Origin of the sequence: Acidithiobacillus sp. HP-2, assembly GCF_015100155.1 — a bacterium.
Classification (GTDB): Bacteria; Pseudomonadota; Gammaproteobacteria; order Acidithiobacillales; family Acidithiobacillaceae; genus Acidithiobacillus.
On sequence record NZ_JACKZA010000012.1, the window covers coordinates 1 to 57,671 of the forward strand.

The window sequence follows — 57,671 nt, forward strand, 5'->3', positions numbered from 1 at the left end:
CAGTAATACTGCGCTGGAGTTGTCGGGATTATTTACCCGGATTCACCGTACCCGCATTGGCCCACAAAATGCTGCGCATCATCTACTTCATGCTCTCTCGCGGCACATATTACCGGGACGCCGCCACCGATTATGAAGCCTTGAGCGTACAACGTAATGCCGCACGCTGGATTAAAAAGCTGATCAAGTTCGGATTCCTGCCCGATCCGGCATAACCGCTTTCAGATCCCGTCAAATGGTCCTCACAGGCCAGGGACTTCTGTGCCCGTAATCCCATCTCTTTCACATTAAGGCTCATCCTGCTGTCAGGAGAGAACTCGCCCTGCGGGCTCAAACAGCTCTCCTGACGGGCGCTGGATTTCGCCAAGAACAACAACGGCGCAGGACAAAAGTCGCTGCAAAGCACCTATGGCAACTGCCGTTTTTAGTTTCTGATCTGCTCTTCTACAAAAAAAAACCCGGATAAACCGGGCTTTTTTGACCGGGACGTCCCGGTCACAGACTCGACTCAGAACCGCTTGCGTGTATAAAAATACGCGATAACGGTAATGAAAAAATACACAATGGGTAAAAAGAAAATATAGTCTTCCAGATGCATGGTCTTACTCCTTTAATGTAAGCGTCCGGTTTTGCCCTGACTTTCCGCATCCTGTTTTTCATACATGACCGCACCGGCGACGGCGATCAGCACAATCATGGTCGTACCCACCAACCAGGCGAAATACCAGGGGCCATAGTCACCAGTGATGACTGCCAGAAACAGGGATAACGCCATGATGAGGGCCATCCCGACAAAAGTGAAAAGATTTTTCATGACTGGGTTGCTCCCTTAATAAGCATGGTCATCGGCGGGGTTGGGCGGGTTGACCTTGCCGCGCATGACCCGAAAACACCATGTGGTATAAGCCAAAATTGTGGGCACGAAAATGGCGGTGAAAATGGTCATCCAGATCAGGTTGTAACGACTGCCTGAAGCATTCCAGACAGTCAGACTCTGGTTGAGATTTTCAGACGAAGGCATCAGGAACGGGAACATGGAAGCTGCAACCGTGCCTAAAATGCCAATCCAGGCAATGGCTCCCAGCCACCAGCCGAGGATGGGTTTGTTGGCGCGTAACATCAACGCACCGAACAACATCCCGGCAATGGCCAGCAACGGGACAATCCACAAAATGGGTTGTGCTGCATAATTATCCAGCCAGGCGCCAGAAACCGCATGCACCACCTGACCGCTGACGGCGTTGGCGGGCATTCCCGGATCCCCGCTGATGAGGCTATACCCCGTCATACCGGAAATCATGAAGCCACCAATGATAAACAGCGCAATGGCAATGATCCCTGCGGTGCTGGCGTAATTCCGGGCGCGGGAAGCAACGGGGTCAGTACCGCGCAGCATCAGCATGGCCCCGCCCTGATATACCGACATGCTGACCGCCAATAAGCCGCTCAGAATGGCAAAGGGGTTCAACAGATACCAGATAAAGGACTCCGTCTGGTAATACTGACCATCCCAGCCGAAATGAAAGCCGACGCCTTCGAGAATATTACCAATAGCTGCCCCGTAGACAAACATGGGCAAAAAGCCGGAAATCAGAAAAACCCAGTCCCAGGAATCCCGCCACTTGCTGGCGGCCACTTTTGAGCGATATTCAAAAGCCACCGGACGCAAAATCATGCTGAACAGCAGCAGGATCATGACAATGTAAAAAACCGAGAAAGAAGTGGCGTACAGGGTCGGCCAAGCCGCAAAAATGGCCCCCCCGCCCAGAATAAACCAGACCTGATTACCGTCCCAATGGGGACCCACCACATTCAGGGCCTGGCGGCGTTCGCCATCATTTTTACCGACGAAGCGCAGCAGGGTACCGACACCCATGTCCATGCCCACCATGATGGCAAGGCCCATGAGCAGGACGCCGAGCAGCACCCACCACAACAGTTTAAGTCCAATATAGAGATCCATTGTGTTGACTCCTTATTTCTTGGCGAGGCTGGGCTTGGCAAAAGCGGGCTGACCGGCCATACCACCCCCAGCAGGAGCCTGGTCATGACCATGATGACTGGCTTGCGGGCCAAGACGCGCGTATTTGAACATCAGGTACATTTCTGCAGCGATGAACGAGCTGTAAAGCAGTACAAAACCGATCAGGGAGAAAATCATGTAGCCGACGCTGTGACTGGAAGCTGACACAAAGGTGGGCAACATATTGTAAACCGTCCAGGGTTGCCGACCATTTTCTGCCGTAATCCATCCAAATTCACAGGCAAACCAGGGTAATGGAATACTCCATAAGGCGACTTTCAGGAGCAGGGGATGCTTTTCCACCTCATTTTTGAGGCTGAAATAGGCGGCAAATGCAAAAATGGCGAGCATGATAAAGCCGAAAGCCACCATGATACGGAATGCCCAAAATTCTACCCAGACATTGGGAACCGTTTCGTGAGCCGTTTTGTCCACGACGCTGGCGAGATTGCTGGCATCCACCTTTTTCAGGTCCTGATCAGGGGCGTACTGCATGGCCAGAAAGCCATAGCCCATGTCTGTCTGATACTGTTTGAAGGTCGCCAAAGCCTGCACGTTACTGTGGTCATGATTATATTCTTTCAGGGCAACCATGGCCTTGATGCCATTAACTACTTTGGGCTTGGCTTCATCCACCAATTGATGAATACCGGGGATGACGGTGTCCTCCGAGTGGGTAAGCAGAGGCGTCAGCACATAGGGAACACCAATTTCAAAAAGGTTTTTACCTGCAGCCTTATCCGGGAAAGCAATCAGATTCCAGGGTGCAGATGCCGTGTTGTAGTCTGTATTCCAGATGGCTTCCATGGCCGCCACTTTCATGGGTTGAGCCTTGGCGTCAATGAAGCCCAGTGCATCGCCCAGAGTCACCACACCAATGGTGGAAATCACTCCGAAAACGGCAGCAATACGAAATGAACGCAGGGCAATATCCTTGCGCTTGTTGGTGAGCAGATAGAAGGCACTGATCCCCATGACAAACATGGATCCGGTCACAAAACCGGCGATGGAGGTATGGACAAATTTTGCCTGAGCGTCTTCATTAAAAATCAACTGGACAAAGCTGCTGAATTCCAGGCGCATGGTATTGGGATCAAAGGTTCCGCCTCTGGGGTCCTGCATGAAGCCATTGGCGATCAGAATCCACAATGCGGAAAGGTTGGAGCCCAGCGCTACCAGATAGGTAACGACCAGATGGGCCTTGGCACTGATCCGGTCCCAGCCAAAAAACATGATGCCCACAAAGGTGGATTCCATGAAAAACGCCATCAGGCCTTCAATAGCCAGAGGCGTACCAAAAATATCTCCGACGAAATGGGAGTACATGGACCAGTTGGTACCAAACTCAAATTCCATGGTCAGGCCCGTGGCCACACCCAATGCAAAATTGATGGCAAAAAGCTTGCCCCAGAACTGGGTCATTTCCTTGTAAATGGGTTTCCCCGTGATGACATAAACTGACTCCATGGTGGCCAGCAGAAATGTCAGGCCCAGAGTCAGGGGTACAAACAGAAAGTGATACAGGGCGGTCAGCGCAAACTGCAGACGCGACAGCTCGACCACTGTGGGATTGATTAACATATCCATGAACATCCTCCTACAAAGAAACCGGATTGCTTCGCTCCGGCGTGTAACGGTGCACCTCTTCATCAGGTGATCCGGGTTTTTTTACTGCGTTACTGTTTTTGCTGGTGCTATTGATGAACAGGCGGGAGTACTTTTGAAAAATTTCCCGATGTCCATTCTGGTTATGGAACCAGTTGTCTTTGCGGCGGACTTCTTCGATGCTGGTCAGGCGTCGTCCCTTGGTTTCGAGACCTGGGTAGATCAGGGTTTCCCCTGGAAATGTCATTAACCGTTGGGTAATGCTTTGATATAAAATTCGCGCATCATCGCTGCTGGGGCAAGGCAGGGTGCTGTTGACCAATAAGGTTTTTCCAGTAAACAGGCGATCTCCCCAAAAATAAGTCAGTGCGCAGGGACTTTGTCCGGGAGTATGTAAAACCTGCAGGCTTTCTTCTCCAAAATAAAGGTGATCGCCATGGCGCAAACGCAGATCAATCTGACTGTGGGTATTGCTTTCATGGGCCAGCACCCGCGCTCCGGTAGCCGTTTTCAGGTACTCTGCGATCCGCATCTGTTCGGCATCATGGTGGGTCTGCAATATGTATTTAAGAATTAGCCCACGCTCCTGAACAAAGAGTTCGAGATTTTCCATCAGCGCAGGTACGGGATCGATAATGACGGCTTCTCGGGTAACAGGATCACCCAGTAAATAACTGAGTTCGCCTTTCGGGGAATGACACAATTGTCTGAATATCATCTTCGTCACCGTTGTTTGCTGCCGGACAGCAGAGCATCAGCAAACTCTGTGCCATTTTCAGGATTTTGTATGTTGATATCTTTTTTATAAAAAACATCATCAATTCATTGTGTTATTCATTATTCTGTGATTACAGTTAATTTTATAGATACGTCAGTCCAATAAGCTTGCCCCGGTAAACTGTCAAAAATGGCATGGACGATCTGGCAGAGACTGCTACAATCGTCAGTGCTCAGGTAGCGTAGTGGGGGGATTCGTGACCGATTTACTGAAGCAATTACGACCGGAAATGACTTCACTACTGGACTGCTTTAGTACGCCAGCAGTGCTTTTGTGCGGGGACTACACAGTCTTGGCCGCCAATCAGGCCTACCGGCGAGCTTTCGGAGATGGCAAACCGCTCCAGGGTCGGCGTTGCGCGGAAATCCTCGCTGAAGCCGGTTTTTCCTGCCAGCAAAGTGGCAACCACTGTCCTCTGGATACCTGCCAGCAATCAGGGCTGGATCAACATGTAATTCATACCCATGCCTCGGGAAATACCCAGATTGATTTGTACCCCATTCGTAATGAGCGCGCCGAAGTTGTTTATTTTCTCGAACTGCTGAATGTGACCTCCGCAGACGCAACGCATGCGACACCGGCTATGGTCGGCCAATCGGAGGCCTGGCGAGAGGTGGTGCGCCTGATTCGACGGGTAGCTCCCGGCGATGCGGCAGTCCTCTTGCTGGGCGAATCCGGAACTGGCAAGGAACTGGCTGCAGCGGCGGTACACCAGGCTAGTCATCTCAGTCACGGACCCTTCATCACTGTCGATTGCTCCGGTTTGCCGGAAACGCTTTTTGAAAGTGAATTGTTTGGTCATGAAAAAGGCGCATTTACGGGTGCCTATTCCCGAAAAACCGGTTTGGTGGAAGCGGCCAATGGGGGGACTTTGTTTCTGGATGAAGTGGGCGACATTCCCCTTAACCTGCAGGTGAAATTGTTGCGGCTTCTGGAAACCGGCACGTTTCGCAGGGTAGGGGGGGGTGAACCGATTCGTTCCCGGTTTCGACTGATTTCAGCAACGCACCGTCATCTGGAAAAAATGGTCGCAGAGGAGCGTTTCCGTCAGGATCTTTATTATCGCATCAACACGTTCCCCATTGCTTTACCGGCGTTGCGGGATCGTCTGGATGATATTCCCTTGCTGGCTGCAGCCATTTTGCAGCGCATCCCGGCAGCCAAGGGGCTGCAACTGCACGCTGATACCCTACAGTTGCTGGGTCAATACACTTTTCCGGGCAACATCCGCGAGTTGCGCAACATTCTTGAACGCGCGGCGCTGATGGCCGATGAACATTGGATACTCCCCCAGCATCTGCCCCTGGCCCTGCAAGAGCAAGGCACGCCGCCCAAACAGGATAATCATGCCAAAATTTCCGGCGTGGATGCCATTGTTCCCTTGGCTGATCTGGAGGCCCAGTATTTACGATGGGCGCGGAGTGCTTTTGGCGGGGATCGACGCAGTCTGGCCGCCCGGCTGGGTGTCAGTGAGCGCACCCTTTATCGTAAGCTGGATGCCTTGAAGGAAGCACATGGTCTTGAATGAAAATATCTGGCCCGAAGGCTTGTGGATCCGAGCCGCAGCGCAGCAAGAGGCCCCCTGCATTATGTTGATGCATGGCCTGGGCGCATCCAAAGAAGACCTTGCCCCTCTCGCAGACTTTGTGGATCCGGAAAAACAGTTTCGCTGGGTTCTCCCTGACGCACCAGTACGTCCGGTCACCCTCAATGGCGGGCGGCCAATGCGGGCCTGGTATGATATTTATGGGCTGGGTCGGGATTCTGGCGAAGATGCAGCAGGTATGGAGCAAATGGCGACTCGCCTCACTTCACTGATGGATCATGAGCAGCAGAAAGCGGGTAACCAACCCTTGATACTGGGCGGGTTTTCCCAGGGCGGGGCGATGGCGCTTTATTTGGCGTTTCATTACGCTTGCCAGGCGGCAGCTGTGCTGGCTTTCAGCGCCTATTTACCGCTTCGCCAGACGCTTCCTCAGGCCGCTCAGGCGACTCCGATTTTCTGGGGGCATGGTCGTTCCGATGTCGTTCTGCCTCTGGAATATATGGAAATTGCCCGCGACATAATGGAATCCCTGGGGTACGCTCTCAGTACCCATATATATTCCATGGATCATAGCATTTGTGCGGAAGAGCTCGTGGACGCACGGAAGTTTTTGGACAGCATGGTCATGCAAGGAAATTTGAAAAAATCATGAATACCCTCTGGATTGAGCAGTTTGTACATATACTCGCGGTGATTGTCTGGATTGGCGGCCTGTTTTTTGTGACGATGGTGCTGGCCCCGACCCTGAAAAAAGAAATCACGCAGAACAGTACGCGTATTGCCTTGATGCATGTGTTGCTGCGTCGTTTCTTTTTCTGGATGTTACTCGCGGCTTTCCTGTTATTGCTGACTGGTTACAGCATGGTGTTCGTGTTCTACGGAGGATTTGCCGCTCTTGCCATCCCCGAATGGATCATGGTGGTTTTGGGTACGATCATGGTGATGATTGTTCTGCATACTTATTTTGCGCCACTCAAACGCTTGCGCCGGGCAGTGCGCGATCAGGACTGGCAGGCGGGTTCCAGGGCCTTGGGTCAAGTCCGAATGCTGGCCAGCACCAATCTTGTGCTGTCCTTCATGGTCATTCTGGTGGGTATATGGGGCGTGTTTGGCACGCCCTGATGATAATTGGTGATTTATGAAGCCTAATCAGATGACTCCGCAGATCCAAAAATCTGTTCTTCCAGTCCCCAGCGGGCTGCCAGTGTTTCGGTGGCGTTGACCAGTTCTTCGGCGCGGGATGGATGGTTGACACGTATTTCGGCAATACGGCGCAGCGCTTCTTGGCGATCGCCACTGTTGGCGAGCAGATGAATCAGTTCTCCAGCATCCCGGCCAATAATTTCGCCGCCCAATAACTCACCACTATCCATATCAGCGAGCAGTCGCACGAAACCTGCTGTGTCATCCTGACCCAATGCCCTTGGCGAGGTTTCAAACGCCGCGAAGCCTACGGCTGGTTCATAACCTTGGTCTTCTGCTGTGTCATCATCCAGGCCAATGCGCGCCAGCTCTACCGCTGAATAAACCAGTTCCGGTACCCAGGCTGGATTCCGCTCCAGTTTTTCTTCACTGAGCAGGTTGTGAATGATGATTTGGGCGTCGCTCAGAGCCTGATTGGCATTCATGATCGGGCCCACTACATCCCCAAGGGCAAAAATACCCGGTTCTGCGGTTTCCAGGTGTTCATCTGCTTGTACAAAGCCTTTTTCATCAAGTTCCACAGCCGTATTTTCCAGACCCAGGCCCTGGGTGAAAGCCTTACGCCCGGTTGCCAATAGTACCCAGTCGCCCTGTACGGATTGCCCGTCTTCTGCAAAAACCGTCACGCCCTGATCATCCTCGGCAATGCGTGCTACGCGAAAATGCTCTACGGCCTTAATATCCAAGGCGTTGAGGGCGGCTTTCAGGGTATCCTTGGCTTGTGGTGAAAATTGGGTATGGGCCAGTGAGGCGGAGTTCACCAGCCATTGCACGTCTTTATCCAGCTGATCAAAAATATATGCAAACTCTGTGCCGATTACGCCGCCGCCAATCAGTATAACGCGCTTGCCCGCCGGAGCTCCGTCGTCATAAAGCATGTCGCTGGTGAGCACTTTTCCAGGAATGGTCTGGATGCCCTCGGGAAGGGCAGGGGTGGATCCCGTTGCAATAATTGTGTACCGGGTTTGTATCTGGCTGCTGCCAGTTGGACTATCAACGCTAATATGCCGGGCATCTACAAAGCTGCCGGTTCCTGCCAACAGTTGCACCCCCAGACGTTTGAGGTAATCCACATAACTGTTGCGAACGGACTCGACTACCTGGTGCTGGTGTTCCCAGGCTTGAGCCATGTCTCCTTTCAGGTCAGTGCCGATGACACCGCGTTTGGCAAAATGTCGGCTTTGTTCAATCCATTTGGCGGTTTCGTGCCAATCCTTTTTGGGAACGCAACCACGATTGAGGCAGGTTCCGCCCCAGGTAGCACTTTCAATAATCGCCACTTTTTGGCCACGTAAAGCCGCCAGAACTGCCGCACGATAGCCGCCTGGCCCGCTGCCAATAATGGTGATGTCTACTTGATAATCACTCATAAGTCCATCCTTATCATTCAGTTGAAAAATTTTTTAAAAGTGGTTTATGAAGCATTTAACGGTGATAAAATTTCCTGTTGTTTTTCGGCGACGAGATGATTTTTGTTATGGTTCCGATTTGGCGTCACGCAAAGTTGCATCAGCTTAACAGAAAATTGCGACAAATTAATACTTTCAATAGGTTATGTTTTATCTGCAAAATTATTGATGAACGGCAGTATTTTTCATAGCATTTTTTATGGCTGGCTTCGTCATGTTGCGTCGGGCAGAGGCGACAAAAAGAACATGTTATTCAAAAAAAATAAAATATAAACATATAGTTAATATTTTGGTACGAGAATTGCTTAAGCATCTTCATGAACCATTTATCTCGTAATCATTCCTCCTTGAAGCTTGCTTCTGCCATTCTGCTCAGCCTGACAGGTTGGGCCTTCAGCATTGCGGCATCGGCGGATGATTTTAACATGCAGACCGTAGAGTCCAAGGCCCAGGCACTGGTAAATGCGCATTATAATCCCAAGCCTTTGCCGATTCCTTCCTACCTCAAAAATCTAAGCCCTGAACAGTACAGCCAGATTCAGGACACGAGACCTTTGTGGCAGAACGAGAATACGCCTTTTCAGGCACAATTTTATCTGCCCGGTTCCTGGTTTCATCAGCCGGAAGTCATTCGTGAAGTGATCAATGGCAAGGTGCGTCCCATCCCCTTTAATCTCGGGGACTTCAGTTTTGGTAATTTAAAGGTCCCCGCTGATCTGCCGAGTGACCTGGGTTATGCCGGATTCCGCTTGTTAGCGCCTCTGAACACACCGCCGAACTATAATGAATTTATTTCCTTTCTGGGCGCAACGTACTTTCGTGCGGTGGGTAAACATGCCGTTTATGGTACTTCAGCACGCGGTCTGGGTATTGATACGGCCCAACCGTCTGGAGAAATATTCGCTTATTTCAAAGAGATATGGCTGGAAAAGCCGCAGGCCGGTGCGCAGGATATGGTGGTTTATGCGCTTATGGACAGTCCAGTAGCCACGGGGGCCTATCGCTTCACCATCCAGACCGGTGACAGTACGACGGTACAGGTGCAGGCCACCATCTATTTGCGTAAACCCGTACAGGTGCTTGAACTCGCGCCTTTGACCAGCATGTACTGGCACGGTCATGGTCGTGGGATTACCGCCGGCGACTGGCATCCCGCCCAGCATGATTCCAGTGATCTGGTCATGGCCAATGGTAATGGTGAATGGTTGACCCGCCCCATTGATAATCCCCTGCAGATTCAGACTACGACTTACAGCATGGATCACCCGGTAGGCTTCGGTCTGATTCAGGAAGATCGTGATTTTTCTGCTTATCAGGGTATTGAAACCCAATACCAGCGCCGTCCCAGTGTTTGGGTGCAACCGGTAGGAGACTGGGGGAAGGGTCAGGTGCGCCTCGTTGAGCTGCCCACCAATAACCGGGACATGGACAATATCGATGTTTTCTGGGTTCCGGATCAGGAACCGGCTCCGAAAACGCCCCTGCATTTTGCCTACAACTTGCGTTTCTTTCTGGATAATCATGGCCTGATTCCTTTGGCACATCCCGTCGGAACCTATCTTGGCGATGACCCGAAAACTGCCGGAGCGCGTACTGTCGTTATTGATTTTGGCGGTGGTGCTCTGACGAAATTACCTGGGAATATGCCTGTTAAAGCCCATCTCACGGCTGAAAATGAGGCTCAGATTTTGAGCCAAAAGCTGGAATGGGATGCTAAGGATCATTTTTGGCGGGTGATTGCGGTCATACAGCCGCAAACGGCCTCACCCAGTAATGTGCGTTGTTATTTAACCCTCGATAAGCAGGTTATGACCAATACCTGGACTTATCTTCTTCATGCGGCAAAGGAGTAGGTGTAATGTTTAAAGATGAATCAAGCTACAGCGTCAATCCTGCGGGTGAGTGGCTGGCAGGTTGTACAGCAGAGGCCCTGGTCGTCGCAAATAGCGCACCCGTTCTTGTTCGTATGGAGCGGTATTTGGCGCGCCTGGCGTTAACTGATGCCCAGCGTTTGTGGATACGTGGTCAGGTCATCAGCCAATTGCAGGGCGTGGAAACCCATCAGGATGCGCTTTATGCCCGGGCTTTTGCCAGCCTGCATCAGGCACTGGCAACTTTGGGTAATGGGGATGAACTGGATGCCCGTCTCGATCTTTCCCTGCGCATGACTGCAAATGCGGCCCAGGATGCCCGGTCATGCCGTTGGCTACAGCAGCAGGTAGCGCCTGCCATTCAGCGCAGCAACATGGCCTCTCTTCCCATGAATCGTTCCTGGCTGGCTGCCGCATCGCGCCTGTGGCAGACATTGTTTAGCCGCAGCAAGGTATTGACGAGTCGCCGTATTCTGACCGGAGAAGTCTGAATTGGCACGGGCTATGGCCCGGCAGTGGGAAACCATCAGCCGGTACCGACGTTACTGGTTAAGTGCCTTTATTATTTTGCCGGCCTGTAGTGCGGGCCTGATGTTGGATCAGGTTCTTGCTGATCGCTTATCGCTCTGGCTGGAAATACCTACCCTCATCATATTTTCCATGTTGTTTGCCTGGATTTCTGCAGGCTTCTGGACGGCGCTGGTTGGCTTTATACTGCTGATGAGCGGGCGCACTGATACCTCCCCCGGTAGTCCCGAACTCCGCCTGGCTGAGCCCCTCCCGCAGAATAAAGTGGCGATCCTCATGCCCATTTATAATGAAGAAGTGGAGCGGGTGGCTGCCGGGCTACAGGCCACTTTCAAATCCTTGCAGCGGGCTGGTGCCTTGGGCCATTTTGAATTTTTTCTGCTCAGTGATACCCGCAATCCTGATATTTGGTTACGGGAAGAACTGGTCTGGTCGGCGCTTTGTGAGTCTCTGGATGCTTTTGGCAAAATTCATTATCGACGGCGTCCGGTAAACAATAAGGCCAAAAGTGGCAATGTCGCTGATTTTTGCAGACGCTGGGGTCGTGCTTACGAATATATGGTCGTGCTGGACGCTGATAGCGTCATGAACGGTGAAACCCTCTATCGCATGTTGGAAATGATGGAAGGAAATCCGCAGGTGGGTATCATTCAGACCCAACCTGTGGCCGTCAATCGGGAAACCTTGTATGCCCGTCTGCAACAATTTGCGCAGCATCTGTATGGCCCGATTTTCAGCGCCGGATTGCGTTTCTGGCAGTTGGGTGACGGACATTACATTGGTCATAATGCCATTTTACGAACTGCACCGTTCACCGAATATTGCGCCTTGCCCGTATTACCCGGTCGGCCCCCTCTGGGTGGACCCTTACTCAGTCACGATTTTGTCGAAGCGGCACTGATGGCCAGAAATGGCTGGGAAGTGTGGTTTGTACCCACTCTGACAGGTAGTTATGAAGAAGTTCCCCCCACCCTGATAGATGATTTGAAACGGGATAGGCGCTGGGCGCAGGGCAATCTGCAACATCTGCTTTTATTGGCCGGGGAAGGCTTGCGTTCTGCCCACCGCTTCCTGTTCATCAACGGGGCTATGTCTTTTCTGGCGGCACCGCTCTGGGGACTGTTTTTGATTCTTGGCGCGTTGGGTTCACTGCATTGGGCTGGTGGAGGGAATGATGATACGGTCACCCCTTTTTATTGGGGAAGTAACATTGATCCTTTGCCGTTCTGGTTGTTTGGAGTGACGGCAGTTTTACTGCTTTCGCCCAAGTGGATGGCGGTTCTTTGGGTAGCCCGTCAGCCTGGTCGCCGCCAGCAATTTGGAGGATTATTTCATCTCATTCTGAGCATGCTGGTTGAGAGTTTGTTTTCGGTTTTGATGGCCCCTATCCGGATGGCATTTCATAGTCAGTTTGTCATTCAAACCCTCATGGGGAAGGGCGTACGTTGGGGGGCTCAGGTGCGTGGTGACCAGGAAACCAGATGGTCAGTAGCCCTGCGTTTTTTTGGCTGGTGCTCGGCGCTGGGGTTGGTGCTGGCAGTAGCCCTGTACCCCTTTTTGGGATTCTGGCATTTTGTCTGGTTGGTTCCAATTTTGGGTGGCCTGGTCGCCGCCGTGCCTTTGGGCGCATGGACCAGTCGCCCTGGACTGGGACGCTGGGCACGCCAGCAGCACCTGTTTGTGATTCCCGAGGAGGTCATCGTCCCGGAAGAATTGCAGTCACTGGATAGTGACAGTGTCGCCTATCTCCCACACATTGAGGGTGATGCTTTTGTGCAGGTTGTGGTAGATCCCCGCTTTAATGCCATTCACAGCGCCTTGCAGCGCAATCGCACCGGATTATGGCCTCGTGCCGCCAGTCTTTGCCACAAGGCTCTGGAACAAGGCCCGCAGCAACTCAGCAATCGCGAGCGCAATATTCTCTTGAGTGATCGTAACTCCATGCTGTCTCTACATCGTGCCGTCTGGTCCATGAATGACCGGGAACGCTTGACGGCTTGGGGTGTGGAGAGTGACGATCAGGATCTGATCAATCAGGCAGGACAATAACCCCATGGCAAAAAATGGTGAAACCCTTGATCTCATGGCTCTGGCTGGCATCCGCAATGATCTGGATGATCTCCGCGCCCGTGCCCAGGCCGGAGATCCTGTGGCCCAGTTCAATATGGGCGTGAAATACGCCGAAGGGTCTGAGGTTCCTCAGGATTACCAGGAGGCTGCGCGCTGGTACAGTGCGGCGGCAGACCAGAATGATGCACCGGCGCAATTCAATCTGGGCTTGCTGTTTTATCAAGGCCAGGGGCTGCGCAAGGATTTATCCTGCGCTTACGAGTTGTTCAGTCTCGCCGCAGCGCAGGGAGATACGCGTGCCCAGGCTGGGATGACGGCGATTCTTGGCGAAGTCTCCAGTGAGCTCGCTGAGGAGCTCATTGAAAAATTTGGGCAAGGCGACCAGGGAGCCGCAACCCACTAAGCTGAAAACGGCAAATATACCAGGAGCTTCAGTGGCTTAAGCTGGCAGCCTGATCGCCCCTGACAAAGTCCCTCGCCCGTCAGAAAGCATCCAAGCCCGTCGGGGATGGGTTATTTGCTGCAGTTTTAGCGGCGGTTACGGATTGCTGATAAGCGTTCGGTATGCTGACCTTTGCCGCCCAGATAAGTCGGTACGATACTTTCAATGGCTGTTGGCTGAATATTAAATACTTCCTGCAAATCCTTTTTGCTGGAAATATTATCTATGGACAATGACTTCAAATTATCGCGGGTGAGCACTTTGCCGGGCAGTTTTTCCATGATTCCTGCCTGCAGGTTACCCAACAGGGGACAGAGGGCAATCACCTTGCGATGCGTACCAATCAGACTTTGGGTATAGGCGATCAGCTCGCCCAGGGCATATACCTTGGGGCCGCAAAGATCATAGGCTTTGCCATAGGTTTTTTCATTATCTATAGATTGTACGAAAGCACTGACCACATCTTCAATCCACACGGGCTGCATTTTCGCCTGAGTGCCGGCCATGGGCAAAAAGAAAGGGATTTTGCGCAGCAGTTGGGCAAAGCGATTGAAAAAACTGTCCCCCTCGCCAAATATGATGGAAGGACGAAATGAAGTCACTTTAAGACCGCGCCCCCAGAGTAATTTCGGACCATTCAGATAATTGAAATGGCCGTTTTTGGCGCTGTTTTCTCCAGACTGACGGATAATTTCTTCACCGATGCCTTTGGAACGCAGGTAGGCACTGGGGGCAATGGGGTTGGCACCGAGGGCGCTCATATGCAGGAGTCGTGGAATACCCAGATGTCCACAAAGATTAGCGACCAGGCGGGGGAGCTCAATATGGTTTTTTTCAAAATCACCGTGACGCTCGGGCGGATAGTCGCTGCGACCCGGGCGGTTTTCGTTAAGGATGCCCACCAGGTTGATGACTACATCCCGTCCTTCCAGTTGTTGCTCCAGCGCAATTGGGTCATGCACATTACATTCAACAACCTCTACCTGTGGCAGAACCAGCAGGTTTTCGCGGTTACGCTCCCGATTGCGGGTCAGAATGCGAATCTGGTGCCCATCCTGACTGAGACGCTCCGCCAGATGTCGGCCGACAAAACCCGTGCCACCAAGAATACAGATTTTATGTGTTGCCATGAGCTTATACTCCTCCGCAAATTATCAGCCAGAGCATAGCACAGCTAGCCTGCCCCGATGCTGAAGAAAGTTTGAATCAGGGCATGAAGGTAGGCTATAAGAGAAACATATCTGCCTGAATGTGGCAGTTGGGCAGGACATGCCCGGAAACTGCGACGTACAGAATCGAGGAGAAAGGAATGGCGGAATGCAGTAATCAAAATGGTGCGCGCAGGGGCGGACAAATTTCTGCGTTAGGTGCTTTGCTGGTGGGGCTGGCTATTATTGCCGGTGCGGCTGGTGACCATCTGGTCGCTGGGCAGGTGAGCAGGCAGAGTTTGCATGTTTACGATATTGCCGTGCGTTTTCAGATTTATAATGCGCTAGGCTTGGTTCAGCTGGGTATTTTGATTCGATTATGGGGTAAAAGAAGGCTGCTTTGTGCTTCGGCGCTGTTGATGGCTCTGGGTGTGCTTTTTTTCAGCGGGGGGCTGTATTTGCTGGTCATTACTGGCCAGTCATTCTGGGCAATTTTTGCCCCTTTGGGAGGCACAGCATGGATTGTCGCCTGGTTGCTTCTCGCTGTCGGCCTCTGGCGGGCATCCATGCAAGTGAAGGAGTAATGTATGCTTATTGCCAAAAATGACGCTTATCATAAACAACTGGATTTTGCGGACGCTGAAATCGGTGACGTATTCTGGGTCGTCGAACATGTACCTTATAGTGGCACCATTAAAGGGGTTCAAAAATATACCGTCACTGAAATTCGCTCCAAACTGGTTATTTGTCAATCAGAATTGGCTAAGCCGATGAAAATAAAGCGGAGTACTTTGCAGGAAAACTGTTACCTCGAAAATGATCCGTATTTTGCAGATATACAGAAAACTTTTGAAATCAGTAGCCAGGTAGAATGGGTCCGCAAATTGATCAAGGAGCATGAAAGCCGTGACTTTGATCAGGAAGTGGTTGACGCCGTTCTGGCCTGGCAACGCCGGGTGGAAATGCGACGGGAATAGGAATCAGCAGGGCGCGGGCCAAAGTCGCGACAAAGCTCCCGTACCAACTGCCGTATTCAGGTTTGGGTGCGTGAGGCTATTGTGGTACTTCCGGACCATGATGTTCTTCGAGAGTTTTACCGTGGCCCTGGACCCGAAAGGTCCAGGTCATTCCCAGGCCGAGCAGGCTCACCAGAATCATGAGCAGCAACACGGCTGAAAGTCCCCAGTTTGCCTGAATGAGTGGTAGTAAAAATACGCTGATTGTGGCGCCTATTTTGGCGACTGCAGCGGCAAATCCGGACCCGAATGCGCGTATCTGAGTAGGATACATTTCTGTGGGCAAAATGAAGGTGGTGGCATTAGGACCCATGGTCATGAACAAATTGAAGAGCATGAAGCCAGCGAGGATCAGGTAATATTGGCTGATTTCATTCCCCGTATGCTGCTGCGCAGCACTGAGCAGTAGTCCCATTCCGGTAATCATGCCCACAAAACCGGTAAGTTGCATATGAATGCGCCCCAGTTTTGGAACTGCCCAGAGCGACAGCAGTGAACCCAGCAACAGGAACAGGTCTACCTTGCCACTATCCAGGGCGTTGCTGAGATCCTTCCCTAATGTGGAGCTTAATCCGGGCAGATTTGTACGCAGACTGCCAAGCAGAATGGTGGTGAACAAACCTATTCCATAGGTGGCAACGTCCATAAAAAACCAGGGGAGAGTCACCAGCAGGGTTCGCCGACGATATTCCGGCGCAAATAAGGTGGCGATACCCAAATGATGACCAGGCAGAATTTTGGCAACATGATGATGTTTTCTACCCAGGCGTTGGGCAATCTGCAGTAATTGGCTTTTTTTGTCCGGGGCAAAGCGGGTAAGAATTTTTACAGCCTGAGCATTGCGGCCATGGCCCATGCACCAGCGTACACTTTCCGGCAAACTCAGGCGTCCGATCAGATAGGGAAGCACTACCAGAATTTCTGCGGCCAGTAACCAACGCCAGGTATCATCGCCAGTCCGGGCATTCTGCAGCAGGAGAATGGCCAAGGCGACGCCCGCCAACATGCCGACGGACTGGATAGCGATGGAGGCGGCCATCATTCTGCCCCGGCGTCCCTGGGGCATGAATTCTGCCAGATAGCTGCTGGCAACCGGAAAATCCATGCCGACACCGATGCCGAGCAACAGCTCTGCCTGGGTCAGAATGGTGGCATTGGGCGCAAGTGCCGCTAATGTGGCGGCAATAATCAACAAAATCATATCGCTGATCATGACCGGTTTGCGCCCCCAACGATCGGCAATATGTCCGCCCAACAGGGCACCGATGACGGTTCCCCCCATGAGCATGGCAGCCACCATGCCGACACTACTGGCAGGCATGTGAAAGTGGGGGATTACCAGTGGCAGGGTGACACCCAGCAAAAACATGGAAACCCCACTCAATAAAGTGCCCCCCGTAGACAAGGCCCAAATCCGATAGTGGATGGGTAACATCGGGCTGTTGTCGAGTATGGCGGTCATTGCGGCATGATCAGGATGAATAGTGTGCGCATTTTCCACAAGTGGTGCAGCGGTTTTTTTTAATCTAACAGTATTGGCTGTGCTTGCGTGGATGTCGGCTGTTGGATCTGGATTCAACGCAGCTTGTCCCGGAGAATCAGACTTTTCCCCGTCATTTCAGAGGGCTGGGAAAGTCCCATGAGATCAAGAATGGTTGGCGCAATATCAGCGGTACCCCGGCCAATTCCCAACTTTGCGCCTCCGTGACCCATCAGGAGCATGGGTACGGGATAGACCGTGTGTTGGGTATGGGGTTCACCGCTCACTGGATCCACCATTTCATCGCAATTGCCGTGATCAGCCGTGAGGATGATTTTGAAACCGTGCTGAAGCGCTACCTGAGTAATCCGATGAAATTGGAGATCAAGCGTTTCTACCGCACGGAGAATGGCCGGGATTTTGGCGGTATGACCGACCATGTCACCATTGGCAAAATTGACAATAACAAAGTGATATTGGTCGCTTTCGAGTGCTGCAATGATACGATCTGCGACTTTGGCCGCACTCATTTCCGGCTGGAGATCATAGGTGGCTACCTGTGGAGACGGAATAATTTCTCGATCTTCTCCCGTAAAGGGCTCTTCGCGGCCACCATTGAAAAAATAGGTGACATGCGCATATTTTTCCGTTTCTGCGCAGTGGAATTGTTGCAGACCAGCGTCACTGATGACTTCCGCCAAGACTTTTGCCGGGATTTCCGGCGGGAACAGGACCGGAAAGGGGTAGTCGTCATTGTAAGAAGTCATGCAAAGGGCGGTTCTGGCCTTTTCTGAACTGCGATCAAAATGTTCAAATTCGGGCATGGCCACGGCGGCGCTCAGTTGCCGCATGCGGTCAGAGCGAAAGTTGAAAAAGAATACGGGTTCATCGGCGGCAATCCGGTTTTCCTGGGGCTTGCCGATGACGGTGGGTTGAATAAATTCATCTCCTTCCCCGCGTCGCCAGGCTTCCTGAACAGCCGATAGGGCGTTTGCTGACTGAAGTCCCTCACCTTTCAGCAAGGCGGCCCAGGCTTTTTTGGTGCGATCCCAATGACTGGCACGATCCATGGCGGTATAGCGGCCACAGACGCTGGCAATTTTGCCGCTGCCCAGTTCTTGCAGGCGCTTTTCCAGAATCTGGACGAAAACATCTGCACATTGCGGGGCGGTGTCCCGCCCATCCGTAATCATGTGGATAATCGGTTCTACACCCGCCTGTACCACCAGAGGGAGAATCTCCAGCAAATGGTCAATATGAGAATGCACACCGCCATCGGAGACCATCCCGACCAGATGCAGGCACCGGATATTTTGTAAAATATTTTGCCAATTCTGAATGCTGGAAAAGCTGCCATCAGCCAGACTGGCCGATATGCGCACCATGTCCTGAAGTAGTATGCGCCCAGAGCCCAGTGTCAAATGACCGACTTCCGAGTTCCCAAATTGTCCATCGGGCAGACCCACAGCCCGCCCGGATGCCTGCAGGGCGGTATGGGGATAACTGGCAAAATAATGATCCAGATGTGGCGTATGGGCTTGGGCCCAGCCGTTGTAGGCCCGATTGGGGTTCAGGCCGAAACCATCAAAAATGACTAACAGCACGGGTTGAATGGTCAATGGGTTTCTCGCTTTTCCAGTTCCAGAACATGCAGGGTGGTTTTCAGTACGGAATCGGGGTTGAGGCTCATGGATTCAATGCCAATATCGACCAGAAACTCAGCCATTTCCGGATAGTCTGAAGGCGCCTGACCACAAATTCCAGAGTGGATACCATGCCGTTTACAGCCATCCACGGCGAGGCGGATCATGGTTTTCACGCCTTCGTCGCGCTCGTCGTAGTCAAAGGCGACAATTTCCGAATCCCGATCAACCCCGAGAGTGAGTTGGGTGAGATCATTACTGCCAATGGAGAATCCGTCAAAGCGTTGGGCAAAAGCATCAATTAAAAGCACGTTGTTGGGGACTTCGCACATGGCGTAAATTTTCAGACCATTTTCGCCGCGCTTCAGGCCAAATTCTGCCATTTGCGCAAGAACGTCGTCGGCTTCCTGCACGCGGCGTACAAAAGGCAGCATCAAAATGACATTATCCAGGCCCATGGTTTCGCGCACTCTTTTCATGGCCAGGCATTCCAGATGAAAACCTTCTTTGTACGCTGGATGTGCATAGCGGGAAGCGCCGCGAAAGCCCAGCATGGGGTTGTCTTCCTCGGGTTCGAAGCAGCGACCCCCAAGCAATGAGGCATATTCGTTGCTTTTGAAATCAGACATACGGACCACTACCGGTTTGGGATAAAAAGCAGCAGCCAGGGTGCCGACGCCCTCTGATAGCCGTTCCACAAAAAAATCCTGGGGCTGCGTGTAGCCTTGGGTGAGCTTCGCCAGGGCCAGACGCTCCTGCGGGTCTTTGACCTTTTCCGGGTAGAGCAAAGCCATGGGGTGCGCCTTGATGGTATTGCTGATGATGAATTCCATCCGCGCCAGACCAATACCATCGCTGGGGAGATTGGCCGTCTGGAAAGCAATTTCCGGGTTGCCCAGATTGATCATGATTTTGGTTTTGGGTCGGGGAAGTGCGGCCAGATCGGTATGCTGAACAGTAAACGGCAATTGACCCGCATATATATTGCCCATATCGCCTTGCGCACAGGAAACCGTGACCGGCTCACCGTCGTGCAGTATTTCGGTGGCTGTTGTTTCTGCGCCGACCACCGCCGGTATCCCCAGTTCACGGGCAATGATGGCAGCGTGGCAGGTACGTCCACCGCGATTGGTGATGACCGCCGCTGCATTTTTCATGACCGGCTCCCAATCTGGGGTGGTGGTGTCTGCTACCAGTATTTCACCGGGGCGAAACTCGGCGAGATGTTCAAGAGTACGAATAATCCGGACGGGTCCGGCAGCAATTTTACTGCCCACGGCGCGGCCACTGCCAAGACATTTTCCGCGTTCACCCAGAATATACTCCTCCAGAATTTGTCCCTTCTTTTGCGAGGCAACGGTTTCCGGTCGTGCCTGAACCATGTAAATGGCACCATCGAGACCGTCTTTTGCCCATTCCATATCCATGGGTCGGCTTTCGCCCATTTTCTGGCTGTAGTGATTTTCAATTTTGATGGCGTAATCGGCCAGGATGAATATATCCTCATCATTCAAACAAAAGCGTTCCTGTTCATCGAGATGCGTCGGTACATTGCGGGTCCCGTGGCGGGTATCTCCCTCGGTATAAATCATCTTGATTTTTTTGCTGCCGAGAACCCTGCGCAAAACTGCCTTTTTCCCCTTCTGGAAGGCGGGTTTAAAGACATAATATTCATCGGGATTGACGGTTCCCTGGACGACATTTTCACCCAGACCCCAGGATGCCGTAATAAAGACGGCATCTCTAAATCCGGTTTCAGTGTCCAGCGAAAACATGACGTCACTGGTGGCGAGATCGGAGCGCACCATTTTCATGATGACAATCGATAGGGCCACCTTGAAATGATCAAAGCCCTGATCAACGCGATAATGAATGGCCCGGTCGGTAAACAGGCTGGCAAAGCAACGCCGACAGGCATCCAGCAAAGCGGCCTCTCCGGAAATGTTCAGATAAGTATCCTGCTGACCAGCGAAACTGGCCGTTGGCAGGTCTTCTGCGGTGGCAGAAGAACGCACGGCCAAAGACAGCGTATCTCCGTATTCCTGACGTAATTGGGCGTAAGCGGCCAAAATTTCGGTTTGCAAATCTTCGGGAAGGGGCGCGCTGTAGACGATTTCCCGAGCCTTGGCACCCCGTCTGGCCAGATCGCGAACATTATCGGGGTCGAGGCCGTCCAGTGCCTCATGCAGCTTTGGCCAGGCACCGGCCTGATCCAGCAGATGGTGATAGGCGTCGCCGGTAATGGCAAAGCCGTTGGGTACTTTTACTCCCTGCGGCGTGAGTTGGCGATACATCTCTCCCAGAGAAGCGTTTTTACCACCGACCAAGGGCACATCTTCTATGCGAATTTCATTAAAAAAACGTATGTATTTCGCAGTCATAAGATTTTCTCCAGATAAATCAGAGTAAACACTCTGAATAAAAGATAGTCAAGGAAATGGCTGTGGACAAGCTGTTGCTTTTTATTGGAGGCACTCTGGTATGATTGCCGGCGCAATGGCGAAGGTCCTTAAAATGGATGTGGGTTATGTTTTCATGTCTGACGCATGGCAACTTATGGAATTATATCTTTGAAAAGAAATAGCCCAGACTCTGGCGCTGGTAGGGAAAATCTGTGGCCACCCGAGGCACGCTGGCTTCACGCCGGTATTGCTGTCGGCGTAACCATTCAACTGTTTTCCTCCTTAGGGATGACACCCGATTGGCAACACGCAGATTATGCCAGTTTCACCCAGTTACTGTTCAGCTTTCATGCCTGGGTGGGTTTGACTACTGCACTTTTCCTGCTCTGGCAGTGGCTCTGGATTGCCACTTCAGCACGGGTACGCCAGCAATTTTTTCCATTAATGGGTCCCTGGCAACCGGTTTTTAATGACCTTCGGTTACTTTTGCACGGAAAACTTCAATCTCCCGGCCCGGCTTCTGGACTTGCAGCTCTGATCCATGGGCTCGGTCTGCTTCTGGTCAGTTGGATGGCTCTTACCGGTACGGTAATTTTTTTCTTTCTACCCCAGGGGGGTACACCTCCAGGGGTCTTGCTGCAAAATCTGATCCCTTTGCATAAAGCCCTGTCGAATCTGGTGTGGGCCTATTGGTTAGGGCATGTGGGGATGTTTGCTGTGCATTTACTGCGCCGCGATCGCATTCTCGACATTTTTCGTCTGGGTGGTTAGTTGTTAGGATTGCCAAACGACTGCATGAAGCAGTCACTGAATGGAGCGGGAAGCCGAATGAAAAATTCAATGAAAATTTTGCTCTTGGGTTTATTACCTGTTTCGCTGTTGGCTTCAGCGGGGACGGCTGCCCAGGAAATAAATCTCAGTGTGCAACAAACTTATCATGTGCCCAATACGCTCATGGTTGCGCAGTTGCAGGCCAGTGCCACCGGGGCAAATGCTGCAGAGTTGGCGCAAAAAGTGAACGCAAAAATGCGTTGGGCCTTGCAGCAGGCGGGGAAAGCCGATCATGTCCAGGCGCAGACGATGAATTATCACACGCAACGTGATTATGTGAATGGCAAGCCCGATGGCTGGACCGTACAGCAGACTTTGCAGGTCAGCGCTCCAGAATCCTCCCGGCTGGATCAGCTTCTGGGAGATTTACAATCCCGTCTGGAGCTGGTTTCCATGCAGGCTGCCCCTACTGAAAGTGCCCGTGAAAGCGCTGCAACAGCAGCAGCCCATCAGGCTATTCAGCGCTTTAAGCAGCGTGCGAATAACTTTTGCAAGGATTTTGGTTATTCGCAAAGCGTGCTGAATTCCGTACAGATTAATACGTTACGCAGTTCTCCCGGGCCAGTGCTGATGATGGCGGCGCGTGCTCCCGTGGCCAGTGCGCCCGGTGAATCGGCGATGTCTGTGGAAGTTTCCGGTTCAGTGCGTTGTCTGAATGGACAGTGACGGGCTTTTTAGGCGATGACTATCTTGTAATAACCGGATTGATGGCCGTATCTGCGCAGGAAGGAACAGGTGTTGACCAAATCACCCTGCCTTCCTTCAGGCTGCACCAGCCGCTCAGAACGGCGTTCAATGCCCGGGGATAAATTTCGTGTTCGGCAGCAAGAACTCTTGCCGCCAGCCTGGCTGGGTCGTCATCCGTATGGACAGGTACGGCAGCCTGAATGATGACCGGGCCGGCGTCCAGTTCCGGGATGACAAAATGGACGCTGGCACCGTGCCAGCAGACACCCTGAGCGATGGCGCGGGCATGGGTATGCAGACCGGGAAAGGCGGGCAGCAGGGAAGGATGAATGTTGACCAGCCGTCCCAGATAGTGCTCCACAAAAGTATCTGTCAGTTGCCGCATGAAACCGGCAAGTACTACCAGATCCGGAGCGTAGCGGTCAATCTGCTGCTGCAGCGCAGTATCAAACTCGGCGCGACTGGGAAAGTCACGATGGTCTGTGACTTCGGTGGGGATACCTGCTGCCTGAGCCACCATCAGTCCTGGGGCTTCGGCCCGATTACTGATGACTGCGGCAATTTCTGTATCGGCTATTTGTCCGGTCTGACAGGCCCGCAGGATGCTTTGTAAATTGCTGCCGCGACCGGAAATCAGCAGCACCAGTTTTTTAGTCAAGAAAAACTACCCCGTTATCGGTCTGACGGAGGGCAAGCTGACCAATGACATACGCTTGCTCCCCGCTGGCCTGCAGGGATTCCAGAGCGTTTTGCCGGGATTCCCAGGGGACGATGGCGACCATGCCAATGCCGAGGTTGAATACCCGCCGCATTTCTTCGGTACTGACTTGACCTTGCTCCTGCAACCACTGAAACAGCGTAGGGATTTGCCAACTTTGGGGGTTGATGTGGGCGCTCAGCTGGGCGGGCAGGGAGCGGGGCAGATTTTCGGTGAGTCCTCCGCCAGTAATGTGAGCGAGGGCATGAACGCTGACGACCTTACGCAGATTCTGGATTGCCTGCACGTAAATCCGGGTGGGACGTAGCAGGAGTTCGACCAGGGCTTCGCCATTTAACTGAATATGCGCATGAGCACCACTGCGGACCAGGATTTCACGGATGAGGGAGTAGCCATTACTGTGGGCGCCGGATGAGGCGATGCCGATAAGGGCATCCCCTTCCTGACAGGCATCACTGCTCAATATTTCGTTTTTTTCGACGATGCCGACCGCGAAGCCCGCCAGGTCATAATGACCGCCTGGGTACATACCGGGCATTTCGGCGGTTTCGCCGCCCAGTAGGGCACAGCCCGCCTGACGGCAGCCTTCGGCAATTCCGGTGATGACGGCTTCGGCTATCGCCGTGTCCAGTTGTCCGCAGGCGTAGTAATCCAAAAACCAGAGGGGTTCAGCGCCGGAAACCAGGATGTCGTTGACACACATGGCTACCAGATCAATGCCAATCCCATCATGCTGCTGGGCTTCCAGGGCCAGCAGCAATTTGGTGCCGACGCCATCGGTTCCTGATACCAGTACCGGTTCGCGATAACCGGTGGGCAATTCAAAAAGTCCACCAAAGCCGCCAATACCGCCAAGCACTCCGGGGCGGTGGGTACTGCGGGCGAGGGGCTTGATCCGGTCAACCAGCGCATTTCCTGCGTCAATGTTGACTCCTGCACTGCGATAGCTAAGCGGTTTGGGGCTGTCCACAGCAAGTTCCTCCGTCAATTTCGGGTCATGTTATGAGGGGGGCTGGCTGCTGTCAAAAGAAAAGAGCGGCCGGGCCGCTCTTCACTCAGACGCCACAAGTCATGGGGCGTCAGGGTTACCCCGCTAATCGATCAGAAGCGCTTGAAAATCTGTCCGCTTTTGGCTGCCTGGAAGCGTGCTTCAATGACACTCCAGTTCATGTTTTTGTGGAGTGCTGCCAGGTAATCGCCACGCCCCAGGGCTTTCCAGTCGACCATGTAGGCATGTTCAAACACGTCCACAATGACCAGGGGGACAAAGCCGCCAATGTTGCCATCTTCATGCAGCTGGACGAAATGGTTGTTGATCTGGCCGGTAGTCCCATCGTAATAGGCGATGGCCCAACCAATGCTGCGGCTTTTGGCAGCAGCCATGAGGTCTTCGTGCCAGGCTTCGGCGCTGCCGAACTGTTCGGTGACGGCGGCCTTGAAACCGGGCGCCTGATCCATGCTGATGCCGGGTTTCATCTGGGCAAAGTAGTATTCATGCAAGACCATCCCATTGTATTCAAAACCAAAACGACGGCGACGGTCAGCATAGGTCAGGGAGGCGGTTTTGCCAGCCGCACGCATTTCCTCAAGTTCTTTGTGCAGGGCATTACTCTGGTTGACATAGCCGGTGTACAAGCCCCAGTGATCGTTGATCTGGGCGTCGGAAATGCCGTCAAGACCGCTGGGCTTCAATTCTTCACGTACTTTATATTCAGACATTGCTCTACTCTCCTGCTGGTCGGTTGGGAATGAATCCCTGTGATTGTAGTCAGTGGCAGAGGAGGCTGCAAACGACCTGCTGGTCGTCTGACTGTGCTGAAGCTTATTCGCTCGGTTTCAGAGGGTAGGAAAATGGATAAGAATCTGCTTGACAGCCAAGGGTCTCTTGCCTAGCTTCTGGAGTCATGCCAAGCCATGACAGTTTTTCCTGGGTAAGCTCTGAAGGCTTACGATATTTGTCGTCCAGGCGCTGCTGATGCTCGCCAATGGCCAGATGCGCCTGCCTTTGGGGTTGCGAAGCGGCGCAACGCTCAATGATTTTTGTCCAGAACCCAACACTGCCGCATTGAATGCCGTTCGGAGTCTGCTGGTACGGCCAGCACCTGTGTTTGGACTTTATTTGCATGGCCCGGGAGGGGTGGGTAAAAGCCATTTATTACAGGGTGCTGCCCAAAGCGATGCAGGTTGGATACCTTATATTGAATGCGCCGAAATGATGCAGTCCTTTGTAGACCTGGCGCTGCCGGAAACTTTTTCCAGTCTGGTGGATGCGCCTTTACTCTGTCTGGATAATGTGGACGCCTGGGCCGGTCAGGTGGATCAAGAGAAGTTTTTGTACGATCTGTACAATGAACGTTTTCATCGCGCCCGACCCCTGTTAATGGCGGGTCGGGAAGCACCCCGGCAACTCGTCTGGACCCTGCCGGATTGGGCGAGCCGGTTCAGCGCCTGTGTGCCAATGGCTCTGCAATTACCCGATGATCTGCAGCGGCTGCATATTTTGCAGACCATGGCCCGGCGTCGCGGCTTGCGCATGGACCGGGACGTTGCCCGGTATGTGCTGCGCCATCAATCGCGGGATATGGCCGTGCTGGAGTCCTTGCTGGAGATGCTGGATGCGCGCAGCTGGGAGCAGCAACGCCAACTGACCATTCCATTTATTCGTCATTGTCTGGACAGGGAGGCGTCTTTGTGAGTACTGATCATAAAGAAGGCCAGCAGTGTTTTGGTAAAAAGGAAGATGGTTCGCGCCCACAGCCTCCTGCCCGTAAGGGTTTTGTGCTTGGTTTCGGTTTTCGCTGGTATCGGGCCTGGCATGGCTTCTGGAAAGATGACTGCATTGATCGGGCTGGTCTGCTGTCCTATACGACTTTATTTGGTTTGATTCCGCTGGCAGTGCTGGTATTCAGCATGTGGAATCTGGTGGGATTCAGCGTGATGCATCGTACCCAGGTGGATCACCTGATATTGCGCAGCTTTGTTCCGCAGACGGGTTATACCATTCTTCATGAAGTGAATTTACTGGCCGCCAAGGGTACGCAACTGGGGTTGCTGGGGATAATCGGTTTGTCGTTGACGGCGGTGTTTCTGCTGCACGCGGTAGAGCGGCATCTGAATGCCATCTGGGGGGTTGCACCCCATTGCTGGTGGTGCCGGGTTTTGCGTTATCTGGCCATGCTGGTCGTGGCGCCACTGAGTGTGGCCTTGCTCCTCCCCCTGCTGGGTCCTTTGCAACCCCTGTTAAAATATCTGGGTCATATTCCCGTGCTGCCGCCGTTTTTCAGTCATGTTCTGACTTTTTTGGTGGTGACAGTGATGATGCTTTTGCTCTACAAGATTCTGCCTGCTGCGGCGCCGCGCTGGCGGGATGCTCTGCTGGGGGGGATGACGGTAGCCCTGTTATTTGAACTGGATAAATTCGGCCTCTCCGCCTATCTGCGTTTTTCGACTTTTGAAACGGTTTACGGGGCGCTGGGCGCTTTTCCTGTGTTTCTGCTCTGGTTGTATGTGGCCTGGGCCAGCATTTTATTCGGGGCGGAAATGGCAGAAGCCGGTGTTTATTCTGACCAGAACACGCTCAACCCGGCTCATAAACCAGGCGCACCCGTGAAGACGGATAAATGACCGTTGAGAATTCTATGCCGACGCCACTCGTATCAACGTTGACGTTTTCGCAGACAAAAACGATTTCACCTTTTTCGACTTTCAGCAGATCCCGCTCCTGAGGGCCGGACATGGTGGCCGAAATGGTGGAGCGCATGCGGGTATAATCCTGTATGCCATGCTGGCGCAGGGATTCAGTGATACCGCGTCCGGCGTGCAGATCATCCACCAGGGCCAGCAGGGCTTTCCCGAAAAAAAGATGTCTGGCAATGGAAATGGGCTCTTCACCGACCCGGCCAAGGGTTTTGATCATCGCAACCTGGGGATATTCCGGGAAGACGCCATATTGCTGAATGCGCGCCAACTCGGGAAGATCGGCCAGATTCAGTATGGCCGCCTCGAGAATGTCATTTTTCCCGGGTTTATTGTACTTTTTGACCCATTCCGAAAAGCGCGGCCTTTCGACCAGTTCATAGTCAAACACATGCTTGGCAACAAAACTGCCGCGACCATGCTGTATGCGCACTTTGCCCACGGCCGCGAGTTCCTGCAGGGCGCGGCGCATGGTGTGGCGATTGACTCCGTAAGCCTTGGCCAGATCCGCCTCGCCCGGCAGTTTCTGGTTTTCGACAAGTTCACCGGAATCTATGCGGGCCTGCAGATCATTGACAATTTGTTTCCAGATGGTGATTCCGGGGACGAACTGCACTTTGCTGGTGCTGATCATGGGTGTTCCAGCAGCCTGATGAGGCTGTGTACACATTGTTGGATGGCCTCTTCCAGCAACCCATCATTACGGATGGTGGTCATGGGCAACTGCTCTGGCAGAGGAATGTGACGACGCAGGCGGTCGTTGATGGATGCAGCACTTTCACGATGACGTTTTTCCAGGCGGCGGCGAATTTCGGTTGATGAAGCGGTGATATATAAAACATGTCCACCATATTCCGCAAGCAGGTCATTCACTACGGTGCGCGAAACATTGGCAATGATGATCTGCACGGCGGCGTTTTGAGGCTGCAATTCCGACCGGGGCAGGCCGTAGGATAGCTGGTGCGCGTCCCAGGTTTTGGCAAAATAACCGGATTCAGCGCGTTGTCTGAACGCTTCAGCACTGATGTTGATTTCTCCAGCCTGTGGAGCATTGCGGGTGACCATTCGCCGGGCGAAATAAAAACGTGGGTCATTTTTCAGTGTGGCTTCTGCGCCGCGAATAACTGAATCCTTGCCCGCACCGGAAGGACCCACTACCAGAACCAGCAGGGGCTTCATGATTTATTTTGGCGGGGGGCGGGTATCGCCGGAGCGAGGGGCAGGCGACGCAAAAGGGTGAAGGGTGCGTTCTGGTCTGTTTCACAGGCTAATGCGAGGCCCTGCAAGCGGCGTGGCTGCCTGGGGATGTCACCAAAATATTTGCTGGCGGTAGTCAGCAAACGCGTGTCCGATTGTTGATCGCTGAGGGTCATGTGAAAAACAAACTCCTCAAATACATAGGGATAGCCCCATCGTTCCAGGTATTCCCGGTGCCGGGGAAGCTTTATCTTCTGGCTTCTTGCCGAAATTTCCTCGTCAGTGTAGGGCCGCCGCCAGGGTTCCAGGTTGCGCACGCAGGTATCTGCCAGTGCGTGCAGTTCAGGACAGGGCTGACTGAGCCGCAGGGCAACAAAACCTTCATCCTGAACCAATTGCAGGGGAGGCAGGAAAAAAGCCGGGGTATCTGCCAGCTGTTGTTCCAGTGTTGCAATCAGATCGTCCAGCTTGCCCTGCAAGGGCATGGGGGCTTTGATGGTGGCATGGAAGCCATAACGACTGGCGCGTCGTGAAGCTTCTGCAAGGCCTTGAATCGGGGGCCGCTGTCTGGTCTGCGCAGTTTCGGAATCCCAACCCAACCAATGGCTGCCTGCTATCCACAGGGGATCATCGGCTTCTGGTACGTAATAAATGGCGACACGCATGGATTCAGGCAATTCTTTCACCGGCTTTCCAGACTGCACGCAATAAAGGATGGTTGTCGAAATCGCGCACCCGGAGCAGGTCGCCGCGCATGCCGATTTGCAGCGCGCCACGATCTTCCAGCCCGAGCATGCGCGCCGGGGCGAGGCTGACCATCTGCACCGCTTCAGGGAGCCTGATCAGGCCCATGCGGGTCAGAGCAAAGGCCGCTTCCAGCATGGCGTGGGGGACGTAGTCCGAGGCGAGCACATCCACCAGTCCGGCGGCAACCAGATCGCGCACGGCGACATTGCCGGAATGGGAGCCACCGCGCACCACGTTGGGGGCACCTGCGACGGTGGCCATCCCCAGTTTTCTGGCTTCCTGTGCCGCTTCCAGGGTCACCGGGAATTCGGCAATGCGAATACCCTCTGCGGCGTTTCGGCGAACTTCTTCGGCGGTGCGGTCGTCATGGCTGGCGATTTGCAAACCCATCCCGTGCAATTTTTCGAGAAGATAATGCCGGTTGATCTCACTATGGATTTCCCGACGCTGCTGGGCTTCCACAATCATCTGGTCCAGTTCGGCCTCGCTGTATCCATCACCACGCCGTCCTTCGCGGAATTTGTCGAGATTGGCATGCTGACCGACACCGGGGGTGTGGTCCATGATGCTGATCATGTGAACGGGGGCTTGCGCCATTGCCGTTTCAAACAATTGTTGCATATTGGGTGTGGGGAGTTCACAGCGCAGATGCAGCACGTGGTCGGAACGTAATAACCCTTGTTCATCCAGAAAAGTCAGGTCTACAACCGCATCGCGAAGGGTCTGGATACGCTGGCTTTCAAAGCCGGCATCTCCGACACAAAGGGCATCTGCCACGGTGGTGATGCCTGCGGCCGCACACTGGCTGTCATGGGCCAGAAAAGCGGAACGGGAAGGCCAGCGCACGTTGCTGCGCGGCTGTACCTGGCGTTCGAGATTGTCGGTGTGCACATCCACCAGTCCGGGCAACAACCAGTCGCCCTGTCCGTCTTCACTGCCGGGTCGGGAATGCGGGTCTTCTTCCAGCGCTATGATTTTGCCGTTTTCATCCAGGGTCAGAGCGCCATGAACAATGCGATCTTCCAGAACCATACGGAAATTACTGAAGGCCAGGGTTTTCATGGGGCATGCTCCGAAAGGGATGGGATGGAATATTGGCGATCAGCCACCTGAGCGATAAAGTCGGGGTCGTGAAATGCCGCCAGTACCGCCCGACCGGTTTTTTTGGCTTGTAGAATCTTGTTTTTGACCGCTGTGGCATTGTGCCCATCCAGGGAGGCCGTCGGTTCATCAAGCAGAATCAGGGAATGTTGGCCGACAAAAGCTCTGGCCAGATTTACCCGTTGCTGTTCGCCCCCGGAAAAGGTGGCGGGAGGCAGGGCGTGCAGGTGTTGCGGCAGATTCAATTCCAGCAATATCTCAGTGGCGCGTTCCATGGCCGTTTGCGTATCAATGCCCTGATCGGCCAGCGGTTGCGCGACCAGATCCAGGGTGGAGACTCTGGGAATGACCCGCAGAAACTGACTGGCATAAGCCATGACCTGTCGCCGCAACGCGATGATTTCGCGGGGGCTGCTTTGCAAAATATCCACCATACTCAGCCCGTTGCGCAGGCGGATGGCACCGGATTCTGCCCGATAATTCCCATATATTGTTCTCAGCAGGGATGATTTTCCACTACCTGAGGCGCCGACCAGCGCGACGCATTCACCGGCAGCAACGCTCAATTGTATATGGCGTAAAATAGGCAGATTCAAACCACCACGCAGATGCAACACAAATTTTTTGCTGAGTTTTTCAATTTCCAGAATATTCATGCCGGGAGCACCGAACTGACCAAAAGTTGGGTGTAAGGATGTTGCGGATCATCCAGCACCTGATCGGCCAGCCCTTCTTCGATGATTTCGCCCTGACGCATGACCGCAATGCGCTGGGCGAGGAGGCGGGCTACTGCCAGATCATGGGTAACCAGCACTACCGCCATATTTTCCGCAATAACCAGTTTGCGGAGCAGGTCCAGCAAGGCGGCCTGTACGGAAACATCCAGACCGCTGGTGGGTTCGTCCAGATAGAGCAGGGCGGGCTGGCTGATGAGTGTGCGGGCAATCTGCAGGCGCTGCAACATGCCGCCAGAAAAAGTTTCGGGTAAATCATCCAGGCGGGTCGGATCAATTTCCACTTTTTGCAGCCAGTAAAGGGCTTCCTCGCGCAATTGGCCATAATGGCGCAGGCCCATGATCATGCGTCTTTCAACGATATTGCCGCCGGCGCTGATTTCCATGCGCAGGGCATCGCGGGGATTCTGGCAGACAAAGCCCCAGGCCGTGCGTTGCAGATGCCGGAGTGCCTGTCTGCTGAGTGCAGAGACAGGACGCAAGCCCAGGTCCGGAGTGCTGGCCTGTATTGCGCCCTGAGTGGGCGACAAGCTGCCGTAAAGAAGGTTCAGCAAAGTGGATTTGCCCGAACCGCTTTCGCCAACAATGGCCAGGATTTCGCCGGGATATAACTCCATGGATACATTGCGAACTACCGGCTGTTTGCCGTACTGAAAATGCAGATCGCGGACCATCAGGGCGGGTTGGGTGTTCACTTGCATGACGTTTTCCCGCAATAGTCGGTGTCGGAACAGACAAACTGTCTTTTGCCGCTGTCATCGAGAATGATTTCGTCCTTGTAGGAGCTGGTCGATCCACAGAGCGCACAGGGAGCTTGCGCCTGCAGCGGAGTAAAGGGGTAATCCTCAAAAGCCAGAGGCACGACACGAGTATAAGGAGGAACGGCGTAGAGGCGTTTTTCGCGCCCAGCACCAAAAAGTTGCAGGGCGGGATTCATGTGCATTTTCGGGACATCAAAAGCCGGAATGGGGGAGGGCGACATCAGATAGCGGTCATGCACCATGACGGGGTAATCATAGCCGATCGCCACGCGACCATAGCGGGTAATGTGATCATAAAGCTGCAAGTACATCAGGCTGTAATCGGCCATGGCGTGCAAAATCCGGGTTTCCGTGCGGCGTGGTTCCAGCTTGAAGAGCGGCTCAGGCATGGGGACCTGATAGACGATGATCTGGTCGGCACGCAGTGCTGTTTCCGGGATCCGGTGGCGGGTCTGGATGATGCTGGCCTGTTGGGTGTCGGTCGTCGTGGCGATTCCGCCGGCTACGCTTTGGAAAAAATGCCGGATGGAAACGGCATTGGTGGTGTCATCGGCGCCCTGATCAATGACTTTGAGAATATCATCCTTCCCGATAATGGCGGCAGTTACCTGGATACCTCCGGTTCCCCAACCATAGGGCAGAGGCATTTCCCGGCTGGCAAAGGCAATCTGGTGACCGGGAATGGCAACGGCTTTGAGCAGACTGCGGCGGATGGCCCGTTTACTGTTTTCATCGAGATAGGCAAAGTTATAGGGCATCATCGTGTTTTACCGTTGTGCCGGGCGATTGGGCGCGCAGAGCCCGTAATGTCGAAATTTCACTCTGAAAATCCACATGGTGGGGAAGTTTCAGATGTTCCACAAAACCGGTGGCTTCCACATTATCACAATGACTGAGCACGAATTCTTCATCCTGTGCAGGCGCTTCCACCTTTTCGCCAAGTTCCTGAGCGCGCAAGGCACGATCGAGCAATGCCATGGCGATGGCCTTGCGTTCATTGTGTCCGAAAACCAGTCCGTAGCCTCGGGTAAAGGTGGCCGTGTCCGGAGAGTCTCCCTGAAACTGGTTGATCATCTGGCATTCTGTCATTTCTATGGTGCCGATGCAGAGGCTGAAGCCCAGTTCTGGCGGGCAGATTTCGACATTGACGGAGCCATGGCTTAATTCGGCAATAAAGGGATGGTTTTGCCCATAGCCGCGTTGGGTAGAGTAGGCCATGCCGAGCACAAAACCTTCATCCGCTCGCGCCAATGTCTGCAGGCGCTGGGCACGACTGGCAGGAAAACCGGGCGGAATTTGGGTGATGTCCCGATTTTCTGCATCTGCTGGTTCGGTAGAGCTCTTTTCAATCAGACCTTCTGTTTCGAGAAGATCCATGACGCTGGTTTTGTTCAGTGTGGCTTTTGGAGGGATGCCGGAGGTGGCGCAGGAAGCTTCCGCTTCGTCCCGTGCGGGCAGATTCTGGAAATAACCGAGCAGACGATGGGAGTAATCATAGGTGGCTCCGAGTTGCTGGCCGCCGGGAACGTCCTTGAAGGCAGCAGATATATGTCTTTGCAAATGGGCCTGGCCAAGATTGAGGGGAACTGAATCCAGAAAACGACTTAATGTGGCGCGGTAGGCGCGGACGATAAATACCGCCTCGATACTGTCGCCCTGAGCTTGCAGAAGCGCTTTTGCGGCAATATCCCGGTCGTACAGCGAGGCTTCGGCCATGATGCGATCAATGCCCAGATGCAGGTGCCGGGCGATTTGTGCCTGCAGGTCGTCAGGATCTGGGGCATTTCTTTCGGCAACCAGCTGATGGGCGGCGTGAATGGCCTGGGCACCCCCTTTGGCGGCTACATAGGACATGACTTAATTCTCCCTGTCTGCATGAATGCTGATGGAGCGGGGCAGGCAAAGACATGCATTCCCGCAGCATAAAATCAGATCTATCCCGCGAGGATAAAGGCCCTGCTGCTTATGCCAGAAGTTCACGAATCCGGGTGCGAGCCGGGGTGCGATTATTTGGCTGCTGGCAATGCCGGGACCAGTCAACTGCAGAGGCGCTCCATCGCTCAGGCTGTCCAGCTCCAGAATCAGGGTGGCGCCTTTTTCCGGTTCTTCTTCACTGCCAATATTCAGCAGGTTTCGGTCCCAGTCCCAGTGCTTACCCATGCCAAGCGCAAATGCAGCCTGTTCTGGTGCACTGATGGGGACCCGACAGTGCCTGAGTAGCCAGGGCGCTACAGATTCCGGCATCTGGAAAAGGCTGATCGGACTGGCGCCATCCAGCAAGCTCAGGCAAATAGCCGCACAGGCAGGAGATAAGGGGGCTGAAGACAGTCTGTCAGACCATTCTGCTGTGTCGAACGCAAAAGTTTTACCGGGTGCGGACATGGCATTTAACAGGGTTCTGAAAACCTGCTGATTTTGCCTGCTGTTCATGCGCGCATGTTTTCCATGCTGAAAAACTGAACCTGGGTACTCTGCATTTTATCCGCGACGGCCTGTTCGTTGCGTATGCGTTTTTGTTGCAAGGGTTGGATTGCCTGATTCCAGAGATCTTGAAAATGGGCCGAATCTTGTAATAAGGCATCCCAGCGGGCGGCCCACAATGCTCTTTCAGTTTCCTGCCCCAATATCCAGGAATATCCGGTATGGCCTTGAGCATCCTCCACCATACAGCGGGTGATACTGCATTCTCCCACCGGAAAAGGTGACCCGTTTCCGGCAATGCGTCCGTGAATCATGATGCTGCCAAGTTCCGGGCCTGCCAATATCTGATAATTTGGCCAGCTTTTAACCATGGCTGAAATCATCTGGAAATCCTCCAGACTGGCTACAGCCAGTTCCCGCATCCAGTCTGGGCGTTGTGCTACTGAATGCGTGAGGGGTGTGGGGCTGTTGGGCATATCCATCTTCATCTTGTATAGATGACTGGATCATAACAGGCATAAGCTTGGCCGACAATGACTATGCTGCAGGTTGCAGAGCAGCTTCCCGGTCTGTTTCGCTGATTTCCTCCAGGCTACGATTTCCGGGTTCCAGGTTACGACCCAGGAGCATGGTTACGATCAACCCGATGAGCGCTGTAAAAGCCAGTATCAACATAAGCCAGCCATCACCGACTGCGGCATGTACCGACGGCAGAAGGAAAACAGAAGTAGCTGCAGCAACGCGTGAGCATGCGGTAGCCAGACCATGTGCCGAAGCACGCAAATCGGTGGGAAACAATTCCACCGGTAAAAACCAGGTGGTGGATCCAGGCCCAAAATTATTGAAGAAAGTATAACCAAACAAGGTGATGGCCAGTAACCAGAGAGGTGGTTGTGCGACCAGTGCCACCAGTCCAAGCGTGCCCAAAAACAGCACATCCAGAGCAAAGCCAATATTCTGGGGCAGAAGACGACCAATTTTGCGGGTGGTCAAGGCCAGAAGCGCAATTCCACCCAGCGCAACCAGATCAAAAATGACATTCCACAGGAGGGCTGCGGTATGCGAATGCACGCCAAAACTGCCCAGCAGGGTAGGGAGATAAATAATCAGACCATATCCACTGATATCCATCATCATCCAGGGAATTAATATCAATAAGGTCCGGCGCATCCAGGCGGGTTGAAACAGGGTTGCCCAGGCGCGAATGGGTTGCTCATCCTGTTTCTGGGCAGCAATTGCGGCATGCAGTGCCTGACTGTCGGCTTCCGGAGAAATTTGTCGGAGAACCCGTAAGGCGTCCTCAGGACGGTTGTTAGCAATATACCAGCGCGGGGTTTCCGGGAGATTGCGGCGTAACCAGAGGACAGCAAGGGCAGGTAAGGCACCACTGATAAACATCCAGCGCCAGGCTTCGGGGCCGGTTTGCAAAAGCAGCAGCCCGATAACAGCGGAAACGGCTGCCCCAATCATCCATAAGGTAAAAGCCCAGGAAAGGCCGCTGCCCCGTTGCATTTTGGGCATGAATTCGGCGATGTAGCTGGAGCTCAAAGGGTAATCCATACCGACGCCAATACCCAATATGAAGCGCAATATGATAAGGGAACTGACATCCCAGGCGAAGCCGGAAAGGACGGCGGCAAGAAAAAAAGTGGCAACATCCACCAAATAAAGGATTTTTCGGCCAAAGCGGTCGGCAATACGGCCGCCAATCAGCCCGCCCAGAGCCGCCCCCGCGAGAGTGGCGGCGCCCAACAGACCGGTCTGAACGGCCCCCAGATGCCATTGCGGTTTGAGGAGCAGCAAGGCCACGGCAATGATGGAAAGATCATAACCATCCAGAAAAATTCCGAGCCCCGCCGCCATGACAATACGCCGATGCTGGGAATTGATTTTGAGGTTATCGAAGTGGGTGTGGATGGATTGCATGGAGAAACTCCGTTTTCATAGGATGTGGACAAATCCATCGGCCCTGCTTTGTTAATGCAGGATGCAAGGTCGATGGCATGTCTACAGCAATTATTTAAATGTTTAATCTAAAAAGATGCCGTAATGGAAGCGTAAACTGCGCGTGGGGTTCCCGGGCTGGCAAGAATACTACCCGCGCTGCCTGCACCATAATTACCGCCGGCAGAAACATATCCCTGTACGTTGTATTTGCGATTGAGTAGATTATCCAACATTAACGAAACCCGCATGAGTTTTAGTCCAGGAATGTCATGATCAAACATGGTTGTTCTCGCGGATAAAGATAAATTCACAAGATTGACAGCTGAAAATGGTAACTGCAGTGTGGTTGGAGAGGCAGTAATATCACTGGAGAGATATGTGGCGGACTGATAATTGTCCAACGCTCTGATGCTCCATAAGGTTTGATCAGCATACATGCGATAACCTAGTCCAAAGTTGATGTTATATGTAGGAAGACCCGTTACTCTAGCACCATTTACTGCCTGTCCGGCGGCATCAACTGTATTTTCTGTGCCATGGAGAATGCTTCCCAATAATCGCGCGTTGAAGCCTAGATTATGACCATAAGCTAATAAAAAGTTTAGTCCGTTGATCGTTTCATTCGCAGGTTCAACAATGATATTTTGTGATTCTGCTTGAGTGATTTGAACTGCCAGATTACTGAGTTTCTGGTGAACAAATGAAACTTGACCTTCCAATGGACCTTGCGCATATTTCAATCCTGCCATATAAAAATTAATTTTTGCGGGTTGAGTAGGTGCAATAACTGGATGTGAAGCGCCTTCACCGTAGGCACTATCAATTTGAGTCTGATAGTTTTGTGACCATGTAGCAAAAGCATGTAATGCAGGAGTAATTGTGGCATTAACGGCCACGCTAGGTGCGATTTTAGTGAAATTGGCAGTATCGCCAGCCACAGTGGGAAAGTCCCCAATTGTGTCACCAGGAAATAAATCGGCGGAAGAGACTGATGTGACATTATTAATAGAAATATGATAATTTATAAGATTCAATCCTGGTGTTATGGTCAGAAAAGAAACCGGTGTTATTTTGTCTTGCAAAAATGCGCTTGCCGCACTCCAATGATCGTGATCATCTCGATAATAGACAGGACTATTACTCCCTAGTTCATGTCCGGGAATAAATGAAGCATAGCCTGCAAACGAAGAGTCATAGGTGGTTTGCTGATAATACCCGCCTACATCAATTTTGTTCCATGGAAGATTTATAGTGAAGTCACCCCGATAACCAAAATTTCCAGATGAGGTAGGATAATATTCAGTATCTAGTTTTGGAGCCATCACATAGCTGTCAACACGGACCTTAAGCCTGTTCCCTGCGCGATACCATACTGCGTTATGAAATTTGACATTACTTGACAGGTCGGTAGTCAGTTTCAGATAGCCGAGATAGGTGAGATATTTCTCATGTTTACGCCAGAGATTGCTCGATGGTGTATAGTAAAAACCCGAAGTAACCTGACTTAAGGCCGGACCTTCCACACCATTACCATTCACTGATCCGCCTGCAAATGGATAAACTGGAATCAAATGAGGGCGATTTTCTTCTGTATGATTAAAATAAAAACCCGCTGAAAACTTCCCGCTCTGGTATTTCTTTTGCGTCTTGACAAAGATGGCGGAGCTTTCGGATGGCCCTGTAAGTGAAGGACTGATCCGTGCCTGTCCGGTTCTGGTGTAGCCCCCAGCTATATAAGTTTTCCAGCCATCTATCGCACCAGTAGAAATGCCTGTACTAGCATTATAGGCATTGAAACTTCCAGCACCTATATCAACAAAGGCAGAAGGATTTTCGCCGGAAGATTTGGTGCGAAAGTCAATGGTGCCACCCATGGAGTCAAACCAGTGTTGCTTGGCTGTACCTGGACCGTAGACTACATTAATACCAGAAAACATGGAAGAAATGGGAAGCTCTGCGGTTGAGAATCCGTGGTAGGATGCCAAAGGGTTATTTAACGGTATACCATCCATCAAAATCTGGTTGCCATTCATCTCGGCCTGCCCGGTTTCGTCGAAGCCTATCTGAATGCCATTCAGACGGATTTGGTAGCGATTCGCACCGCTCGCAGTACCTGTACGACGAGCCTGGAATCCAGGAGTAGTCGCCGCAATTGCCTCTACCATGCTACCACCAGAAGGCGTATTGTCTTCAATATCTCTTTGGGTAATATGCACTGTCTGTACAGGGGATTTTAAGTCTACTTTTTTATTGTCTTTTTTATTTTTTTCTGCGGTACTTGATTGGCCATTAACTTCACCAATGTTTATCGCTGGTTTATTCTCCGATTGATCTGCATACGCTATTGATATGTTGTAAGTACAGATCATACCGGTGGCCATTATGGCTATATATAAAGATTTCTTTGATAAAAGCAAATGACTCATAAATTCCTCGTTAGGTGTTGGTTGGATTGCAAAAAAAGTATTATCTGTTTAATGCCTAATCTAGGATATGGCCTTTGTAGCTGATAATCGATCTACACAGATAAGACAGGCTTGGTATTAGCCGGATCGGTTAAAGATGGACGCCCATTTTCGACATGCCCAGCTATTCGCCATTGGTGGGTGTCATCGCTGATCGCGAGGTCATACCAGTGATGACTAGATTGTAGAGCAAAATCAATTTCTTTTGTTTCATTTGCATCAAGGCGTAATTGTTTGTCATGGCTTCCATAGGAAATATCCTTAATTGACAATGATCGTGATTCTGTAGCTAGATTTCTGATTCTCAACCTCAGATCCCCAGAGGGCAAATATATTTCAAAGACTTCTAATAAAGATTTACCCTTCCCATGCAATTTACGAATAAACCCGTTTGGACCATATACGGTCATTATTGCTTCACCCTCTGGATAAGGAATATGATCGTCTAGATGGTGACCTGCGCCAATTGTATAACGTTGTGGCAACTTCGTGCTGCCATCCCAATAGGCATAGCAACAAACCCCAACAGTTGAGGGATTTTTGCAGTGTATATGATATCCACTGTCATCTGCAGTCAGGTTTAACGTTTGCTGGTAAGGAATCGGGAGGCTCGTTCGCTGACCGGATTCTTGCGGAATAATAGTTTGCTGTGAGCCTGGTTCTGGAACTTTAGGCATGGGTAGCCGTTCTACTGCTTGTTTAACTAGAGAGAAATTATTGGCTGTACTGGGTAATAAATATTTGCGCAAATCCTGTCGGCTAAAATCAAAAGCCGAAGTAAGATCACCACAGATGGAGCGCCGCCATGGAGTGATGTTGGGTTCACTAACACCGAATCTTTTTTCCACAAAACGAATAACAGACGTGTGATCGAATACCTGGGAACAGACAGCACCACCCTGAGACCATGGAGAAATCACAATCATCGGCGTTCTTGCGCCTAGACCATAGGGAAGATCATCAGGAACATAAAGCGGGGCTTGTTGTGGATTAATTACGTTATGAATCTCGCCTTCAGTACTCACCGTACTTTTACCTGGACGGACTGGGGTGGGGGGTTGTGGGGGCATAACATGATCAAAAAGTCCATCATTTTCATCGTAATTCAAAAACAGTGCGGTTTTAGACCAAACTTTGGGATTTGACGTCAGTGCTGCCAACACGCGTGCAATATATACAGCTCCATAAGCTGGTGCGTAAGAGGGATGTTCAGTATAACCTGCTGGAGCGACAATCCAGGTAACTTGAGGAAGACGATCACGCACAACATCTTCATGAAACTGTTTCAGAGTCCGTACTGAAATACCGCGTTTCCGTAAAGGAGAATCGTTTGGAGCATCTACATATTGGCGGAACATGGCCAAGGGATTATCCCCATAGTTGCCTTCGAAAGGCTTTTCCAAACTTATTTCGGTGCCTTCCTGATAAACTTGCCAGCTGATACCGGCCTTTTGTAGTCTTTCTGGGTAAGTGGTCCAGAATACTGGGGGGTAAGCTTTAGGCTCAGTAACATAATCGTTGTTATTGATTAAGGGGCCACCACCTTCGCCTGTGGGATCAACCATTCCAGTCCACAAATAACATCGGTTTGGGTGCGTCGGACCAGCCACTGATGAGAAATAGTGATCACATACCGTAAAAGAATCAGCAAGTGCGTAGTGATAGGGTATGTCTTGCCGGAGGTAATAGCCCATAGTTCTATCTGTTTTTGATAGCGGCCAGGCATTATATAGTCCGCCGGAAATAGCAGCGTGGGTGCTGTACCAACTATGGTCCAAATCGCCAATAACCTGGGCTGAAGTGGTAAGGGTATTTAAATGATAAGGTAGGATCGTTTCATTGGCATCAGCAAGACGTGGTTGTTCCCATACTGATTTACTACCAGGTAAAGGCAGAGGAAAGCGATCATTATAGCCTCTCACACCTGATATATGACCAAAGTAATGATCAAATGAGCGATTTTCCTGCATGAAGATCACAATGTGTTCAACATCTTCGATGCTGCCACTGATCGAGTTTGCCGGTGTAGCCAGAGCACGCTGAATAGACCACGGTAAAGTTGCGGTTGCTGCACTGGCGGCAAGCATGGTTTTCATAAATTCTCTGCGACTATAATTATTCATGAGTAATATGCTCCTTTTTGGCACTTAAAATGGCTATTGCAGGTGGATAGCCTTTTGCTGCAGCTTGATTCAACCAATAGCTAGCTTGATGCATATTTTTTTTCATACCCACATCCTGACTATATTTTGTGTAAAACTCAAAGAAAAGCATGTCGGCATAAGGATCACCACCATCTGCTGCTTCCTTGAGAACATGCATAGTTTCAGCATAGAGTTGTTTTGCTTTTTTAAAGTTTTTGGGTACGCCCCAGCCATTTCGATAACTTGCTGCTAAATAAAATGTATTGGGAACAATCTCTTTAACATTTTCAGCATAAAGCGCCCAGTAGGACGCCTTGTGGAGATCTACACCTATACCATATAAACCGTTGAGGTAAATATTAGCCAATTCTCTTGCAGCCCAAGCGTTTCCCTGCAAAGCAGAACGATTCAGATATTTGAGCGCTTCTGTACCATCAATGTGCATTTTTTTTAATGCATAATGAGCCAGCATCTGGCTTGACCATCCGTTTCCCATGTTGCTAGATTTTTTTAACCATGGGATGGCCTTTTCAGGTTGCGTTTTGCAGACCCAATATGCTGCATAAGCTTGGATATCTTCGTAATTCCCTTTGGCTGCGCCTTGGGACAACACCTGGATTGCGTGAGAGTCCTTATCAAAACATCCCCTGGATGCTTGGACGAGTGGGCCATGATAGTATTGGGTTGCCTGGCTAGATGCTGTCAGACTGAAAAATGCTATCAAAGCAATTATTGATTGAGAGACTGAACTCTCAATAAGAAATCTTTTTTTCATTTCGTTAATTCCCAAATGACTAAGAATTAGAATTTAACTGTCAATCCTCCAAAGACCTGTAGAGGTGCTCCCGCATAAGCAAATAACGAGGGTTCTTCCTGTGGATTGTATCCGCCAGTTGCAAGATAGATATCTGATTCATATTTTCTATTTAGTAAATTATATACTCCGAAATTGAAATCTGTTTCTTTAACACCGGGTATAATATGATTCAATGCAAATGTTTTGTAGCTGGCAGAAAGGTTCACTATGTTATATGCATTTATAGTTTGGTTTGTTGGTCCACCAGCGACATTGTTATATAGTGTTTGCCCTCCTGAATACTGATCCGTCAGAACAGGTTCTAGAACTCCGTATGGCATCCTGAATTTATAGGAAACTGAGACATTAAAAGAATAGTGAGGTATCCCTGCTAATCTCATTCCGTTAAATGATGTTCCGGAGTTATTGTAATCTTGAGTATAATAAGAATGTTGAACATTTGCAGACCCATACACATATAGTTGCCAGATTGGACGCCATTTTGCATAAATATTGACACCTTGGTATATGGCATTACCCAAATTGTAGCCTGATGCATTGAATTGTGTTATAGACCCAGAAACACCATTCAAAAGGTTGGTCAAATAATCATGATAATAATTGATTCCTATGTTTGTGCTTTTATCATGAAATCTTATACCAGCTTCGTAATCTACAGCTTTTGTTACAGGTATATCGGCGGGATTAATTTCAATCTTTTGTAAGTAAGCTCCATATGCCAAGTCTGTTTCATTCTGATAAGTTTCGCTGTAATTTGCATATACAGAAAAGTTCTTCAAGAATTTGTAATTAATTCCTAATGATGGTTCTAATCGTGTGAAGTTTGTTTTCGCACCCGGTGTTTCAGTTAGGTATAGTGATTTGCTTTCAGGGTTAATTAAATCACTCATGGATGTATAGAAACCTGCTAGAGCAAGTCCTGGTGTTATACGCAAATGATCATCTAATAACTTGATGGTATCCTGCGCATAAAGATTGCTGAATAATGTATTAAATTCTACGTTATTGTATACATAAGGGTTATCTTGTGATGTGCCCAGTAATGGATTCCAGAGATCTTCATTCGTATTATATTGTTGATATGATAACCAACCACCGAGGTTGATATCATTGTAATGAGAATGAAGGTTAACACCTAATCGATCGCCGAAAGAGTTACTAGTCGGAGCATAGTGTTCTGCTGCTTCTGGATTAAAGGTAGTTGCTCCGTAATTAAAGTAAGCCTGATGCAGTCGATATGCATGACGATACCAAGGTGTATTTTTGAGAGTCCATCCCTCACCCAAATTAAATATCTGCTGTGAATACAATATGTAAGAATCAACTATGTCATCTTTGTACCATAAATCTGATGATGGTACGTAATAGTAACCACTTGTTTGCTGGCTTAATAATTGACCAGGTTTTCCGTATCCATTAACAGTATATCCAGCTATCGGTGTTACTGGTACAGTGAGACTATGTGTTGCATCTGATTTTTCGTAATAAAAGCCAAATGTTAGCATGCCATTTGAAAATGGATGTGCTGTTTTCATATAAACTGACCAAGAGTGCTGTGGCCAATTGCTTGGACCTTGATAAAAAGAATCTGCACTTGTATAGCCACCAGCCAATACTGTTGACCATCCATAAAAATCACCAGTATTCAATGAAAAGCTGGCAGTTTTGCTACCATAGCTGCCAAATGATAAATTTGCTTTGGCATTTGCCTTTGCGGTTGGTTGTAATGGAACAAAGTTAATTGTTCCGCCCAGGCTATCGTACCATCGATCCTTCGGATTTCCAGGTCCGTAAATTACATTGACTCCATGAATCATTGATAAAATTGGAATTTGATTTGAATTCCATTGACCATCATTAGTAATTTGATTATTCATTGGAATTCCATCAAATAAAATGCTTATCTGATTTCTATAGGTATTCCCGCTCCACCATCCAATACCCATTCCATTTATAGTGATGTTATATCGGCCCGAGCCATTTTGTGGATTTTCACTCATAATATGAACGCCTGGTGCAGTTGCTAAAAGTTCTGCTGCGCCTGCATTTGGGCTTATCATTTTTTTATTTTCTGTGCCAAGAACAATGGCTGATTGAGTTTCTTTGAAAATATGTTTGTTGGTATATTTAGTGTCCAATTTTTTAAGATTTTTTTGAGTAGGTGTTTGTTTTACGTTTGCTGACCCACTTACTTCGCCTACATTTATCGGTGTATTTGAATCTGCTATTGCCTGCAAGGGTGTGCTAATAATAAACCCAGCTATTACCATGGCGAAATATAATGGTTTAATTGATTTGTTGAACATTTTGATTTTTCCTTGATAGGATGGATGAGATGTAATGTTTCCGCACTTTATTTACTCTTCGCCGCTATCCCGATATCACTCACCCCCGCCTTCTGGCAGCGGTCCATGACATGAATGAAATCCTGAAAGGGCACGCCCTTGTCAGCGGCGATGGTGATCTGGGTCTTGCCGGGGTCACCGTCGCTGGCGAGCATTTTCTCCAGACCATCCAGATCATAGTGATGACCCTTGACGTTCACCGAGCCATCTTTCTGAATGTTGATGGTGAAATGTGGACGCGGCAGACTCTGGGCTTCACTGGAAGTGGGCAACTGCAGATTGAGGCCCTTGTCGGGAATCATCTGCAAAGTAATCATGATGAAAAACACCAGCAGGAAGAGCATGATGTCAATCATCGGAATGATTTCGACCCGACCCTTTTTCTGCTCGAAATAGCGTCTTTCCATTATCCCGCCCTCGCCACGGCCACCGCTTCAGCATTGGGGCGGCCTTCGGTGTCAAAGGTCACGACCGGTTGACCATCCATGCGGTTGATGAGCATGGTTTTCACCGAGTCCAGTTGCAGCAGAATCATGCGCACCTGATTGTTGAAGGCATTGAAGGTCAACAAGCCGAGCATGGCAATGAACAGGCCGGAGGCGGTGGATACCAGGGCATCGGCAACACCCCCCGTGACCTGCATGGGCGCATGACCAGGCTGGGCCAATACCGAAAACGCATGAAACATGCCGATGATGGTCCCGAACAGACCCAGCAGCGGGGCCAGGGTAATAATGGTGTCCAGCAACCACAGGCGGCGATCCAGTTTCGGCGCAATGACCAGCACGCTTTCTTCCAGGCGGCTGGCGAGGGCTTCGCCTTTCACCTGACCACTATGGGCAGCGGCGGTACGCAGCAGAGCAGCTTCGGGCAGGTCGCCCGCGTCTTCGGCCAGGGTACTGAGGGCTTCGCGGTCCAGACGCCCATGCCGTCCCAGTTCCTGAACGAATACCAGACCACGCAGAATGGTCCGCCGCAGGTACCAGAAGCGATCCACCATCACGGCCAGTTCCACCAGCAGCATCAGGCCCAGAATGTATAGAACCCCGTCCGAGTAGTTGGCGAGGTGAATGAAATAATGAAGATTCATAGGATTACAGGCTCCATAGCAATTAGAGGCTGACAACGAAATGCTGGGTGATGAACCCCAAAATGGGTCAACAGAGGGATACATTGGATAGGGCGCGAAAAGCCTACCGACCGGCACTGTCTGGCTGGAGCGCAAAGATACTGGTAATCACATACGGCAGTGTGTCTGATTGACGCGTGTTGCATATGCAGCCCTCTATCCGTTCTTGCATACGCTCGCTGCAAGAATCATTCGTAGAGTTCTATACCTTTAGTGGTGAGTAGCATAACAACGGAATGTGACACTATTGCGACAATTTGATGACATTTTCCGTACAAATGGCATTTTTTTGTTTTTCCTGATAAAAAACAATATAAATCAAAAAGTTGATAAAATAATAATATTTTAAATGTATCTATAAAATATTATGATTGATTAATCATTCCTTCCTTCAGGATATTTATTTACAGCAATTAATAAAGTTTATTTTAGGAATAAATCAGTGGGGTATGACGTTTCATCCGGCCATCATGCCGCTTTTGCTGGATAGTTGATTCGGTTGCGCAACAAAGCACTTAAAGTGAATGATTGCGGCAACCGAATATAGTGCGTTTTGTTTAATGGAGTTTGCCTTCGTTGGCCTCATAGCTGGCAATGGTCGTTCCATGAACTTGCGCATAATGATGAAGGTAAGCCATAAAATGTTCATAGCTCTTGACACCCTTACTGGCGATCCACTCCTGCTTTAACTGCTCCGGCCCGCTGACCTTGAGTAGCGAAGTAGGGGTGTAGGCACTCTCCGTACTTACCGGCGCCAGATGTTGCCCGTGTGGATCGGTATGTGCCTTCAACCATTTGGCAGTCAGAATATGACCGGTGGCTCCGGCCTCTCTACGCAATAATGTTCGATTGCTGCATTTACCGGCATTAAAAGAGACTGGCACCTGTATGGGAAGTACCGCTGGTGTCGGCGCGAAATCCGGATGGTCAGTCCAGATATCTCCAATGACCGAAGCATTGGCATCCCATTGGGACATGGGCGGCAGATCCAGAGTCGCTTCAATGGTTTTGACTATGTTCACCTGGGAGTCCAGTTGCGTGTTCAATATGCCCTTTCTGACCCAGGGGCTGATAACCAGCGCCAATGTCCGATGGCCATTAATATGATCAGCACCGGACTGTGCGTCATCCTCACTCAAAAAAATTGCCATATGTTTCCATTGGGGGGTCGTAGACAGATAATGAATAAATTTGGCCGTGGCGTAGTCGTTGTTGGCCACATAATAGTCTGGCGTGTAATAGCAGGGGGACAAACCGGCAGTATGATCATCCGGCAACCAGATATAAATGAAATGCGGAAATTTCGCGCCCGGATGTGATTTGAGCCATTGTTCTGCCAGTTTCTCTCGGTCTGTATCCAGGATCATCCTGTTCCAATAGGGATAGCGAACATCCATGTGCTGCAGCAAGCCAGCACGAATGACACCATCCCGGCGACGTGTCACGTTTTCGCCAAAATCCTCAAAACTGACATGATTCTGTAAAAGATCATTAAATAAATAAAGCTTTTCAGGATAGCTGATCCATGGATTAGTGTGATCGCCCAACGGTTGATAAATAACATAGGGATTGTGTGCGCCCGCTGCTTTGGGTTTTAGAGAAGATGTGCCGCCGGGACCTGCATTCCATAGCAAACCACGATCGGAATAATATTCTGGCCACAGGCGTTGAACAACATCTGAATCCGAGGCACCATCAGTCCATTGGTGGCCTTGCGCGGTGACTTCCCCGTCGGCCATGAAATTGGCCAGCAAGGCATAATGTCCGGCCAAATTATACAAGTTCGGTAATTCTTTCTGATTATATAAATCAAAATGCGGATCTGCCCATTTCCCAGCCGGTTTATAATCTCCTAAATCCTCATCAAATGTCTTGTTTTCACGGAGAATAAATACAACGTAGTGAATATGCTTACGCAGATAGGCGGTAGTTTTGACATTTTCCTTATTGCGGACGTTGCGCTGCTCTAAAGTAAAACCATCATTGTGCAAAGCCGTCTCTGTCCATTCAGCAAGGTGGGCCGGGATGTCCTTGAGAGCCACTTTCTGGATCACGCCGTGCATCATGTTGCCAATCCACTGGCTTTGCAGATTGGGTCCGGAGCCCAGGCCTTTGGCGCAACTGATATACAGCGCATCGTTCGCTATGCTCAGACTGGTCGGGTACCAGGCTGTAGGAATCAGTCCCAGACGCTTCCCGGTGTGGATGTCATACACCGCTACATCGTTGTTACCTGCATTGGCAACATAAAGTCTGCCATCGGCAACGGCAAGCCCGTCCGGATAGCTGCCCGGAGGAGCGTCAGGATAAGGGCTGTCATCTATTACCTGTAATGGCCGCAAATTTTTAGTGTCCACTTCTACCACCTTGTCAATATTTGCGTCGGCGACAAAAACGTTGGGACTATTCGGTACGGCAACCATTGCGGTGGGATGCACACCCGCCGCCACTGTCGAGGAGCCGACCGCCGGACCGGTGGGGATTTCGCCCAGAACCTGCATGCTTTGCCGGTTGAGAACGACAACGCCGTTACCCGCCCAGTCGCTGACTACCAAGTGCTGACCACTGTCGGCCAGGGTCACCGCAAAGGGATAAGCGCCGACATTGACATATTCGGTTTTGCCGGTAGCGATATTGATACGTGCCAGGCTATTGGCGAGCATGCCCGTGACATAGAGGTGTTTATTTTCAGGGCCAACCACCACAGAGTCCGGATAAAACAGATATTTCTTCTGGTGGTTGCCCTGATACTGATAGGGATACTGATCCTTTGGAAAAGCCTGCCACTGTAAGGAATACTGATGAATAACCGTAATTTTTCCCTGAATGTTGCGCAAAGCCACTACTTGATCAGAATTCCCCCCGGTAGCGTAGAAAGTACCATCCGGACCTGCAGCCAATCCCTGGAAAAAGTCGCTGTGCGAGAGAACGGATGTGGAAATCACTTTCGGATTGCTTTCAGCAGCAAGTGAAGCTTTGGCTTGGGCAGTTTTCAATGAAGCGTCTTCCTCGGGCACATAAACCACCCCTGCCGCACCCGCATGTTGTGGATTGATAGCGATTCCACTACCGCCGGGAGTTGCAAAAGCCATTGCTTGAGCCGGTACGACTTTAGAAAAAGCGGCTAGACGATCAATCCGCTGAAGCGTCTTTCCGTCATAAAATGTAATAGTTTGAAAAGGTGTCGCACCATTAGCCAGCACAGCAACATCATCCCCATAAGCGGCTACCATCGTAGGGAAATTTGGTGTGCCGTTGATGATACCAACCGGTGTTGCGCTGCGTCCGGTGGGTAAGATGGCGGTATAATTTGCTTTGTTTTGTGCGTCAAGCTTAACCGCACTCAATACTTGTCGATCAAGTGGGTTAGCCAAGGCGGATGGCAAGTTGTAGAGCAGCCCTGCGAAGATACTACAGATAACACTCATCCGGACAAAATTTCTCGGTACCCATTTCAATGAGTTGTATGCCTGCGAATGTTCTTGTGTAGCCTGCGGGGAGCGTTGCCAATACAACGCGCGCAAGATGCTCCTTAGCAGTGAAGATCGCTGCATAGGAATTTGCTTCATCGTGTCTGAAATCATCACTCCGCTATGGGCAGACAACCACGGCTGGCTATGCGTCAGATTATGTTTTACGACGTTCATGTGGCTATCTCCATGTAAAATATGCAATGCTCAAACTATGCTCGATACAAAAATCTTTCTGAGAGTTCTATACCTCACTGTCGCAGATACGATAGCAACGAAATGTGACACTATTGCGTCAATTTCATGACTTTTTCCTTACAAAAGATAATGATCGTGGAAATTTTCAAAAAAATAATATTAATCAATCGGATGGAATTTAAATAATATTTTCTATTCTAATATAATTTATTATTATAGTATGTTGTTCTAATCACTCCCTTTCTGAGCAAAATTCCGGTACAATTCTATTGTCTCTGCCAGGAGGCCTACATCATGCTACAGTGGATGACCGAAAGCCCTGCAGGTTTTGTTGCACTGCTTGTTGTTGCCTTTATTGTAATGCTGGGTGTGTATTTGTTACCGGCTCTGCTGGCCTGGATAATGGCCTGTCCGCAGCGGATGACTATTTCATTGCTGAATGTTTTTCTAGGTTGGACTGTGTTTGTCTGGATAGCGGTACTGGTTTGGGCTTTGGCTTCTGGCAAAGCTGAGCGTTTTGACGAAGATCCGGTTGTCAGAAAGGAACCCTGGTTGCGCTAGCTGTCAACAATGAAAAAATTCTCAATGTATTATCAGATTATTCAGGAAAAAAATGAGCGAGCTTAAGCAAAAGGGAAAAACTAAAGTGGACGCCACGGCCCCATCCGTCGATCAGAAAAAATTCCCTCTGGTCATTTTTACGGTGGGAACTGCCGCTTCGGGCAAAAGCTCGTGGGCAATTTCCATGCAGGCAAAGCATCCTGCCTTGCGTATTATCATACTGGAACGGGACATGATTCGGGTGGCCTTGCAAGAGGCTGAGACCGGTCAACCCTTTTCCTGGGGCGAATGGAATCCGGCCTGGGAAAGCAAGGTACAATGGCTTTGGGAGCAACGGGTTCACGATGCAGTCAAACAATGTGATGTGTTGATTATGGCAGATACCCATCTGGACGCCGTGGAACTACAAAAAAAGGCTACCTGGTTACGGGAGTTGGGCGTGACGGATTTCACTCTGAAGTACTTTCAGGCTTTGCCGTTAACGGATCTCCTGCGCCGGGATCAAGGCAGAACCCATCCTGTGGGTGGTGAAGCTCTGCGCGAACATCTTAAAAAAATTGTTGCGGAAGATCGCTACTGGGCTGCTATTGAAGGGATTTGAGGGGGTCTGTTTAGACCTGCTGTTCTGGTTCCAGAGCGCAGGGGTGTTCGGTATCTCCGGTTTCTACCTGCAGGGTAGGATGAACGATGGCGAACTGTTCCCGGAGTGTCGTAGCAATGTCCGATAAAAACCCATCGCCGGGAAAACCTTGAGGCATAACCAGGTGTGCTGTCAGGGCAGTTTCGGTGGTGCTCATGGCCCAGATATGCAAATCATGTACGGCCGCCACATCTGGAAGGCCGCGTAAATAGCGGCGCACGGCATCAGTATCAATATTGTCCGGGACCCCGTGCAAAACGAGGCGGGCCGCTTCTTTCAGCAAAGACCAGGTGGCCAGAATAATCAGGGCGCTGATAATAAGGCTGACGGTTGAATCCAGCCAGTACCAGTGCATAAACAGCATGACGATTCCTGCCAGCACGACACCCAGAGAAATAAACGCATCTCCAGCCATGTGCAAGAAGGCCGCTTTGATATTCAGGTCGCCCTTGCGCCCGGACATGAATAACAGGGCCGTACCGGTATTGATCAGTACCCCCAGGGCGGCAACGGCAATGACTACCCGGCTGTCTACCGGGCTGGGATGAAGCAGGCGTTCTATGGCCTCCCAGGCAATGCCACCAGTAACAACCAGCAGAAACAGAGAATTCGAGAGTGCTGCCAGAATGGAGCTACTACGCAAACCATACGTGTAGCGTTGTGAGGGAGGCCGCAAAGCCAGGGCGCTGGCACCCCAGGCCATCACCAGGCCCAGTACGTCACTCAGGTTGTGGCCAGCATCGGCGAGCAAAGCCAGTGAATGACCCAGCACGCCAAATACGGCTTCTGCGAGCACAAAGACCACATTCAGGAAAATGCCAATGGAAAAGGCCCGCCCGAAACTTTTGGGCGCATGATGGTGATGGCCGTGCTGATGCCCGGAATGAGGATGCGGGTGCGCAGCATGCTGGTGATCATGTTCATGCTGCCCGGATTTGGAGCGCGTTGACATATCATGTTGGTGTACTGAGGGGGATTTTGCTTCGCTCAAGGGATTATGCTCTGAATGGAATTTTACCCTTCACAAGCATAGGGAAAAAGCTTAGTCTGAACAACTGGCGATCAAAGCGGAGGTCAGTGTTGATATCGGGAATTTCTGGAAAAGCTTTCTTTTTAACTGCCCTTTTACTTTTTTTGCCTATCGCTGCAACAGCTGGGCCTGTGGCTGCGCCAGCTTCTTCAAATCCGGATAATACGGTGACGCCTGCGGTTCTGGCGAAATGGATGGCGGGTGCCGAACATGGGTACGGTCCAGATCAATACCGTTTGGGGCTGGCTTATGCTGCGGGTGATGGTGTTCCGCAAAATTTCAATGAAGCCGCACACTGGTGGCGTAAAGGTGCCTACAACATCAATCCTCAGGCGGAACTCATGTTGGGTGAAGCCTATGCTCATGGCTGGGGGGTACCCCGTGATATAGACAAGGCTATTCGCTGGTGGAAAGCTGCTGCGCGCTATGGCCCGCCAGAAGTGGCCAGCCGTGCCCAACTCCTGTTGGATTCAGCCGTATAATTTCAGCCGGTTAATAAGGAATTTTCATGCGTTTTCTGTTTAATCAATGGCCTGCCTGGATGGCCTTCATGGCATTTTTCAGTGTTTCAGTGCAGGCCATGGCCGATGAACCGGATGTGACGCCGTCAGTGATTTCCAAAAGTGAATTTGTGAAAAAGCCGGAATGGTCCGGAACGGTTGGTCTGGGTCTGAGCAGCAGTACCGGAACCAGCCAGGCACTCAATCTGAACACCGATGATGCTTTGCTGTGGCATCGCGGTTTGTGGTCGAACCAAAGCAGGCTTCTGTATAACTACGCGACTTCTCAAGGAGAAGTCAGCGCCGATCGCCTGGATGTCAGCAACCAGACCCGCTATGACATTGCCCTGCAGCAATATTTGTTTGCGAATCTCAATTATCATCGCAACCATTTTGACGGGTACTATTATCGTGCTGATGAAACCCTGGGTTATGGACACTTTTTTATCTTGAATCGGGTTTCTCATCTGCGTCTTGAAGCGGGTGCCGGTGTGCGTCAATCCCACCCCATTGGCGGAGTGTATAGCACGCATCCCATTGCCCGTCTCTATGGAAAATATCTCTGGCAGTTCAGCCCGCATGCCCATTTATCCGAAGCCGTTGATGCCATTTTGGCAGATAACGGGGCGAATACTTACAATTCGATTTTTTCCGTAGTCAGCCCCTTGTATGGACCTTTGAATTTGCGTCTTGCCTTTATTGCCACTTATAATTCAAAGGTTCAGCCCGGTTTCAAACCATTGAATACTCTGACGACTATCAATCTGGCCTACAACTTTTAAGCCGAAAATCGGGAAAATTTTTCCTGAAATTTTTGAACATACGGTGCATAACGCAGTACGGCATCTGCTGCAGGATAAAATATTCTTCCCGGTTGGACGGGTGTCTGCCCTAATATTTTGAAGCCCCCCAAATCGGCAGCCGCAGCAATGAGAGCAGATCCTTTTGCCGCCTCTGTGTCCATCGTGATTTCTACAGGCCTATTCAAAATGTGGGCACGCATTTGCATCCAGGCAGCATTCATACTGCCGCCCCCCACCGTTTTTATGGACCCCTGAATGCTCACCCCCGCTTTTTCCATCACGTCATAGCCCCAGGCTTCGATATAGCTGAGTCCTTCCAGCAACTTCTGAAAAGTCTCAGCATTTTGTCCGCTGGGAATGGTACTTCCCGGCCATGTAGGCGCCTGGATCGGGAAGCGTTCTCCGCTGCTGGGCAGAGGATACAACAAGGCAGCGCTGGGATATGCCGTATGGATGGAGGGTTCCAGCGCCCGCATTTGTTCACGCTGAAAATGCTGCAGCAGGGTGCCTGCTCCGGCATTGGATGCGGCGCCAACCAGGCAAAAATCACCCAGATAATGACTGTAAAGCCCCATTGTGTTTATTGGCTTGCCATGCACGACCTTGAAAGCCAGGGATGAACCAAGGCTGCTCAGGGCTGTGCCGGGCATGTATAAACCAGCTGCGGTGGCTGCTGCAACACTGTCTGTACAACCGGCGCGAATCTGCACTGCTGTGGATAAGCCCAGCCTTTGAGCCCATGATTTATTCAGCGTGCCGACGCTGATACCTTCATGCACCACTTTCGGTAATATTGCCGGATCAATATCTGCAGTTTCCAGAATATTGAGCATTTTCTCCGGATATTTCATCTGTTGAGCATCCAGACCCATTTTCAGAACATTTCCCCGATCTGAAATCCCCCAGTGATCGGTGAGATGCGCGGCCACCCAGTCCGCCTGGTGATGTACATGATGTACATCCGAAAAATTATGCAGATGACGGCGTAACCACAGGAGTTTACTCAGGGAGCTGGCAGGGGATAGGCAAATGCCCCCTTCTGGCCATTGCTGACTCAACTGTTGTGCCTGTGCTGCAGCACGTTGATCTGAATAGGCCAAAACTGGACCCAGAACATTACCCCGTCGGTCACTGAGCAGGAGGGTTCCGGATGTCCCATCCAGACTCATGGCCTTGATGGCAGACCAGGCCCGGGTATGAATGGATCGCAATTGTTGCGCCAGCATTTCCAGTCCCTGCAACCATCCCTGGCTATCGGTCAAACTTTCAGACGGACAGCCCGGGTAGGGAAGGGCGGCACTGGCTATCGTGTTGAGATTTTCATCAATAACAATACCGCGCAAGCCGGACGTTCCAAAATCTATTCCCAGATAAGTGGGCATGTCCGGGGCCGATCAGTAACCCGGCTGCAGCCGGGTCCATTGCACGCCGGGCAACTGCCCGAGGATATCCGGGTTATCCCAGCCGGGTTGACGATGTTCGATAAGCAGGTCGGTGCTGATGCCGCCACGCACATACCAGCGGCCCAGAAGACGCAGATAACGCGGCTGAATCAGTTGAATAATATCGTCAGCAATCCGGTTACTCATGGCCTCGTGAAAAGCACCTTCATCACGAAAACTCCAGAGATACAGCTTCAGGGATTTGAGCTCAACATTATGTTGGTCAGGAATAAAATCGAGCATAAAGTGCGCAAAATCAGGCTGTCCAGTCAGTGGACAGAGGCAGGTAAACTCAGGCATATCCATATGTACAACATAATCCCGCTCGGGATGGGGGTTGGGGAATCGTTCCAGACTTTTGCTGGGTTGACTGGGCATGGCTTAATCCTCATCATAAAAGTTTCGATAGCCCGATATCATACCTAAAAACCACTGTTCATGCGCCTCTCGGCCATTATTCTTCAAGGCTTCAAGTCCTTTCGCGAAAACACCCGCATCCAGATCAGCGCCAATCCGGTGGTGATTGTCGGACCCAATGGTTGTGGCAAGTCCAATACCGTGGATGCCCTGCGCTGGGTGCTGGGTGAATCTTCCGCCAGACAATTGCGAGGCGGCACCCTGAGCGATGTCATTTCCAATGGGGGGGGCAGTCGACCGGCGGCTTCCCAGGCCAGTGTGGAATTGCGTTTTGACAATAGTGATGGCACTGCGCCCGGTGCATTTGCCGAAGTGGCCGAAATCAGTGTCAAACGCAGCCTGGACCGCAAGGGCGACGGTCTTTACCGGATTAACGGCGCGCGTTGCCGGCGGCGGGATGTCAGTGACCTGTTTTTGGGTACGGGTTTGGGCAGCAGTACCTATGCCATTGTCGAACAGGGAACCATTGGTCGGATTATTGAATCGCGTCCCGATGATCTGCGCGCCATGCTGGAAGAGGCGGGGGGAATCAGCCGCTACAAGGAAAGGCGTCGGGAAACTGCCCAGCGCATTGCCGAAACCCGGGAACATTTGCAACGCCTGCATGATATTCACGGTGAAATGGATGGTCAGTGGCAGCGTTTGCAACGTCAGGCCGAAGCTGCCCGGAAAATGCGGGCCTTGCGCGTTGAAGAACGTCAATGGCAATGGTGGGCGGTTTGTGAACGCCTGCAGATGCTGGAGACAGAAGCACAAGTCCTGAATCAGCGCCGTGATGAATTACAGTCCCAAAACCAGACATTGGAAGAAAACCGCCAGTTGACCGAGCAGGGTCTGGAGAGCTTGCGACAGGAGGCGCGGGTCGGTCAGGACAGTCTGAGCACCGCGCAGGCCGGACTGTATGCTGTTCAGGCAGATCTCAGTGAAGCCGATCATCAACTGAAAGAACATCATGCTCAGATTCAGCGTGTTCAGTCGGGCATGGCGCAATTTCAGAACCAACAGCAAAAAATCCACGTCGAAATGCAACGCCAACTGGAAAGCGAAAAACACCGACAGGAACGCCTTCTGGTTTTGCTGGATCGTCGTGAAAGCTTGAGCACAGAGGAGGAGTCAACCCGCCAAGCCCGTCAGGCTGCAGAGCGTCAGGCTGAAGAGCAGGAACAGGCACGACAGTTGGGCGTGCAAAAGGTTGCTGATTTGCGCCGCAAACGTGATGTGCTGCTGGCTCAGATCCGGGAGCTGGAGCCGCGTTTACAGGATATGGATAAGCGCCTTGCGCGTTTTGTTCAGGAAATGCCATCAGAACGTCCTGCTCTCGATGCGGCCGAACTGCGTGTGCAAACGCTGGATGGGAACCTGAATACCGCAAGTCAGCAGCTGGCAGCCTTGCGTGAGGCATTGGCACAACAACAAGAACAGCTTGAGAACCTGCGCGAGCCGCGTGAAAGCGCCCAGGGGCACTTGCAAGAATGCAAGGCCCGCCACAAGGCACTTGAAAGCCTGTTGCAACGCCTGCAAAAATCCAGTCCTGCGGGGGTATCCGGGCAAGTGTTGTTGATGGATTGTTTGCAGGTCCGCAAGGGCTGGGAGATGGCCATTGAGCGGGTGCTCGGTGATCGCCTTCATGCCCGGGTGCTTGCTGCGCCTGAGCAGACCATCAAGCACAGCACCTTATGGGAAGCTGCCGAGGAGCCGACAAAGCTTCCTGAAGATGCTTTGCTGAGCGTGCTGGAGATTCCGGATAATTTACGAAAAGGTATACAGGACTGGCTCTGGGGTTTGCGGACCGCGCCAGACGTGGCGAGTGCCATGGCGAAGCGGCATGAGCTAGGGGAAGGGGAAGCCTGGATAACTCCGCTGGGAGTCATTGTGCATGCGATGGGTGTGACTTTTCCCGAACAGGAAGACGCAGCCAGCCTGCTGCAATGTCGGCGGGAACTCGAAGATAACCAGCTGCTAATGACTGCCGCCGAGGCGCAGGCCGTTGCCACGCAAACGGCGCTGAATGAAGCCCAAGAGGCTCTTCGCGCTTTGCAAATACCCCTGCGCGAAGCTGAAGCACAAGTGCAGAAACTCGGCCGGGAACTGGCACAGGAACGGGTATCTGTCGCCCGTTTGCGCAGTCGGGTGGAATCGGAAGATCAGCAACGGACCGAGCGGCAAATGGAAGCCCAGCGTCTGGAATCGGAAAAAACCGCCAGCTCGGAACGCCTGAGCGGGCTGCGCAAGGCTTTTGCCGAAGAAGAAGAAAACTGGGCTGTACAGGAAAAACATCTGCGCGAGGCACAACAAAAAGCGGATAAGGACAAACGCCGTGTTCAGGAATTGCGCAATGCCTACGGGCGCTTGCGGGAAGAACGTCAGCAACTGGAATTACAGGTGCAAAAACTGCAGACAGAATCGGCAGCAGCGCAACAGCGCGGTGATGATCTCCAGCAGCAGGATCTGCAACTGATGCAGTCCATTGCGCTCAGCCGCCAGAACCTGGAGGCACTACTGCAAGCCCTTCCTGATTTGCAGGACAAACAGAAAACCTTTCAGGATCGGCTTGGAGAACAACAGGCCATTGTCCAAAAGCATCAGGAATCAGCACAGGCCATAGATCTACAAATACGTACTCTGGAGCAGCAGCGTCATCCGCTGGAAACCCAGTTGCGCAATCTGCAAAAAAACCTGGCGCAAACTGAACAGGAAATGGCCGCCTTGCAGGTCCGTCTGGAAGAAAATGGTCTGCGAGCTGCAGAACTGGCTGAAAATCTGGGGGAAAACCCCGGGCCTTGCCCGGATTCCCGCTCTATGGAAGAACAACTGGCGCGTATAGCTGCCGCCATACAGCGGCTGGGCAATGTGAACCTCGCCGCAGAAGAAGAATTAAAAGAGCTGGAGGAGCGGCGCGGAAATTTGTTAAGTCAGGTGGAAGACGTGGAAACGGCTCTGAATAGCCTGGAAGAGGCCATGGCCGCCATGGATCAGGAAACTATCTCGCGCTTTTCCGAAACCCTCCATCAGGTGAATCAGGAATTGCAGAACCTGTTCGCCATTTTGTTCGGAGGTGGTCAGGCAGCCCTGAGTCTGCTGGGTGACGACTTGCTTGATGCCGGTCTGGTTTTACGCGCGCAACCCCCCGGCAAACGCAATGCCAGTTTGCAGCAATTATCTGGTGGAGAAAAGGCTCTGACCGCGATTGCTCTGGTTTTTGCGCTATTTCGGCTGAATCCAGCCCCATTTTGTGTGCTCGACGAGGTAGATGCCCCTCTGGATGACGCCAATGTGGGCCGTTTCTGCCATTTAGTCCAGGAAATGGCCGTGCAAACCCAGTTTTTGATTGTTACCCACCGTAACTTGACCATGCAGGTGGGCGAACAACTTATCGGCGTTACCATGACCGAACCCGGCGTCTCTCGCACTGTATCGGTCTCGGTAGCGGAAACGTTGGCCGCCGCCGATTCTGAATCCTACGCAGCAAATTGATCATCCTAAAAACGGCAGTTGCCGTGGGTGCTTTTTGCTCCGTTGTTCCTCGCCTGTTGTTCTAAGGCTCATCCTGCTGTCAGGAGAGAACTCGCCCTACGGGCTCAAACAGCTCTCCTGACGGGCGCAGGATTTCGCCAAGAACAACAACGGCTCGAAACAAAAGTCGCTGCAAAGCACCCACGGCAACTGCCGTTTTTAGGATTAACCTTTTTGGGTCAGCTTTTGGAAG

The 57,671-nt window shown here is 51.4% G+C and carries 51 protein-coding genes and 1 pseudogene; 19 read left to right on the forward strand and 33 right to left on the reverse strand.

The genetic code is table 11. The features are described 5' to 3' along the window. A pseudogene (locus tag H7F11_RS10595) lies at positions 1-215 on the forward strand (hypothetical protein); the annotation flags it as partial. A gap of 395 nt (positions 216-610) precedes the next feature. On the opposite strand, the gene H7F11_RS10600 reads toward H7F11_RS10595, so the two are convergent. From H7F11_RS10600 to H7F11_RS10615, 4 genes are read right to left on the reverse strand one after another with little or no spacing between them, the layout of a single operon-like run. Beyond that, complete coding sequence (locus H7F11_RS10600; protein WP_075322673.1) at positions 611-814, reverse strand: cytochrome bd oxidase small subunit, CydX/CbdX family; 204 nt, start codon at positions 812-814, stop codon at positions 611-613. A gap of 15 nt (positions 815-829) precedes the next feature. Continuing rightward, the gene (cydB, locus tag H7F11_RS10605; RefSeq protein WP_193649412.1) at positions 830-1,963 is read right to left on the reverse strand and encodes a cytochrome d ubiquinol oxidase subunit II; all 1,134 of its coding nucleotides are present in this window, start codon (positions 1,961-1,963) and stop codon (positions 830-832) included. A gap of 12 nt (positions 1,964-1,975) precedes the next feature. After that, complete coding sequence (locus H7F11_RS10610; protein ID WP_193649411.1) at positions 1,976-3,610, reverse strand: cytochrome ubiquinol oxidase subunit I; 1,635 nt, start codon at positions 3,608-3,610, stop codon at positions 1,976-1,978. A gap of 10 nt (positions 3,611-3,620) precedes the next feature. Next, positions 3,621-4,346: an MBL fold metallo-hydrolase gene (locus tag H7F11_RS10615; protein ID WP_193649410.1), complete on the reverse strand. Its 726-nt coding sequence runs from the start codon at positions 4,344-4,346 to the stop codon at positions 3,621-3,623. A 256-nt stretch (positions 4,347-4,602) separates the two neighbouring features. On the opposite strand from H7F11_RS10615, the gene H7F11_RS10620 reads away from it, so the two are divergent. Genes H7F11_RS10620 through H7F11_RS10630 form a run of 3 tightly spaced genes read left to right on the forward strand, consistent with a single transcriptional unit; the run spans position 4,603 to position 7,074 of the window. Continuing rightward, a complete protein-coding gene (locus tag H7F11_RS10620) occupies positions 4,603-5,934 on the forward strand; it encodes a sigma-54 interaction domain-containing protein (protein WP_193649409.1) in 1,332 nt (443 codons plus the stop codon). Beyond that, positions 5,921-6,604: an alpha/beta hydrolase gene (locus tag H7F11_RS10625; RefSeq protein WP_193649408.1), complete on the forward strand. Its 684-nt coding sequence runs from the start codon at positions 5,921-5,923 to the stop codon at positions 6,602-6,604. Before H7F11_RS10620 ends, H7F11_RS10625 begins: the two co-directional genes overlap by 14 nt. Next, on the forward strand, positions 6,601-7,074 hold the full coding sequence (locus tag H7F11_RS10630) for a CopD family protein (protein WP_193649407.1): 474 nt from the start codon (positions 6,601-6,603) through the stop codon (positions 7,072-7,074). Before H7F11_RS10625 ends, H7F11_RS10630 begins: the two co-directional genes overlap by 4 nt. 23 nt (positions 7,075-7,097) lie before the next feature. Here the strand turns inward: H7F11_RS10630 and H7F11_RS10635 are convergent, their stop codons facing one another. Next, entirely contained in the window at positions 7,098-8,525 is a 1,428-nt protein-coding gene (locus H7F11_RS10635; protein ID WP_193649406.1) for a dihydrolipoyl dehydrogenase family protein, read from the reverse strand. 356 nt (positions 8,526-8,881) lie between these two features. Between H7F11_RS10635 and H7F11_RS10640 the strand changes: the two genes are divergently transcribed. From H7F11_RS10640 to H7F11_RS10655, 4 genes are read left to right on the forward strand one after another with little or no spacing between them, the layout of a single operon-like run. Further along, positions 8,882-10,417, forward strand: coding sequence for a glucan biosynthesis protein (locus tag H7F11_RS10640; protein ID WP_193649405.1), 1,536 nt, complete (start codon positions 8,882-8,884; stop codon positions 10,415-10,417). Between the two features lie 5 nt (positions 10,418-10,422). Beyond that, positions 10,423-10,926 carry a hypothetical protein gene (locus H7F11_RS10645; RefSeq protein ID WP_193649404.1) on the forward strand — a complete coding sequence of 168 codons (504 nt, stop codon included), beginning with the start codon at positions 10,423-10,425 and terminating at the stop codon, positions 10,924-10,926. A 1-nt stretch (position 10,927) separates the two neighbouring features. Continuing rightward, positions 10,928-13,012, forward strand: coding sequence for a glucans biosynthesis glucosyltransferase MdoH (gene mdoH / locus H7F11_RS10650; protein WP_227485428.1), 2,085 nt, complete (start codon positions 10,928-10,930; stop codon positions 13,010-13,012). Between the two features lie 4 nt (positions 13,013-13,016). Beyond that, positions 13,017-13,436 carry a tetratricopeptide repeat protein gene (locus H7F11_RS10655; protein WP_193649403.1) on the forward strand — a complete coding sequence of 140 codons (420 nt, stop codon included), beginning with the start codon at positions 13,017-13,019 and terminating at the stop codon, positions 13,434-13,436. A 125-nt stretch (positions 13,437-13,561) separates the two neighbouring features. On the opposite strand, the gene H7F11_RS10660 is transcribed toward H7F11_RS10655, so the two are convergent. Next, a complete protein-coding gene (locus tag H7F11_RS10660) occupies positions 13,562-14,605 on the reverse strand; it encodes a complex I NDUFA9 subunit family protein (RefSeq protein WP_193649402.1) in 1,044 nt (347 codons plus the stop codon). Positions 14,606-14,784: 179 nt separating this feature from the next. On the opposite strand from H7F11_RS10660, the gene H7F11_RS10665 reads away from it, so the two are divergent. Together H7F11_RS10665 and H7F11_RS10670 are read left to right on the forward strand one after the other, a co-directional pair. Beyond that, positions 14,785-15,207 (forward strand): DUF423 domain-containing protein, encoded by a 423-nt coding sequence (locus tag H7F11_RS10665; RefSeq protein WP_193649401.1) that lies wholly within the window; start codon positions 14,785-14,787, stop codon positions 15,205-15,207. A 3-nt stretch (positions 15,208-15,210) separates the two neighbouring features. Next, on the forward strand, positions 15,211-15,600 hold the full coding sequence (locus tag H7F11_RS10670; RefSeq protein WP_031569667.1) for a hypothetical protein: 390 nt from the start codon (positions 15,211-15,213) through the stop codon (positions 15,598-15,600). Between the two features lie 76 nt (positions 15,601-15,676). Here the strand turns inward: H7F11_RS10670 and H7F11_RS10675 are convergent, their stop codons facing one another. The 3 genes from H7F11_RS10675 to ppsA form a co-directional block, all read right to left on the reverse strand. Continuing rightward, complete coding sequence (locus H7F11_RS10675; protein WP_319803328.1) at positions 15,677-17,140, reverse strand: MFS transporter; 1,464 nt, start codon at positions 17,138-17,140, stop codon at positions 15,677-15,679. 74 nt (positions 17,141-17,214) lie between these two features. After that, positions 17,215-18,738: a 2,3-bisphosphoglycerate-independent phosphoglycerate mutase gene (gene gpmI / locus H7F11_RS10680; RefSeq protein ID WP_193649399.1), complete on the reverse strand. Its 1,524-nt coding sequence runs from the start codon at positions 18,736-18,738 to the stop codon at positions 17,215-17,217. Further along, on the reverse strand, positions 18,735-21,143 hold the full coding sequence (ppsA, locus tag H7F11_RS10685) for a phosphoenolpyruvate synthase (protein ID WP_193649398.1): 2,409 nt from the start codon (positions 21,141-21,143) through the stop codon (positions 18,735-18,737). The genes gpmI and ppsA overlap by 4 nt, the downstream gene beginning before the upstream one ends. Positions 21,144-21,332: 189 nt before the next feature. Between ppsA and H7F11_RS10690 the strand changes: the two genes are divergently transcribed. Beyond that, a complete protein-coding gene (locus tag H7F11_RS10690) occupies positions 21,333-21,935 on the forward strand; it encodes a cytochrome b/b6 domain-containing protein (protein ID WP_193649397.1) in 603 nt (200 codons plus the stop codon). Positions 21,936-22,004: 69 nt separating this feature from the next. Continuing rightward, on the forward strand, positions 22,005-22,661 hold the full coding sequence (locus H7F11_RS10695) for an SIMPL domain-containing protein (protein WP_193649396.1): 657 nt from the start codon (positions 22,005-22,007) through the stop codon (positions 22,659-22,661). Positions 22,662-22,680: 19 nt separating this feature from the next. Here H7F11_RS10695 and purN read toward each other — a convergent pair whose 3' ends face one another. From purN to H7F11_RS10710, 3 genes are all read right to left on the reverse strand, one after another. Continuing rightward, a complete protein-coding gene (purN, locus tag H7F11_RS10700) occupies positions 22,681-23,340 on the reverse strand; it encodes a phosphoribosylglycinamide formyltransferase (protein ID WP_193649395.1) in 660 nt (219 codons plus the stop codon). Then, the gene (gene purM, locus H7F11_RS10705) at positions 23,333-24,370 is read right to left on the reverse strand and encodes a phosphoribosylformylglycinamidine cyclo-ligase (protein WP_193649394.1); all 1,038 of its coding nucleotides are present in this window, start codon (positions 24,368-24,370) and stop codon (positions 23,333-23,335) included. The genes purN and purM overlap by 8 nt, the downstream gene beginning before the upstream one ends. Before the next feature lie 131 nt (positions 24,371-24,501). Beyond that, positions 24,502-25,119 (reverse strand): superoxide dismutase, encoded by a 618-nt coding sequence (locus tag H7F11_RS10710; RefSeq protein WP_193649393.1) that lies wholly within the window; start codon positions 25,117-25,119, stop codon positions 24,502-24,504. A gap of 256 nt (positions 25,120-25,375) precedes the next feature. Between H7F11_RS10710 and hda the strand changes: the two genes are divergently transcribed. Together hda and H7F11_RS10720 are read left to right on the forward strand one after the other, a co-directional pair. Next, on the forward strand, positions 25,376-26,095 hold the full coding sequence (gene hda, locus H7F11_RS10715; protein WP_193649392.1) for a DnaA regulatory inactivator Hda: 720 nt from the start codon (positions 25,376-25,378) through the stop codon (positions 26,093-26,095). Further along, complete coding sequence (locus H7F11_RS10720) at positions 26,092-27,024, forward strand: YihY/virulence factor BrkB family protein (RefSeq protein WP_193649391.1); 933 nt, start codon at positions 26,092-26,094, stop codon at positions 27,022-27,024. Before hda ends, H7F11_RS10720 begins: the two co-directional genes overlap by 4 nt. Here the strand turns inward: H7F11_RS10720 and H7F11_RS10725 are convergent. The 18 genes from H7F11_RS10725 to H7F11_RS10810 all read right to left on the reverse strand — a co-directional run bounded on the left by H7F11_RS10725 (position 26,978) and on the right by H7F11_RS10810 (position 48,332). After that, complete coding sequence (locus H7F11_RS10725; protein WP_227485431.1) at positions 26,978-27,766, reverse strand: GntR family transcriptional regulator; 789 nt, start codon at positions 27,764-27,766, stop codon at positions 26,978-26,980. The two genes, H7F11_RS10720 and H7F11_RS10725, sit on opposite strands and share 47 nt — an antisense overlap. Continuing rightward, the gene (locus H7F11_RS10730; RefSeq protein WP_193649390.1) at positions 27,727-28,275 is read right to left on the reverse strand and encodes a PhnN protein; all 549 of its coding nucleotides are present in this window, start codon (positions 28,273-28,275) and stop codon (positions 27,727-27,729) included. Before H7F11_RS10730 ends, H7F11_RS10725 begins: the two co-directional genes overlap by 40 nt. Further along, complete coding sequence (locus H7F11_RS10735; protein WP_193649389.1) at positions 28,272-28,979, reverse strand: DUF1045 domain-containing protein; 708 nt, start codon at positions 28,977-28,979, stop codon at positions 28,272-28,274. Before H7F11_RS10735 ends, H7F11_RS10730 begins: the two co-directional genes overlap by 4 nt. Continuing rightward, entirely contained in the window at positions 28,963-30,102 is a 1,140-nt protein-coding gene (locus H7F11_RS10740; protein WP_193649388.1) for an alpha-D-ribose 1-methylphosphonate 5-triphosphate diphosphatase, read from the reverse strand. Before H7F11_RS10740 ends, H7F11_RS10735 begins: the two co-directional genes overlap by 17 nt. Further along, positions 30,099-30,797: a phosphonate C-P lyase system protein PhnL gene (gene phnL / locus H7F11_RS10745; protein ID WP_193649387.1), complete on the reverse strand. Its 699-nt coding sequence runs from the start codon at positions 30,795-30,797 to the stop codon at positions 30,099-30,101. Before phnL ends, H7F11_RS10740 begins: the two co-directional genes overlap by 4 nt. After that, positions 30,794-31,576 carry an ATP-binding cassette domain-containing protein gene (locus H7F11_RS10750; RefSeq protein WP_193649386.1) on the reverse strand — a complete coding sequence of 261 codons (783 nt, stop codon included), beginning with the start codon at positions 31,574-31,576 and terminating at the stop codon, positions 30,794-30,796. Before H7F11_RS10750 ends, phnL begins: the two co-directional genes overlap by 4 nt. Further along, positions 31,567-32,397 (reverse strand): alpha-D-ribose 1-methylphosphonate 5-phosphate C-P-lyase PhnJ, encoded by an 831-nt coding sequence (locus tag H7F11_RS10755; protein ID WP_010639146.1) that lies wholly within the window; start codon positions 32,395-32,397, stop codon positions 31,567-31,569. Before H7F11_RS10755 ends, H7F11_RS10750 begins: the two co-directional genes overlap by 10 nt. Then, a complete protein-coding gene (locus H7F11_RS10760; RefSeq protein WP_193649385.1) occupies positions 32,384-33,490 on the reverse strand; it encodes a carbon-phosphorus lyase complex subunit PhnI in 1,107 nt (368 codons plus the stop codon). Before H7F11_RS10760 ends, H7F11_RS10755 begins: the two co-directional genes overlap by 14 nt. A gap of 3 nt (positions 33,491-33,493) precedes the next feature. Beyond that, on the reverse strand, positions 33,494-34,066 hold the full coding sequence (gene phnH / locus H7F11_RS10765; RefSeq protein WP_193649384.1) for a phosphonate C-P lyase system protein PhnH: 573 nt from the start codon (positions 34,064-34,066) through the stop codon (positions 33,494-33,496). Continuing rightward, the gene (gene phnG, locus H7F11_RS10770) at positions 34,063-34,533 is read right to left on the reverse strand and encodes a phosphonate C-P lyase system protein PhnG (protein WP_193649383.1); all 471 of its coding nucleotides are present in this window, start codon (positions 34,531-34,533) and stop codon (positions 34,063-34,065) included. Before phnG ends, phnH begins: the two co-directional genes overlap by 4 nt. A gap of 61 nt (positions 34,534-34,594) precedes the next feature. Continuing rightward, positions 34,595-35,983, reverse strand: coding sequence for an MFS transporter (locus H7F11_RS10775; RefSeq protein WP_193649382.1), 1,389 nt, complete (start codon positions 35,981-35,983; stop codon positions 34,595-34,597). A 107-nt stretch (positions 35,984-36,090) separates the two neighbouring features. Then, positions 36,091-38,430 (reverse strand): TonB-dependent receptor, encoded by a 2,340-nt coding sequence (locus H7F11_RS10780; RefSeq protein WP_193649381.1) that lies wholly within the window; start codon positions 38,428-38,430, stop codon positions 36,091-36,093. A 92-nt stretch (positions 38,431-38,522) separates the two neighbouring features. Beyond that, entirely contained in the window at positions 38,523-40,592 is a 2,070-nt protein-coding gene (locus tag H7F11_RS10785; protein ID WP_065974414.1) for a phosphocholine-specific phospholipase C, read from the reverse strand. After that, positions 40,585-41,388 carry a tetratricopeptide repeat protein gene (locus H7F11_RS10790; RefSeq protein ID WP_139112191.1) on the reverse strand — a complete coding sequence of 268 codons (804 nt, stop codon included), beginning with the start codon at positions 41,386-41,388 and terminating at the stop codon, positions 40,585-40,587. Before H7F11_RS10790 ends, H7F11_RS10785 begins: the two co-directional genes overlap by 8 nt. A 26-nt stretch (positions 41,389-41,414) precedes the next feature. Further along, entirely contained in the window at positions 41,415-43,736 is a 2,322-nt protein-coding gene (locus H7F11_RS10795; RefSeq protein ID WP_193649380.1) for a TonB-dependent receptor, read from the reverse strand. 47 nt (positions 43,737-43,783) lie between these two features. Further along, entirely contained in the window at positions 43,784-44,182 is a 399-nt protein-coding gene (locus tag H7F11_RS10800) for an ExbD/TolR family protein (protein ID WP_031569616.1), read from the reverse strand. Further along, positions 44,182-44,865 (reverse strand): MotA/TolQ/ExbB proton channel family protein, encoded by a 684-nt coding sequence (locus H7F11_RS10805; protein ID WP_010639137.1) that lies wholly within the window; start codon positions 44,863-44,865, stop codon positions 44,182-44,184. Before H7F11_RS10805 ends, H7F11_RS10800 begins: the two co-directional genes overlap by 1 nt. 596 nt (positions 44,866-45,461) lie before the next feature. Continuing rightward, positions 45,462-48,332, reverse strand: a complete 2,871-nt coding sequence (locus H7F11_RS10810; protein ID WP_227485432.1) for an alkaline phosphatase family protein — start codon at positions 48,330-48,332, stop codon at positions 45,462-45,464. Positions 48,333-48,866: 534 nt separating this feature from the next. Between H7F11_RS10810 and H7F11_RS10815 the strand changes: the two genes are divergently transcribed. After that, on the forward strand, positions 48,867-49,133 hold the full coding sequence (locus tag H7F11_RS10815) for a superinfection immunity protein (RefSeq protein WP_010643038.1): 267 nt from the start codon (positions 48,867-48,869) through the stop codon (positions 49,131-49,133). A gap of 52 nt (positions 49,134-49,185) precedes the next feature. Continuing rightward, positions 49,186-49,734: an AAA family ATPase gene (locus H7F11_RS10820; RefSeq protein WP_193649379.1), complete on the forward strand. Its 549-nt coding sequence runs from the start codon at positions 49,186-49,188 to the stop codon at positions 49,732-49,734. A gap of 10 nt (positions 49,735-49,744) precedes the next feature. Here the strand turns inward: H7F11_RS10820 and H7F11_RS10825 are convergent, their stop codons facing one another. Further along, complete coding sequence (locus tag H7F11_RS10825) at positions 49,745-50,725, reverse strand: cation diffusion facilitator family transporter (protein WP_193649378.1); 981 nt, start codon at positions 50,723-50,725, stop codon at positions 49,745-49,747. Between the two features lie 245 nt (positions 50,726-50,970). On the opposite strand from H7F11_RS10825, the gene H7F11_RS10830 reads away from it, so the two are divergent. Both H7F11_RS10830 and H7F11_RS10835 read left to right on the forward strand, forming a co-directional pair. Next, positions 50,971-51,285, forward strand: coding sequence for a tetratricopeptide repeat protein (locus H7F11_RS10830; RefSeq protein WP_319803326.1), 315 nt, complete (start codon positions 50,971-50,973; stop codon positions 51,283-51,285). Between the two features lie 26 nt (positions 51,286-51,311). Beyond that, positions 51,312-52,085: a YdiY family protein gene (locus H7F11_RS10835; protein ID WP_193649377.1), complete on the forward strand. Its 774-nt coding sequence runs from the start codon at positions 51,312-51,314 to the stop codon at positions 52,083-52,085. On the opposite strand, the gene H7F11_RS10840 is transcribed toward H7F11_RS10835, so the two are convergent. Beyond that, positions 52,082-53,488 carry an FGGY-family carbohydrate kinase gene (locus tag H7F11_RS10840; protein ID WP_193649376.1) on the reverse strand — a complete coding sequence of 469 codons (1,407 nt, stop codon included), beginning with the start codon at positions 53,486-53,488 and terminating at the stop codon, positions 52,082-52,084. The genes H7F11_RS10835 and H7F11_RS10840 overlap by 4 nt on opposite strands. Before the next feature lie 12 nt (positions 53,489-53,500). Continuing rightward, on the reverse strand, positions 53,501-53,926 hold the full coding sequence (queF, locus tag H7F11_RS10845; protein WP_193649375.1) for a preQ(1) synthase: 426 nt from the start codon (positions 53,924-53,926) through the stop codon (positions 53,501-53,503). Between the two features lie 60 nt (positions 53,927-53,986). Here queF and smc point away from each other — a divergent pair, with 60 nt between their 5' ends. Next, positions 53,987-57,439: a chromosome segregation protein SMC gene (smc, locus tag H7F11_RS10850; protein ID WP_193649374.1), complete on the forward strand. Its 3,453-nt coding sequence runs from the start codon at positions 53,987-53,989 to the stop codon at positions 57,437-57,439. Positions 57,440-57,671: the final 232 nt, after the last annotated feature.

Coding starts and splice junctions, on each gene's coding strand:
- H7F11_RS10790 (WP_139112191.1), bottom strand. CDS start 41,388: ATGAAAAAAAGATTTCTTATTGAGAGTTCAGTCTCTCAATCAATAATT.
- H7F11_RS10810 (WP_227485432.1), bottom strand. CDS start 48,332: ATGAGTGTTATCTGTAGTATCTTCGCAGGGCTGCTCTACAACTTGCCA.
- H7F11_RS10600 (WP_075322673.1), bottom strand. CDS start 814: ATGAAAAATCTTTTCACTTTTGTCGGGATGGCCCTCATCATGGCGTTA.
- H7F11_RS10670 (WP_031569667.1), top strand. CDS start 15,211: ATGCTTATTGCCAAAAATGACGCTTATCATAAACAACTGGATTTTGCG.
- phnL (WP_193649387.1), bottom strand. CDS start 30,797: ATGAATATTCTGGAAATTGAAAAACTCAGCAAAAAATTTGTGTTGCAT.
- ppsA (WP_193649398.1), bottom strand. CDS start 21,143: ATGACTGCGAAATACATACGTTTTTTTAATGAAATTCGCATAGAAGAT.
- H7F11_RS10820 (WP_193649379.1), top strand. CDS start 49,186: ATGAGCGAGCTTAAGCAAAAGGGAAAAACTAAAGTGGACGCCACGGCC.
- H7F11_RS10730 (WP_193649390.1), bottom strand. CDS start 28,275: ATGAAGCCCCTGCTGGTTCTGGTAGTGGGTCCTTCCGGTGCGGGCAAG.
- H7F11_RS10750 (WP_193649386.1), bottom strand. CDS start 31,576: ATGCAAGTGAACACCCAACCCGCCCTGATGGTCCGCGATCTGCATTTT.
- H7F11_RS10695 (WP_193649396.1), top strand. CDS start 22,005: ATGAAAATTTTGCTCTTGGGTTTATTACCTGTTTCGCTGTTGGCTTCA.
- cydB (WP_193649412.1), bottom strand. CDS start 1,963: ATGGATCTCTATATTGGACTTAAACTGTTGTGGTGGGTGCTGCTCGGC.
- H7F11_RS10755 (WP_010639146.1), bottom strand. CDS start 32,397: ATGATGCCCTATAACTTTGCCTATCTCGATGAAAACAGTAAACGGGCC.
- H7F11_RS10645 (WP_193649404.1), top strand. CDS start 10,423: ATGTTTAAAGATGAATCAAGCTACAGCGTCAATCCTGCGGGTGAGTGG.
- smc (WP_193649374.1), top strand. CDS start 53,987: ATGCGCCTCTCGGCCATTATTCTTCAAGGCTTCAAGTCCTTTCGCGAA.
- H7F11_RS10800 (WP_031569616.1), bottom strand. CDS start 44,182: ATGGAAAGACGCTATTTCGAGCAGAAAAAGGGTCGGGTCGAAATCATT.
- phnG (WP_193649383.1), bottom strand. CDS start 34,533: ATGCCCAACAGCCCCACACCCCTCACGCATTCAGTAGCACAACGCCCA.
- H7F11_RS10835 (WP_193649377.1), top strand. CDS start 51,312: ATGCGTTTTCTGTTTAATCAATGGCCTGCCTGGATGGCCTTCATGGCA.
- H7F11_RS10610 (WP_193649411.1), bottom strand. CDS start 3,610: ATGGATATGTTAATCAATCCCACAGTGGTCGAGCTGTCGCGTCTGCAG.
- H7F11_RS10655 (WP_193649403.1), top strand. CDS start 13,017: ATGGCAAAAAATGGTGAAACCCTTGATCTCATGGCTCTGGCTGGCATC.
- H7F11_RS10795 (WP_193649380.1), bottom strand. CDS start 43,736: ATGTTCAACAAATCAATTAAACCATTATATTTCGCCATGGTAATAGCT.
- H7F11_RS10635 (WP_193649406.1), bottom strand. CDS start 8,525: ATGAGTGATTATCAAGTAGACATCACCATTATTGGCAGCGGGCCAGGC.
- H7F11_RS10630 (WP_193649407.1), top strand. CDS start 6,601: ATGAATACCCTCTGGATTGAGCAGTTTGTACATATACTCGCGGTGATT.
- H7F11_RS10805 (WP_010639137.1), bottom strand. CDS start 44,865: ATGAATCTTCATTATTTCATTCACCTCGCCAACTACTCGGACGGGGTT.
- H7F11_RS10780 (WP_193649381.1), bottom strand. CDS start 38,430: ATGAGTCATTTGCTTTTATCAAAGAAATCTTTATATATAGCCATAATG.
- H7F11_RS10625 (WP_193649408.1), top strand. CDS start 5,921: ATGGTCTTGAATGAAAATATCTGGCCCGAAGGCTTGTGGATCCGAGCC.
- H7F11_RS10785 (WP_065974414.1), bottom strand. CDS start 40,592: ATGAATAATTATAGTCGCAGAGAATTTATGAAAACCATGCTTGCCGCC.
- H7F11_RS10840 (WP_193649376.1), bottom strand. CDS start 53,488: ATGCCCACTTATCTGGGAATAGATTTTGGAACGTCCGGCTTGCGCGGT.
- H7F11_RS10725 (WP_227485431.1), bottom strand. CDS start 27,766: ATGTGTACACAGCCTCATCAGGCTGCTGGAACACCCATGATCAGCACC.
- H7F11_RS10740 (WP_193649388.1), bottom strand. CDS start 30,102: ATGAAAACCCTGGCCTTCAGTAATTTCCGTATGGTTCTGGAAGATCGC.
- H7F11_RS10665 (WP_193649401.1), top strand. CDS start 14,785: ATGGCGGAATGCAGTAATCAAAATGGTGCGCGCAGGGGCGGACAAATT.
- hda (WP_193649392.1), top strand. CDS start 25,376: ATGCTCGCCAATGGCCAGATGCGCCTGCCTTTGGGGTTGCGAAGCGGC.
- H7F11_RS10660 (WP_193649402.1), bottom strand. CDS start 14,605: ATGGCAACACATAAAATCTGTATTCTTGGTGGCACGGGTTTTGTCGGC.
- H7F11_RS10775 (WP_193649382.1), bottom strand. CDS start 35,983: ATGCAATCCATCCACACCCACTTCGATAACCTCAAAATCAATTCCCAG.
- H7F11_RS10760 (WP_193649385.1), bottom strand. CDS start 33,490: ATGTCCTATGTAGCCGCCAAAGGGGGTGCCCAGGCCATTCACGCCGCC.
- H7F11_RS10710 (WP_193649393.1), bottom strand. CDS start 25,119: ATGTCTGAATATAAAGTACGTGAAGAATTGAAGCCCAGCGGTCTTGAC.
- H7F11_RS10640 (WP_193649405.1), top strand. CDS start 8,882: ATGAACCATTTATCTCGTAATCATTCCTCCTTGAAGCTTGCTTCTGCC.
- queF (WP_193649375.1), bottom strand. CDS start 53,926: ATGCCCAGTCAACCCAGCAAAAGTCTGGAACGATTCCCCAACCCCCAT.
- phnH (WP_193649384.1), bottom strand. CDS start 34,066: ATGAACAGCAGGCAAAATCAGCAGGTTTTCAGAACCCTGTTAAATGCC.
- H7F11_RS10815 (WP_010643038.1), top strand. CDS start 48,867: ATGCTACAGTGGATGACCGAAAGCCCTGCAGGTTTTGTTGCACTGCTT.
- H7F11_RS10825 (WP_193649378.1), bottom strand. CDS start 50,725: ATGTCAACGCGCTCCAAATCCGGGCAGCATGAACATGATCACCAGCAT.
- H7F11_RS10615 (WP_193649410.1), bottom strand. CDS start 4,346: ATGATATTCAGACAATTGTGTCATTCCCCGAAAGGCGAACTCAGTTAT.